Source organism: Rhizobium sp. SVR5-9E (assembly GCF_056755095.1).
In genome coordinates, this window is sequence record NZ_JBNDHS010000042.1 from 1 (window position 1) to 52,342 (window position 52,342).

The following is a 52,342-nucleotide window of genomic DNA, read 5'->3' on the forward strand; positions in this document are numbered from 1 at the left end:
CCCAGCGCGTGATGCGCACCACGGCATCGTCGAGAAGAAGCGTGGCAAGGGCAGGCGGGCGGGCGCGGTACTGGCTCATTATCTCTCCGTCGGCTTGGATAGCGCAGGCCCAGACCTAGCACGGCCGATAGCGCACAGAAATATGGCTTAAGGCGCAAGTTAGTGATTGTGAGGCAGCCGGACCTTTGCTAATCAGGCGTCGCTTCGGCAAGCGGGATTCCGCTCTCATGCTCTGGTGGGGCGTCGCCAAGCGGTAAGGCACCGGTTTTTGGTACCGGCATTCCCAGGTTCGAATCCTGGCGCCCCAGCCATTACTTCTTCAGCGTCTTGGCATATGATTCCAGCACGGCGTTCATGCGGGTCTGATAACCTTTGCCGAGCGACTTATAGGTATCCAGCACTGATTTCTTCACGCGGATCGTGACCGGCTGCGTGCGGTCCGGCTCGACAAGCCGCGCCTCGCGCCAGAAGTTTTCGTCCAGCTCTGGAATATCGCTGAAGTCGATATCCTCGTCGCGGAGAGCGGCGAGTTCCTCAGCGCTCAGTTCTTTTTTGTATTTCGTCTTCATAACGTTTCCTTTCGGAGCGGCTGGCCGGTCGCGCAGATATAATCTTCTTCCGGCCATCTCGGTCGGTATGGACGACGGTGAGAACGGCCAGATTACCGATTGCGCCGATGCTGATCTCGCGAACTTCGCCGTAATCGAAACGGCTGTCGGTCACCGTGAAGACGAAACCTTCGAAAATCCGGCTGGCTGTCTCGAAGCTCACGCCGTGCTTGCCGATATTGTTGAGGTTTTTGCCTTCATCCCATTCGAACATGCGATTTGGATGTTATAACAAATTGTATGTACGAGAAAGGGGTGGCACAAACAAAAACAGGCGGCCTTTCGGCCGCCCGTCTCAAATCGAAGCTTTAGCCCGGATCACTGCCCCGGCTGCGCCGGCGCCAAAAATTCCCCGCAGTAGGATTTGCTGTTTTCGCCCGGGATGTCGCCCATGGTGCGGATGCTGCGGATCGTATAGCTGGAATCGGTGGTGACCTGGGCCTGGCAGCGCAGGTAGAGCGTGCGGGCGGCACTGACCTGCCTGCCGCGCTTGCCGTTTTCGCCATCCTCATATTTAGCCGGGACGCGAACGGTCTTGTAGCCGCCCTTCCAGGTGTAAACGGTGGCCGAGCCGTCTTCGGTGTCGGCGATCGGCGGGCCGTAGGCGGCGAAGAACTTGCCGGCCGACTGGCCGACCCAGCGGGCTGAAATAGGATCGCTTGCAGAAGGTATGGTCGTGCAGCCGGCAAGCGCAATGGCAAGCCCGGCCGCGGCAATGGTGCGGAGTGTCATTTAATCGTCCCTGAATTTATTGCGCATTGAGGGCGCAAACCATTGCTGGCCAACGGTTTCCGCGTGTCCCGCGAGCCCTTTAGCGCGGAACCCGGCAAAAGAAAATTGCCTCTGCTTCGCAATTGCGAAATTTGCTGCGGGTGTGGCTTTTTGTTGCAGTTTTCACGCGCTCGAGTGCCGTCACGCCACTGTAAAAAAATGCCGCCGGTTTTTGAAATTTGGTGCTTGCGCAACGGGATGGGCCGGTCTATAGAGGCGCCGCTGGTCACGGAGTGTAGCGCAGTCTGGTAGCGCACCACGTTCGGGACGTGGGGGTCGAGTGTTCGAATCACTCCACTCCGACCAGCCGAAAAGCCTTTGTTTTTCAGGGCTTGCATCCCGAAAGAACCTTTCTCCGAAAAAACCATTTCGTGACAACGGACCGATCGCGGACCGTTGGAGCAGTTATAACGCGTTCGCTGCCTGTTGTTGGAGCTCGGACTAGCATGTGCGTATGGGCGGTTTTCAGACTTGAGACCTTATGAATCTTGTCCCGCGCGCTGCCGACGCCGAACACGAAGACTCCACCCAAGATCACTAGGGCGAGTATTCACTCGATCGACGTGAATATCGACTTATAGTAACTCGATATTCGATTGCCCGGAATCCTAGTAAAAATCGCTGTATTGTCGGTACGGCCGCCGCAAGATTGTCTGCACCATGGCGAGCAACGCGGCGCGATGATATAGGCAGTTCATGAGCAAGGCAGCACATCGCCGCTGCCGAGGAACGTGAGTTGAGGCGCATTCAGTTGAACTGAGGAGGATGAAATGCTGCGCACGATCCTGCTTGTTGTCCTGATAGTCGTCATGTTCGGCGCCCTACCATATTGGCCCTACATGGCGACGCGCGGGTTCGGCTATGGCCCATCAAGCGTCGCTCTGCTCCTGCTGGCCATTGTCCTCGTGCTGATCAGTTTGAGGCGGATATAAGTGAAGGCGTTGCTTACTGCGGCGCGCCTCATCGCGCGCGCTGCGACGCGACGAAAAAGGGGCCTTTCGGCCCCTTGATCACATTCAGATATCGCTTGCGGCGTTCTTCCAGAGTTCCGCCGCCTCCGCGGCCGTCATCCGGTGCACGTGGGCTTCGTCGCGGCGGTTGGCGAAGAGTTCGCTGGCCATGATCTGGTCGGCGAGATCGGCGGGCAGCGAGAGGATGACGCGCGCGTCGCCGGCATGAAGACCGCCGAGTTCCGAGCGCTTGCTAGTCACCATGCCGCCGGCGACCGTGTTGTTGGTATCCGGATCGATGAGGATGAAGGAGCCGGTGGAACGGTTCTGATCGTAGGGATCGAAGATCGCGGCTTCGTCAAAGGCAAGGCGCACCTTGCCGATCGCGTTCATGTAAAGCCTCTCGGCCGGGTTCCAGGCACCGGTCTTCAGCTCAAGCTGGCTGAGCGGCTGCACCTGCACGCGCTGGCGGCGGCTGCCGCTCTTCAGCCAGTAGCGCTTTCCCGCCTCGATGCCTTCCGGCTGCAGCGCGACGATGTGCGCGTCGAAGGAGAGACCGGTCTGCGGCTGCGCGTCGATCGAGACGATCATGTCGCCGCGCGCGACGTCGACCTGGCGATCGAGCACCAGGGTGATCGCATCGCCTGCGACCGCCGCGTTGCGCACCAGATCGAAGGTGACGATCTTGGAAACGTTGGCGACCATGCCCGACGGCAGGATCATGACGCTGTCGCCCGGCTTCACCGAGCCGCCGGCAACGGTGCCCTGGTAGCCGCGGAAGCTTTCGCCGGGGCGCGAAACGCGCTGCACGGAGAGGCGGAAGCCGACCGTCTGCGAGGAGCGGACGGTTGCAAGCTCAAGCGTCTCGACCAGCGTCGGACCCGTGTACCAGGGCATGGCGGCCTGACCGGAATAGACGACATTTTCGCCCTTCAGCGCCGACATCGGGATCGCGGTGATCTGCTTGACCCCGAGCGAGAGAGCGAACTCCTTGAACTCGTGGGTGATCTTCTCGAACCCAGCACGGTCGTAGCCGGTCAGGTCGATCTTGTTGACCGCCAGCACGAACTGCTTGATGCCGAGGAGCGAGGCGATCGTCGCGTGGCGGCGCGTCTGCTCCAGAATGCCGGCGCGGGCATCGACCAGGAGCACGGCGAGATCCGCGGTTGAAGCGCCGGTTGCCATGTTGCGGGTGTACTGCTCGTGGCCGGGCGTGTCGGCGACGATGAAGGAGCGCTTGTCGGTCGCGAAGTAGCGGTAGGCGACGTCGATCGTGATCCCCTGTTCGCGCTCGGCCTGCAGGCCGTCGAGGAGAAGCGCGAAGTCGGGCAGGCCGAGATCGTTCTGCTTGCCGGTGGAATCGCGCTGAAGCGTTGCGGCCTGGTCTTCCTTGACGGCTTTCGTGTCCCAGAGCAGGCGGCCGATCAGCGTGGATTTGCCGTCGTCGACGCTGCCGCAGGTGAGGAGGCGCAACGGTCGCGAGTCGCGCGCAGCCTTCAGCGGCTCGGCGGCGGGCAGGGCGACGGCGGTTGCAGGTACTGCTGCGGTCATCTCAGAAATATCCTTCACGCTTCTTCTTTTCCATGGAGCCGGACTGGTCGCGGTCGATGGCGCGGCCCTGGCGTTCGGAAACCGTGGCGATTTCCAGCTCCGCTATGACGTCTTCAAGGGTGGTGGCGGTCGAGCGGATCGCCCCCGTCAGCGGGAAGTCGCCGAGCGTGCGGAAGCGGATCATGCCTTCCTGGCGGACTTCGCCGGGCAACAGTTCGAGGCGCGGATCCTCCGCAAGGATCATCATGCCGTCACGCTCCACGAAGGGGCGCTTCTTTGCGTAGTAGAGCGGCACCAGCGGGATGTCTTCCGCCTGGATGTAGCGCCAGATATCGACCTCGGTCCAGTTGGAGAGCGGGAAGGCGCGCACGCTCTCGCCCTTGCGGATCTGGCCGTTATAGACGTTCCAGAGTTCCGGGCGCTGATTGCGCGGATCCCAGCGATGGTCCGGCGTGCGGAAGGAATAGATCCGCTCCTTGGCGCGGCTTGCCTCCTCGTCGCGGCGCGCCCCGCCGAAGGCGGCGTCGAACTGTCCCGCGTCGAGCGCCTTGCGCAGGCTCTCGGTCTTCATGATGTCGGTAAAGGCCGCGGAGCCGTGCGTGAAGGGGGTGATCCCTTCGGCGGCGCCGCGCGGGTTGATGTGCTCGATCAGGTCCAGATCGTACTTCTTCGCGGTCTCGTCGCGAAATGCGATCATCTCCCGGAATTTCCAGCCGGTGTTCACATGCAGCAGCGGGAAGGGCACGCGGCCCGGATAGAAAGCCTTGCGCGCGAGATGCAGCAGCACGGACGAATCCTTGCCGATCGAATAGAGCATCACCGGACGTTCGAATTCGGCCGCTACCTCGCGGAAGATATGGATCGACTCGTTTTCAAGAGCCTTCAGGTGCGGATCGAGCGGCGGTTTGGCGCTCTGTGGATTGTTGAGTTCCGTATCCGGACGGGTGTCGGGCATTTCCTACTCCAATGTCGTCATTCGCGGCGGCAGGCATCCGGAATGAATTTGTCTCGCCTCGGTTCCCGAAGCTGGCCGCAAGATCGCGCTTTTTGCTGATCCGGAAACCGGCGGGTTACTGTTGAGCGGGCTGCACGGCCTCTTCGGCAACGTGCAGGCCACATTCACGCTTTTCATCCTGTTCCCACCACCAACGGCCGGCACGTTCCGGCTCGCCGGGCTTGATGGCGCGGGTGCAGGGCTCGCAGCCGATCGAAGGATAGCCGCGGGCATGCAATGGGTTCACCGGCACGCTGTTGTCTGCGGCGTAGGACTTGATATTGGCGATGTCCCAGTCGGCAAGCGGGTTGATCTTCAGGAGATGGCGCTCGGCGTCGTATTCGGCAAACGGCGTTTCGGCGCGGTTCGCCGACTGGCCGCGGCGAAGGCCGGTGATCCAGATCGTTGCGCCTGCCAGCGCCTGCGCAAGCGGCTTCAGCTTGCGCACGGCACAACAGGCATGCCTGGCTTCGACGCTCTCGTAAAAGCCGTTCAGCCCATATTTCGCAGCGTAGGCGTCGATATCGGCCTGTTCCGGCTCGTAGCGGCGGATGCGAATGTCGTACTGGGTTTCGGTCTCGTCGATCAGCGCCAGCGTCTCCGGGAAGAGGCGGCCGGTCTGCAAGGTCACGACTTCGATCGGCAGGCGATGATTGCCGATTTCAGCCGAGATCACCTGGTCCTCGATACCGAGTGAAGTCGTGAAAACGGCGCGGCCACCAAGACCCGCGACGAGCGACAGTCGTCCGGCAAGGTCGAGGGCGGCGAGCTTGGCATTCAGCGCCTCGGCTTCTTCGATGATATTCACAACAGTCATGGGGGATCCTGTCTCGATGTTGGCCGGAGTATCGCAGCTTGAGGAGGGATCGGACAGAAAAACGGATTTCGAAAGCGGCGCATGCGGGAGCAAATATCTCTCCGAAGCCGCTGCAATGCAGAAAAGCAGCAGCGCCGCACCGACCATCCGCTGGCGCAGCCTTAATCTCTATAAATTTAGTAGGGTTACACACGCGGCCTGTCAATTCGAAATCTGAAGTGATGGCGAAAAAGATGCGGATGGCGCAATTTTGACGTAGAATTCCATCTATTGGCCTCGAGGGGAAAACAAGGCCAAAAACGCTTGTGTCTCAAAGACTTTCGCCGGCGCGTTCAAATTCCGTTCATGCTGGTTGTGCAATAGAGTGCAGGCAAGCTCGAGAAGCGGTGCGGCGAGTCGCATCGCTCGTGTGTGTAACGAGTCCAAAATGATTACGCAGAAGGCAAAATACGCGCTCCGGGCGCTCACGGCATTGGCCGAAGCCGATGCCGGCGAACCCGTCATGATTTCGGACATCGCAGCGCAGCAAAAGATTCCGAAGAAGTTTCTCGAGCAGATCCTGCTCGATCTCAAGCATCAGGGCATCGTGGCGAGCCGCCGCGGCAAGGCGGGAGGCTACCTGCTGCTGAAACCGGCCGACATGATCACCTTCGGCGAAGTCCTTCGCATCATCGACGGCCCGATCGCGCCGCTGCCGTGCCTGTCGATCACCGCTTACCGCAAATGCGACGATTGCGACGGCGAGCAGAATTGCGAAATCCGCCACGTCTTCGCCAAGGTCGCTGATGCGACGCGCAAGGTGCTGTTCTCGACGACAATCGCCGATGCGGTCGCCGCGCCCACCAAGGTCGTGGAAGTCGCCCGGCTTCTCGCCTAGCCTGCCGCCTCTTCCTTCTCCACGGCTCGCCGGGCCCTGATGGCCGCGGCAATGAAGACCCGCGAAAGCCCGTGATACAAGGGTTCTCTGGACAGGACACGCGACGTCACGTAGCCGATCATCGAGACGGCCATGATTGGGATGACGGCCTGATGGTCACCCGTCATTTCTAGGATGATGACGAAAGCCGTCATCGGCGCCTGCACCACGCCCGAGAAATAGCCGGCCATGCCGAGGATTGCCGCAAGCGCGATGCTCGTTCCGAGCAGCGAACCGACCGTGCTGCCGAAACCCGCGCCGACCGCCAGCGACGGTGCGAAGATACCGCCCGGAATGCCGGACATCATGGATAGGAAACTGGCGGCGAGCTTTTCGATGAAGAAGAGCAAAGGGAGCGCTTGCCCTTCGACGGCGCCCTTGGCCTGCACGTAGCCGGTGCCGAAGGTTGCGCCGCCGGATGCGATGCCGATGACCGCAACCGCAAGCCCGCAGATGCCCGCAAGCGCCAGCATGCGCTTAAGAGGCTGGGGGTGCGCCCAGCGGCGGATGCGCTGGCCGAAATGCAGCGCAAAGCCGCTGAAGCCCGCACCGAGCGCACCCCCACCGATGCCGCAAACGAAAATAAGGCCCCAGTCGCGCAGGTCCGCGGGCGCCGCAGATGCTTCGCCGAAATAATTGTAGCTGCCTGCAAGCCCGAGCGCGGCAAGCCCGGAGAGGATGACGGCGGTCAGCACGAGGCCGTTCGCTCGCGACTCGTAGGTGCGGCCCATCTCTTCGATGGCGAAGACGATACCGGCAAGCGGTGTGTTGAAGGCCGCCGCAATGCCCGCCGCCGAACCAGCAAGGATGAGGCCCCGCGCCTGCGCCATGCCGCCGAAGCGGGCAACCGCCAGCATGATAGAAGCGCCGACCTGCACCGTCGGCCCTTCACGGCCGATCGAAGCGCCGCAGAACAACCCGAGCACGGTCAGCAGGATCTTGCCGAAAGCGATCCGCAGGGAAAGCAGCCGGGTGCGATCCTCCTCATCCCTCAAGTGCCGGGCGGCGATCGCCTGCGGAATGCCGCTGCCCTGCGAATTGGGAAAGAGCGTTGCCGCAAGATAGGCGGACAGCATGAAGCCGAACGGCGAGAGAACGAGCGGCAAAAGGTAAGTCCATTTGCCTGCAGATGTGATCCCGGTGAACGCATTCTGTGCCAAGTCTGCGAGCTCGGCAAAGCCAACGCTGATCACGCCGATCGCCAGCGCGCCGCACCAGAAGACCAGCCGCGGGCGCCAGAGCGAAAACGAGCCCCAGAAAACGCGGGAGCGGCGGAAAAGCTTGGACTTTCGATAGGAGGCGGGCATTTCGACACTTCAATGAGCGAGACTACGCATGAGTTCTAACGCCATTGCGCACATGAAATCACCCCTCGCTTCAAGATTTGGTGAAATACCCTTGAAAGCAGTTGCCGCGCGCCAATTCGGACCTGTTCACCAGGGTAGGGAGAATGGAAATGCGTGTCGTATCCACGAGGCAGATCATATCCACAAAGCAGATAGTGTTCGGCGCAATCCTGGCGGCGGCCTTCGCAACCGGTGCTGCAGCTCATCACGGCTGGTCATGGGCGGAGGCCGAGCAGATTGAGTTGAGAGGGACGGTTGAGACGGTCTCCATGGGCGGTCCGCATCCGTCACTTGACGTTGCGACCGCCAACGACGGCCTCTGGCGCGTCGAACTCGCCAATCCGCGCCAGACAGAGCGCTCCGGCTTCGTCGAGGGCTCCGCGAAAAAGGGCGATCCGATCATTGCCATCGGAAACCGCTCGCTGGATGCCAATGAAAAACGCATGAAAGCGGTGCGGATCACCGTCGCCGGGAAGCGCTACGATATCTATCCCGAGCGAATCCAGACGAATTGACCGCATGGCGATCGACCTTCTGGAATGGCTGACGGCTACGCCGCTCGCGGTCGCATTGCGGCGCTCGGCGATCCTCTACATGTTCGTCAACGCCGCCCATATTCTGTCCATCGGCTTGCTGATCGGCGCGATCCTGCCGCTCGATCTGAGGCTGGTGGGCTTTTTTCCGTCGGTGCCGCTTGCGGTGATCGGTCCCTTCCTGTCGCGCGCGGCGGCAATCGGCCTCGCCGCCGCGATGGTCACAGGCTTCTGCCTCTTCAGCGTCCGGCCGATGGAATATGCTCAAAACCCGGCGTTTCTTGCGAAGCTCGGGCTGCTCGCCCTCGGTGTTTTGAACGCCGGCATCGTGCACGCCGGACATGCATGGCGAAAGGCGGTTGCCGGAGCCGTCACGGCGGCGCGCTTGTGTATCGGCGCCCTGATATCGGCCGTGACGTGGCTCGCAGCCGTCGTCGCCGGGCGCTGGATCGGCTTTATCTAGACTTGTTTTTGCGTCATGATATACATATCATATATCAGAATGACGGTGATCCTCATGCGAACTCTGATTGACATTGGTGAGTCTGAACTGAAAGCTCTGGATGAAATGGCCAAGAGCGAGAACGTTTCTCGCGCTTCGCTTATCCGTAAGGCTTTGAGCGACTTCCTGAATCGCCATGATCGTATCAAAGAGGCAGAGGCGTTCGGGCTCTGGGGCAACAGAACGGTCGATGGGCTCGAGTACCAGGATAAAATACGAAGCGAATGGTGAAAGCACTCTTCGATACGAACATCCTTATCGATTACCTGAACGCCATCCCGGAGGCCCGCGACGAGCTTAGCCGCTATGAACGTCGCGCAATCAGCATCATCTCGTGGATGGAGGTCTTGATTGGCGCTGCTCCTGAGGTCGAGGCGGCGACGCGGGGCTTCCTGAACGGCTTCAAGATCATTGCGGTTGACAATGCCGTTGCAGAAGGTGCTGTCCGCTTAAGGCAGCTTCATCGGATCAAGTTGCCGGACGCGATCATCTGGTCCACCGCCGATACCCATTCTCTGCTCCTGGTGACGCGTAACACCAAGGACTTTCCGGCGACCCATCCCGGCATCCGCGTCCCCTATCTGCGTTGAACTACCGGTCGCTCACCGCCCAGCGCGGATTGATCCATGGCTCCTGGTTGGAGCGCGGCAGCGGCTGCCTGCCGAGGATATGGTCGGCCGCCTTCTCGCCGGTCATGATCGAGGGACCATTGAGATTACCGTAGGTCACGTGCGGGAAGATCGAGCTGTCGGCGACACGCAAGCCGTCGACGCCGATGACACGCGTCTGGGGATCGACAACCGCCGTCGGATCGTCCTTGGCACCCATCTTGCAGGTGCCGCAGGGGTGGTAGGCGCTTTCCAGGTGCTCGCGCAGGAAGGCGTCGATCTGCTCGTCGGTCTGCACGTTCTCGCCCGGCTGGATCTCCGGTCCGCGATACTGGTCGAAGGCCTTCTGGCCGAAGATTTCGCGGGTGAGGCGCACACAGTGACGGAACTTCTCCCAGTCTTCCGGGTGGCTCATATAGTTGAAGCGAATGACCGGGTCGGCCTTCGGGTCCGAGGAGCGCAGTGTGACGTTGCCGCGCGACTTCGAGAGATTGTAGCCGACATGCACCTGGAAGCCGTGGCTCTTGGCCGCCGCCTTGCCGTCATAGCTGATTGCGACCGGCAGGAAGTGATACTGGATGTCAGGCTGCTTGACGCCGGCCGCTGAGCGCAGGAAGGCGCAGGCCTCGAACTGGTTCGAGGTGCCGAGCCCGGACTTTGTGAACATCCATTGCGCGCCCGCAACACCCTGCCAGAACCACGGCAGCCAGGAATAGAGCGAGACGGGCTTGGTCGAAACCTGCTGGAAATAGAATTCCATGTGGTCCTGCAGATTGGCGCCGACGCCCGGCCGGTCAGCCTTCACGTCGATGCCGTGTTCCTGAAGATGCGCGCCCGGGCCGATGCCTGACAGCATCAAGAGCTTCGGTGAGTTGAAGGAGGAGGCGGAGACGATCACCTCGCGGTTCGCCTTGATCACCTCGACCTTGCCGCCGCGCTCGATCTCGACGCCAACAGCCCGGCCATTCTCGATCACCACCTTGTGGGCGTGACCATAGACGACCTCCACATTCGGACGCTTCAGCGCCGGTTTCAGATAGGCGCTGGCTGCAGACCAGCGACGGCCGCCGAAGATGGTCTGCTCCATCAGCCCGAAGCCTTCCTGCTTCGAGCCGTTATAATCCTCCGTCGCCTCGAAACCTGCCTGCTTGCCGGCCTCGATGAAGGCGCGGAACAGCGGATTGCGGAAGCCGCCACGCTGCACATGCAGCGGGCCGTCGGTGCCGCGCCAGCCGTCCTCGCCACCGCGAGAATGTTCCATGCGCTTGAAATAGGGCAGCACGTCCGCATAGGCCCAGCCGTTGGCCCCCAGTTCCTCCCAGCGGTTGTAGTCGTCGGCGTGGCCGCGCACGTAGACCATGCCGTTGATCGATGAGGAGCCGCCGATCACCTTGCCGCGCGGCGCGGTGATGCGCCGGTTGTTGAGGTTCGGCTCGGGCTCGGAGAGATAGCCCCAGTTGTAGCGCTTCATGCTCATCGGCCAGGCAAGGGCGGCCGGCATCTGGATGAACGGCCCGAAATCGGAGCCGCCCGCCTCGATGACGATCACGGTGTTCTTGCCGTCTTCCGAGAGACGGTAGGCGAGGGCGGAACCTGCCGATCCGGAGCCGATGATGACGAAATCTGCTTGCATAGGTCTCTCTTTTAGGTTCGTCCGGGCGGCCCACTCATCCGGCTGCCGCCACCTTCTCCCCGAGGGGCGAAGGGATTTGCCGCGCCCGCCTCATGTCCCCTTCTCCCCTCGGGGAGAAGGTGCCCAAAGGGCGGATGAGGGGGTCTTCATCTCAAAGCTTCAATACGGCGCCTCTACCTTCCCCATGCCGACATAGACCGTCTTCAGCTCCGAATAGTGCTCCAGTGCGGCTGCCGAATTCTCGCGTCCGAAGCCCGATTGCTTGGAGCCGCCGAAGGGGATTTCCACCGGGCAGAGATTGTAGGTGTTGATCCACAGTGTCCCGGCCTCCAGTTGATCGACGACGCGGTGAGCGCGGGTGAGGTCGGCAGTAAAGACGCCGCCCGAAAGGCCGAATTCGGTGGCATTCGCGCGGTCGATCACCTCCGCCTCGTCCTCGAAATCGAGCACGCACATGACCGGCCCGAAAATCTCCTCGCGAGCGATGGTCATATTGTCGGTGACATCCGCGAAAACGGTGGGCTGCACATAGTAGCCCTCGCCGGAGACGTTGTTCGGAAGGCCGCCGCCGGTAATCAACCGCGCGCCCTCCGCCTTGCCCTTCTCGATGTAGGACAGCACCTTCTGGCGCTGCGCCCAGGAAACCATCGGCCCGAGCTGCGTGGCCTCGTCCATCGGATCGCCGATGACGATCGCCTCGGTGCGGCTCTTCAGCCGTTTCAGGAATGCGTCCTTGACTTTCTTCTGCACGAAGACGCGCGTGCCGTTCGAGCAGACCTGGCCGGTCGAATAGAAGTTGCCGAGCATCGCCCCGCCAATGGCGCTTTCGAGATCGGCGTCGTCGAAGACGATCAGCGGTGACTTGCCGCCGAGCTCCATCGTCACATGCTTGAGGTTGGCGGCGGCGGCGGCAGCGACCTTGCGGCCTGTCGGCACAGAGCCGGTGAGTGATATCTTCGCCACGTCCGGATGGTTGACGAGCAGCGGCCCGGTGTCGCGATCGCCCTGGATGACGTTGAAGAGCCCCTTCGGCAGGCCCGCCTCATGCAGGATTTCGGCGATGGCAAGCGCGCCGAGCGGCGTGTTTTCCGAAGGCTTGAAGACCATGGCGTTGCCGGCGGCGAGCGCCGGCGCGCCCTTCCAGCAGGCGATCTGCTGCGGATAGTTCCAGGCGCCGATGCCGACGCAGACGCCGAGCGGCACGCGCTTCGTATAGGCGAAATCGCCGCCGAGCGGGATATAGGAGCCGTTCAGCGCCGTCGCCGCAATGCCGCCAAAGAACTCGAAACTGTCGGCGCCCGATGTCGGGTCGGCGACGATGGTTTCCTGGATCGGCTTGCCGGTGTCGAGCGTCTCAAGCTCCGAAAGCTCGCGGTTCTTCTCGCGCATGATGTCGGCGGCACGCTTCAGGATCCGGCCGCGTGCGGTCGGGCTCATGGCCGCCCATTCCGGCTGAGCCCGCTTGGCCGCGGCGATCGCCTTCTCGACGATCGCGGGCGTTGCGGCATGCAGCCTGGCGATTACCTCGCCGGTCGCCGGATAGATGCTCTCGATGACGCTGCCCGCTTCATCCTCGACATATTCGCCGTCGATGAAGTGCGATGCTTTCGGCTGGGCTTTCATGTCAATTGTCCTTGGATGGCTTGAGGTGGTCGTCCCTTCTCCCCTCGGGGAGAAGGTGGCCTGCAGGGCTCAGGTGCAAAAGTTGCACCGGGGATGAGGGGGCTGCAGTCTCGGCCTTGCGGCCGTTCGCTCCTGCGTCGCTCACCCCCTCATCTGTCCTTCGGACATCTTCTCCCCGCTGGGGAGAAGTGGGAGCGGCCGCTAATAGCGCACTCACATAATCCTCAGTCAGCCCGATCGATGCCTCGATACTGACGGGCGCAGACCTCAGACTTTGGCGGATATAGAGCCCATCGATCATCGCAGCCGCGCCTTCGGCAATGCGCTCTGCGGCATCGGCCGGGCAGAGCGCCTTCAGATTGGCAAGCAGGTTCGACCGCAGGCGGCGGGCATAGATGACGAGGAAGCGCCGCGTCTCTTCGGAACGCTGCGCCTCGGCATAAAAGGCAAGCCAGGCGGCGATCGTCGCCGGCGCAAATTGGTCGGCCTGGAAGCTGACGCGAATGACGGCGGACAGCTTCTCGCGCGGCGCACCCGCCGCCTTCAGCGCCGTCACCGCGTCGTCGCGCAGTTGCTTTAGAAGAGAGCGGATGGTCTCGATCAGCAGCTGTTCCTTGCTGCCGAAATAGTGATGCGCAAGCGCCGGCGAGACGCCGGCATGACGGGCGATTTCAGACATGGTGACGCTCAGCGAGCCGTGATCGCCAATCACCCGCAGCGCAGCATCGACAAGCGCCTTGCGGCGCAGAGGTTCCATTCCGACTTTCGGCATAGTGCGGCCTACTCCAGCAATTCAGACATCTTATTTTTGATTGACTGATCAATCAATAAAAATCTTCTGACGAGTGTTAGCCCGTGCGGGTCCTTTTCGGTGCGGGAATCTGCAGCATATCTACGACCATCAGGAGGTGCGCTCATGGCTGAGGTCTTCAATGGAGAGCCGTCGCCGTCGCTGCAGTCGAAATGGATATGGTTCGTGGGTCTCGGGGTGCTGCTCTTGATCTGCGGGATGGTCGCGCTCGGCAACCTGCTTCTCGCCACGGTGGCATCAGTCTACTATGTCGGGATGCTGATGCTTTTCGGCGGGGTCCTCTATCTCGTCCATGCCTTTCAGGTGCGCGGCTGGGAACACATCCTTTTCTGGGCGTTGAGCGGCGTGCTTTACGTGCTCGCAGGCATATTCGCCTTCATCAATCCGATCCTTGCCTCCGCCGCACTGACGCTCTTTCTTGCGATCGCTCTGCTGATCGCCGGCGTATTTCGCGTCTTTATCGGCCGGCGCATGAAGCCCCTCAAGGGCTGGGGCTGGATCGTGGCAAGCGGTGTGATTACGGCGCTTGCAGGCGTCGTCATCGCGCTCGGTTGGCCGGTAAACAGTCTGTGGGTCCTCGGCCTTTTCCTGGCGGTCGATCTCATTCTCCAGGGCTGGACAATGCTGGCCTTCGGTGTCGGCGTCAGAAGCGCGCCATGACGTGCTCACGCAATGTTTCTTTTTTGACAAGTATGTGATGCCGGACTAAAACTGAAGTACTAAGACACCGGCAGACGACATGCCGGAAAAGATGTCATGACTGGTCATGCATCCCGCGTAGGGCAGGTTCTGCCCAAAAACGAAGGGAGAAATTTCATGCCAATGGTCACAGTTTCCATCTCACCGGTTCAGGCAGCAGGCATCCGCGATGCCGTCGAGAGCGGCGGCTATGCGTCAAGCAGCGAGGTGGTCCGTGAAGCGCTGCGCCTGTGGGATGCCGCCCGCAAGCTGGCAGAATGCCGCGATGATGAATTGACGGAAGAAAACCGGACCAGCGAGAGCCGCTGTGTCGCCGATATGTTTGCCGATCACGAGGCTGAACGTCGGCGCTCGGCTTGAATAGGCCGTTGATCGCGCGGGCGGGACCGCTCGCTCGTTCCGATCAACTATCTTCACAGAAGTTTCACATTCGCGAAAGGGTTCATTGACCCTTCCTGGTCATCTTCACTGAAAACAACAGCTTACAGTGGAGAAAAGGGCAATGTCTGTGGTTGCCGCCGTGGAGCCGGGTGTGTTGCGCCGCTACGCCAGCGATCAGCTCGTTACCCTTGCAAAACTCGTCATCGAAAATGCCTTCCAGCCCATTGTCGAAGCCGGTACGGGCACCGTCTTCGGCTATGAGTCCCTCATGCGCGGGCAGGAACGCATCGGTTTCGAGTCTCCCGTTGAGCTGCTCGATGAGGCGCACCGCGCCAACCAGCTTCTCAATCTGGAGCAGATGGTGGCCAGCCGCGCGCTCGCGAAGTTCGCGACCCTGGGCAACTACGCCAGCTCGACCCTGTTCCTGAACCTCGACGTTCGGCTGATCGCGCGTGGCGATTGCCTGATTGAAAGCCTTCTGCAGCATCTGAAAGCCGCCAATATCCCGCCGTCTTCGGTCTGCTTCGAATTCTCGGAGCGCTTCGACAATACCCGCGTGCCCGAATTCGAGGCGCTGGTCTGCAAGCTCCGCAAGACCGGCTTCAAGCTGGCGATCGACGATTTCGGCGTCGGCCACGGCGAAATGAAGCTGCTGTGCGACTATGCCGTCGACTATCTCAAGATCGACCGCCACTTCGTCGCCGATATCGACCGCAAGCCGCGCAAGCGTCATCTCCTAAAGAACATCGTCAACATCGCCCATGTGCTTGGCACCCGGGTGATCGCCGAAGGCATCGAAACCGAAGCGGAGTTCCTCGCTTGCCGCGAATATGGCGTCGATCTCGTCCAAGGCTGGTTCATTGCACGGCCGACGACGCATACGTCCGAACTCGTGTGGTCGTTTCCGCATCTGCAGGAGCTTGGCAACAGCAAGCGCAACACGCAATCGCTCGACGAAATCCTCATCCGCAAGCAGATCGAGATGCTGCCGACGGTCTATGAGAACGACAGCATCGATACGGTCTTCGAGCTCTTTCGCCGCAATCCGCGGCAGGCCTTCTTCCCGGTCCTGAACGCCAATGGCGAGCCTCGCGGCATCATCCATGAGCATCACCTGAAGGAATATATCTACCAGCCCTTCGGCCGCGATCTCCTGAAGAACAAGGTCTATGAGCGCACGGTTTCGCACTTCGTCGAGATGGCGCCCATTGTGGGTCTCGATTCGGACGCTGAGCGGCTGATGGCGATCTTCGCCAATATGGAGGGCGGCAACTGCCTGATCCTGACGGACAACATGCGCTATGCCGGCGTCGTCTCCGCCGCCTCGCTCATCAAGATCATGAACGAGAAGCAGTTGAAGACGGCGCAGGATCAGAACCCGCTGACCGGCCTGCCGGGCAACCGCGCGATCCTCGATTTCATGCGCCAATCCGGTCTCGATGGCGATGACGTGCGGCATTTCTGCTATTGCGACTTCGATAATTTCAAGCCGTTCAACGACGCCTACGGTTTCCATCTCGGCGATCATGCGATCTCGCTCTTTGCCGCGTTGATGCGCCGTTACTTCTTCGCCGAGCGGCATTTCCTCGGCCATGTCGGCGGCGATGATTTCTTTATCGGCGTCGTCGGCTGGACGAAGGAGGAACTGACGGAGATCCTCGATCGCCTCATCAGCGATTTCCACGAAGACGTGCTCGATCTCTACTCCGACGAGGACCGTGCAGCCGGCCGCATCCGGGGCCACGACCGTTCCGGCACCGAGGCGCTTTTCCCGCTGATGCGTTGCTCGATCGGCGTGCTTGAGCTGCCAAAGGGTCTGGTGATCGACGACATCAACCGGGTCAGCGCCGAAATTGCGCACATCAAGGCCGAAGCGAAGGAGAGCGCCGACGGGCTGCTCCTCCATCGGCTAGGCGAGGCGAATTGACGCCTCTGCGACTTCCCTTCTTTCCAAGCACCGGCCGCTGAATTATCTCCTGCGCTATCGCAGAAGAGGAGACCGGTTATGCCACTGCCAACCAACATGCGTTTCGTCGATCTCCCGAGCTTTGGCGCGCCTGAGGTCATTAAGATATCGGCCGGACCCATCCCGGTGCCGGGCGAGGGGCAGATCCTCGTCCGCGCGCAGGCGATCGGCGTCAACCGCCCGGATGTCGCGCAGCGCCAGGGGATTTACCCGCCGCCGAAGGATGCAAGCCCCATTCTTGGCCTCGAGCTCGCCGGTGAAGTGGCGGCCGTCGGCCCGGGTGTTACCGGATATTCGGTCGGCGACAAGGTCTGCGGCCTCGCCAATGGCGGCGCCTATGCCGAATATTGCCTGCTGCCGGCCGGCCAGGTCTTGCCGTTTCCAAAAGGCTACGATGCGGTGAAGGCCGCAGCTCTTCCCGAAACCTTCTTCACCGTCTGGGCCAATCTCTTCCAGATGGCGGGCCTGACGGAAGGCGAAAGCGTCCTCATCCACGGCGGCTCCAGCGGCATCGGCACCACGGCGATCCAGCTCGCCCGCGCCTTCGGCGCCGAGGTCTATGCGACCGCAGGTTCGAAAGAGAAATGTGAAGCCTGCGAAAAGCTCGGCGCCAAGCGGGCCATCAACTACAAGGCCGAAGATTTCGCCGAAGTCATCAAGGCCGAAACCGGCGGTCAGGGCGTCGACATCGTGCTCGACATGATCGGCGCTGCCTATTTCGACAAGAACATCGCCTCGCTTGCCAAGGATGGCTGCTTGTCGATCATCGCCTTCCTCGGGGGAGCGATGGCCGAGAAGGTCAATCTCACGCCGATCATGGTCAAGCGTCTCACGGTCACCGGTTCCACGATGCGCCCACGCACGGCCGAAGAAAAACGCGCCATCCGCGACGATCTTCTCTCCCAGGTCTGGCCGCTTCTCGAAACCGGAAAGCTTGCCCCCGTCATCCACAAGACCTTCGCTTTCGAGGATGTCGTCGAGGCTCACAAGCTGATGGAAACGAGCGGTCACATCGGCAAGATCATGCTGCGTCTGTGACCGCTCGCACGTCGCTCACCGGGCCTGCCGTTCGGTGGACGACGAGAGGGTCAAGGACGCTGCGATGGCGATGAGGCCGGGAAGTGCCATCAGGGCATAGAGCCAGTGCGCTGCCGAGATGCTGCCGGCAACGCCGCCGGGCGTGACGAGCCCGGTACCGTTGGCGATGACGCCTGCGATCGCCGCGCCGAAGGCGCTGCCAAGCGATTGCACGGTCGAGATCGCCGCCGATGCCTTGTCCTGTTCGGCGCTGCTGACAAGGCGCAGCACCTTCGTGACCAGATGCGCCCATCCGAGCCCGACGCCGAAGCCCATCAACAGCATAGCGACGGCTGCCGGCCCGAGAATGGCGAGGCTTGCAACCTGATTGTCCCGCGCAAGGAAGATCGCAAGGCCTACCGTGGCCAGCGCCTCGACGATGCATCCGGCGATAATCGCATTGCTGGCGCGCCTGCCCGTGAAGGAGGCGCTGAAGAAGGCGGCAAGCGTCCAGCCGAGGGCGACAAGCGCGGTGAGATACCCCGAGACCAGCGGCGTCACGCCATGCAGAACCTGCAGGAAGTAGGGAATATAGATATCGCTGGTGAGCACCAGCAGCAGCGCGAACATGGTGAGATAGACGCGCGCGACCGGCTTTGCGAGCGTGACCGCGCCGGTCGGCAGAAGCCGGTTGGTGCCGCGCCGTTCGGTCACCAGCATCAGCGAAATGGCGATGACGGAGAGGGCAATCAGCGCGGCCTTCGTCCCGGTATGCTCGACCGTGCCTGCGATGCTGACGAGAAGCACAGCGGCAAGAAGCAGGCAGATCTGCAGGATCGGCGTCTTGCCATGTGCACGGTCATCCGTCGCCTTCGGCAGCAGCCATGGTGCAAGAACCGCCATCAGGAGACCGAGCGGCACGAGGATGATGAAGGCGTATCGCCAGGCACTCCCTTCCGAAAACAGGCCGCCCGCACTGGGACCCAGCAGGGTCGCAGCACCCCAGATCGCGGCATAGAGGGTGGATGCCTTCGGCCAGAGCGGCTCGGGATAGGCAAAGCGGACGAAGGCATAGGCAAGGGCGGCGAGAATCCCGGCGCCGAAGCCCTGCACGGTGCGCCCGGCGAGGACCACTTCCATGACCGGTGCGGCGGCGCAGACGAGGCTGCCCGTCCCGAAAATCAGGGCACCGCAGACATAGGCGCTGCGCAAACCCATGCCGCGCGGCCGCATGGCGACGAAGATCGAGCCGAGCACGGCAGAGGCAACATAAAGCGTCGTCACCCAGGCAAGCAGCGGCAGCCCGCCGATATCGCGAACGATCGAAGGCGCAACGGTGGCAGTGATGTAGCTCTCGACCGCATAAAGCGTCACGCCGCCGCCGAGCATCAGTGTCGCCGGCAGCAGGGACGGCGTGAAAAGCTGAAATACGGAGTTCTGCGATGCGGCAGTCTGATCGACACTGCTCATAAGATTGCCTCGAAATGTTTTCTCTAGCGGGCCGTTATTTTCCAAGTTATAAGTTGGAAATTACACGCTTGGCTCTTTAAAGCAAGCGATGACTTGGAAAAATAGATGCGTCAATCGCCTGCCAACCGTATCCTGCTTCTGCTGAAGACCGAAGGCCCGCAACTGGGTGTCGCCGTCGGCGAGCATCTCGGCATTTCCTCCGAAGCTGCCCGGCAGCAGTTGACGAAGCTTGCAGAGGAGGGGCTCACCGAGCCGGTGGCGGAGCAGGGCTCCGGCCGCGGCAGGCCGAAGCAGCTCTGGCAGCTGACCTCGGCAGGACACCAGACCTTTCCGGACGGCCATGCCGAATTGACCGCAACCCTTCTCACCACGCTCGTCGGGACGCTCGGCGAGGATGCGCTGGACGCAGTCATCTCCGCGCGCGAAACCGAAACGGTGAAGCGCTACCGCGAGGAAATCTCCGCATCCGATCTTGCCGCGCGTGTCCGCCAATTGGCGGCGATCCGGACACGAGAGGGCTACATGGCCGACAGCTGGATGGAAGAGGACGGCTCCTTCATGCTTGTCGAAAACCACTGCCCGATCTGTGCTGCCGCCACCGCCTGCGCAGGCTTCTGCCGCTCGGAGCTCGAGACATTCCGCAGCATTCTTAATGCAAAGGTCGAACGCGCCGAGCACATCCTCGCCGGCGCCCGTCGCTGCGCTTACCGGATCAGCGCCGACTAGGCTCGCGGACACAAGAAGGTATGCAATTGCGCCGCGCCCGCAGCCGAAAAGACGTTGCTTTATCGGTGCAAGACGCTATGCCTTGGCATCCCCAAATCGATCCGGATTTCTGTCCCATGTCCAATCCCGTCACTGTCGAAGTTACACGCGGCTCGCTCGTCGAAAGCCGCCATCGCGGCGCGGTGGTCGCAGTCGACGGGGATGGCAGGATTGTCTTTGCGCTCGGCGATATTGAAGCCGGTGTTTTCCCGCGTTCGGCCTGCAAGGCCATGCAGGCGCTGCCGCTGGTGGAAAGCGGTGCCGCGGATGCCTACGGCTTCGGCAACAAGGAGCTCGCGCTCGCCTGTGCGTCGCACAGCGGTGAGGATGAGCACGTGGCGCTTGCCGCCTCCATGCTGGCGCGCGCCGGCCGCGGCGTTGAGGCGCTGGAATGCGGGGCCCACTGGTCGTCGGACCAGAAGACGCTCATCCATCAGGCGCGGACGATAAAGGCGCCGACGTCGCTGCATAACAATTGCTCCGGCAAACACGCGGGCTTCGTCTGCGCCTGCTGCCACCAGGATATCGATCCGAAGGGTTACATCGATTACGACCATCCGCTGCAGCGGGAAATCCGCGCGACGATGGAAAGCCTCACCGGCGCCGTGCTCGGCCACGACAATTGCGGCACCGACGGCTGTTCGATCCCGACTTATGCCGTGCCGCTGCGCGGCCTCGCGCATGGTTTTGCCAAGATGGCAACCGGCCATGGCCTCGAGCCGCTGCGCGCCAAGGCCTCGCGCCGTCTTTTCGATGCCTGCATGGCCGAACCCTTCTATGTCGCCGGTACCGGCCGCGCCTGCACGGAACTGATGCAGATCGCGCCGGGCAAGATTTTCTGCAAGACGGGCGCCGAAGGCGTGTTCTGCGCGGCAATTCCGGAGCAGGGAATTTCGATCGCTGTGAAGTGCGAGGACGGAACGACCCGCGCCGCCGAGGCGATGGTGGCCGCAGCCCTTGCCCGGTTCTTCGAGAAAGGCAGCGACGTCCACGCCAAGCTGATGGCGATGGCCGTCAGGCCGATGCACAATTGGAACGGCATCCATGTCGGCGATATTCGCGTCACGGCTGCGCTCTCCGCATAGTCCGTGCCGTTGCGGCACAGGCGATTGTGGATAATCAGTAACTACTAATATGCATTAAACCAAATTCAGCGAGAGTGGATGCGCAATGGCGCATTTATCCTACCATGGCGCGACGTTCGACCCGTGCCATGAGGGCAGGATATGTTTGCAGGCCGCTATCTCTGGTGGATGCTGATCGCCGTCGCGGTCTTCCTGTTCTTTTCGATGTGCTTCGAGTACGTCACCTGGGCTGTCGTTGCGATATCTGGCTGCGCCGAGATCGCCGGCTCCTGCGGGCCGATCGCTCTCACGATGTCGGGTGCGATAAAGCCTGCCGGCATCGGGCTTGCAGGGGCAATCATGGTGTTCTGCACCTTCGCCCGCTTGCGCTATCTCTCGGCGAGCTGGCTCTGGGCGCTCGTTGCGCTCATCTGGTTTTCAGCAGCGGCGGCCTTCCCGGGCATTCTCGCCGCCGGCTGGACGGGTCAGTTGCGGCCGGAAATGGTCGTGGAAGGTCTCCCGTCGGCCTTCCTCTTCGTCACCGTGTTCTGCGGCTATCTCGTCATCCCCTTCGAAGAGGGGAAGACCGTTCCCTTCGGCCAATGGGCCTGGCTGCGGGCCGTCACCTGGCTTGCCGCCGCCTACGGCGTGCTCACGGCAATCGCCGAGACGGAAGGCTTCGGCGCCATTCCCGCACGCATGCTCGGCATGCCCTGGATCGCGTCCGCGATCGCCGCGGTCCAGCCGCGCCTGGCCTCAATCCTCGATCTCGGCTCCGGCGGTATGACGCCAGCCTATGTCGTGCTCGCGATCTTCGTGGCGGCCCTTGCCGCAAGTCTGCTGCCGCAGGACGTCGCCCTGCTGCGCGCCCGGCTGGGCGCAACCTTTACGCTTCGAGGATTGCGGCGTTGAGCGCCCGGTATGGGGCAAGCCGCTCCTCCGGCATTCCCGCTGAAACGATCAATCCCGCCACCTCCGAAATGCCAAGCACAGGGCAGGGCGAGACGAGATCGAATTTCTCCTCGGTCAGCAGCACATGTGTTTCCGCCGAGCAATGGGCGATATGGCGCTTGATGGCCGCCTCCTCGAAATCACCCGTCGACAGCCCGTGCACCGGATGGGCGGCGGTCACGCCGAGGAAGAAGATATCGGGCCGGAGCTGCGAGATCGCCGCCATGGCCGCCGCGCCGGTCGCCACCATCGAATGCTTGTAAAGCCGCCCGCCTGTCAGGATGACCTCGGCAGAGGGGTGATGCTCCAGTTCCGCCGCGATCGTCGGGCTATGCGTGGCGACGGTAATGGCGATGTCTCGCGGCAGATGCCGGGCGACCTCCGCGGTGGTCGTGCCGCCGTCGAGGAAGATCATCTGTCCCGCCTTCACCATCTCCGCCGCCCTGGCGCCGAGCCGCTGCTTGGCCTCCGACGCAACGCTGCGCCGCGCCGAAAAATCCGGCAGGTTCGGCGCAATCGGCATCGCGCCGCCGTGGACCCGCCTCAGCAGTCCTTCCGCGGCCATCTCGCGCAGGTCGCGCCGGATCGTGTCTTCGGACAGCGCGAAATCCTCGGCAATGCGCTTGGCAATGACCTGGCCGTCGCGGCGCAGGATGTCGAGGATCAAGTTTTTGCGTTGGGTGGTCAGCATCGCTCTGCACGAGATTACATGAAACGGCATGATAATGCCCGAAATGACTCGACATTCAAGAAAATTCGCGCAAAATCGTGAAGTCCCGTGCATGAGGCCGGGAGTGAGGGAGTCTGACAATGTTGATTTTGATTGCGGGGCCATACAGGTCCGGAACCGGCGACGATCCGGCAAGAATGGCGGCCAACCTGAAGCGGCTGGAAGAACCATCCTACGCGCTCTTCAGGGCGGGCCATGTGCCGATGATCGGCGAATGGGTGGCACTACCGGTCTGGAATGCCGCCGGCGGCAAGTCGATCGGCGACGATCTCTACGAGGAAATCTTCCATCCCGTCGCCCACCGGCTCTTGCAGCTTTGCGAAGGGGTGTTGCGGCTGCCGGGCGATTCCAAGGGCGCGGATAATGATGTCCGCATCGCCCGGGAGCGTGGCATTCCCGTCTGGTACAGGCTGGAAGACGTGCCGGGATGCGCCAAGGCGGCCTGACCTGAGGGGCGGAAACGGCCCCATTTCATCATAGGCGGCAAGTCGCGGTTGCGCTATAAAACTCCCAAAAAGGGAGTCGATCATGCTGACGTTCTACTTCGCCCCGGGCACCTGTGCACTTGCAAGCCTTATCGCTCTGGAGGAAGCGGGTCTTACCTATGAAGCAAGGAAGATCAGTTTCAAGGATAATGAGCAGCGCTCGCCGGAATACCTGCAGATCAATCCGAAGGGCCGGGTTCCGGCGCTCGCGACGGATCGCGGCGTTCTGACCGAGAGCCCGGCGATCCTCGCCTATATCGCACAGATCGCACCCGCCGCAGGGCTCGCACCGGGCGACCCGTTCGAATTCGCCCGGCTGCAGGCGTTCAACAACTACATCTGTTCCACCGTTCATGTGAACCACGCGCATGGCCGCCGCGGCAGCCGCTGGGCGGACGATCCGGCCGCCCACGAAGCCATGAAGACCAAGGTGCCGCAGACGATGACGGAATGCTTCGAACTGATCGAGGCGAAGCTGTTCGCAGGACCTTGGGTCATGGGCGAGCAGTATTCGGTGGCCGACCCCTATCTCTTTACGATGACGGGCTGGCTGCGCGGTGACGGTGTCGATCCGATGCGCTTCCCTAAAGCAACGGCCCATTACGCCAGCATGATGGAACGCCCGGCGGTGCAGCGGGCGCTGACGATCGAAAAGGCCTGACGGGGTTCCTCAGCGCTGGAGATGTTCTCCCGCTGATATTGCCTGCAACGCCGTCATTCCTGTGCTTGTCACAGGAATCCAGCCACGGCGCATCCGCGCCGTGAATGACTCTCCCGCGGCGTCAAATGAGTCTCCTGCGCCATAGACATGGCGCGCGACTGGCTTCCTGTGACAAGCACAGGAATGAGGGAGAGCGGGGTCCGGCAGTCCACAACCCCTTGCGCCCTGTTTGCGGAAAGAACCCCCGGAAATCACGCGCATCTCGGCAGTGACTGGCCCTCGTTCCGCGTCGGCTTCGGCGCGGGATAAATCGAGGGCAGGTCGGCGAGCTGCCTCAGCGACATTGCGGCGATTTCCGGATGCGACAGCGGATCTTGATTCTCCAAGGGCCTTGGGCCAGGCGGCTCACTCAAGAAAAACTTTAGCAATGACATGGCAATGCCTCGCTCGATTTCTGGTCGGGAATCCGAATTGCACCAACGCCTCCGTCTCGCCGGTGCTGGAACTCCGATTAACGTTCATGGTCTCAATATCGGACCGCTCAACCATGTTTTCAATTGAGATTACCGGTGATCCGCTATAGAAAAGCTATATGCGAAATCTGAACTCCGTGCATTTGAACGGGCTGCGAGCGCTGGAGGCGGTCGGGCGTCTCGGCTCGTTGCAGCTTGCCGCCGAGGAACTTGGCGTCTCGATCGGCGCCGTCAGCCAGCAGGTCATCAAGGCGGAAGGGCAGCTTGACCGGGTGATCTTCGAGCGAACGCCGAAAGGCATGGTCGTGACGGAAGCCGGTGCGCCGGTGCTGGCCGCATTGACCGACGGCCTGACCCGCATGTCGGAGGCCGTGTCGATCGCCCAGCGCAGGGACGACACGACCCTGACGATCTCCGTCGCCCCTGTCTTTGCCGCCCGATGGCTCGTCTGGCGGCTCGATCGCTTCGCCGCGCATTTCCCGGACATTCAGCTGCGCTTGGAAGCGACGACGAACCTCGTCAATCCCTCGACCTCCGATGTCGATATCGGCATTCGCGTCGGGGCGGGGCAGTGGCCGGGCGTCAGGGCCGAGCTGCTCCTTGCGCAGGAAGTGTTTCCGGTCTGCGCGCCGCAGATGGCGCAGGACCTGAAGGAGCCTGCGGACCTCTTGAAGCTGCCGGCGGTCATCGATGGTCGCGCCATGTTCAACTGGGACGTCTGGATGCGCGAGGCAGGCCTCCAAGGCGCGACGCTCGCAACGCGCCACGTCTTCAACGACGCCTCGCTCTGTCTCGACGCGGCCATCGCCGGGCAGGGCGTCATGCTCGCCTGGCAGACCCTCGCAGATTATTCGCTGCAGGCCGGCCAGCTCGCCGCTCCCTTCGGCATCCGCGCCAAGACCGGCTTCGGCCACTATTTCATCACCGCCGAGGGCGCGCGCGAGCCGAAGAAGGTGAGAGATTTCAAGGCTTGGATTCGCGAGGAGATGGCCGGGACGCTGAAGCTCTTTTCATGAGGAGCACAAGGGTTGGTGCGTTCAACACTCCATTGGCTTTGCTTGGCTCCTATGGCAAAGCTGTCGAGCAACCACACACGCAGAGGATGAGATTCCACAGTGCCTATCGGCGTTGCCCACGCAGAACTGATCGCCGTCCTTGCCGCTGTCACCAATGACGATCCACGCGTCATGACGGTCGGCACCGGCGACGCCCTGCCTTCCGGTTCCTTCGAGATGGGCCACCGCACGCTGCAGAGCGGCCTGCGGGAATGGGTCCAGGAGCAGACGGCCCATCCCGTCGGCTATCTTGAGCAGCTCTATACCTTTGCCGACCGCGACCGGCAGAACGAGATCTTGGGCGGGCGAACGATCTCGATCAGCTATCTGGGGCTGGTGCGGGAGCATCCGGCGCCGGGCTGGCATAGCTGGTACGAATATTTTCCGTGGGAGGACCACCGCAAAGGCAAGCCGCCGGTTTTCGATGCGCTCGTCGAGCGGCTGCGGTGCTGGGAAACGACGGATGCCGCCCGGCAGGAGCGCCGCAGGCGCCGGATCGCCTTTACTTTCGGGCTGGAGGGCGCGGTGTGGAACGAGGATCTCGCCCTGCAGCGCTACGAGCTTTTGTATGAGGCCGGTCTGGTGGCGGAGGCGGGCGCGACGGCTGCCGAAAACCCGGGGCGCCGGATGTTTGCCGATCATAGGCGGATTCTTGCGACCGGCATCGCCCGGCTTCGGGCGAAGATCAAGTATCGCCCGGTGGTCTTCGAGTTGATGCCGGAGAGCTTCACCCTGCTGCAGCTTCAGCGCAGCGTCGAGGCGCTGGCGGGGCTTACCCTCCACAAGCCGAATTTCCGCCGGTTGATCGATCAGCAGCAATTGATCGAGGAAACCGGCGAAATGGCCAGCGAAACCGGCGGCCGCCCGGCAAAGCTGTTCCGCTACCGGCATGCCGTTCTCGAAGAACGCGCTCTCTCCGGCTCGAAACTTCCACTCTCCCGCGGTTGACATAATCTCGAATTGAGAATAATAAGCTTTGTCCTATATATACTCATTTAGAGTATAAAGGAGATCGCCATGAATTCTGCCGTGTCCGCGTCCTCTCTCTACGACCGCGTCAGCCGCGTCATCCCCAAGGCCGAATGGCTGAGCTTCGAGGAGGATGTCGAAGCGATTCTCGATCTCAAGCGCCGCCGCAACGCGGTCATTCTCGCCCACAACTACCAGACGCCGGAGATTTTCCACGGTGTGGCCGATATCGTCGGCGACAGTCTTGCACTGGCGCGCAAGGCGATCGAGGTGGATGCGGAGGTCATCGTCCTTGCCGGCGTGCATTTCATGGCCGAGACGGCAAAACTCCTCAATCCTCAAAAGACGGTGCTCATCCCCGATATGGGCGCAGGCTGCTCGCTGGCTGATTCGATCACGCCGGAAGACGTCGCGCTGCTGCGGCAGGCGCATCCCGGCGTGCCTGTTATCACCTATGTGAACACTTCGGCGGCGGTGAAGGCCGCTTCGGACATCTGCTGCACCTCGGGCAACGCCAAGCAGGTGGTCGAATCGCTCGGCGTGCCGCGCGTGCTGATGATCCCGGACGAATATCTCGCCCGCAATGTTGCGAAGGAGACGGATGTCGAAATCATCGCTTGGCACGGCCATTGCGAAGTGCATGAGCTCTTCAATGCCGACGACGTTCGCCAGCTGAGGGAAAACTACCCCGGCGTCACCGTGCTCGCACATCCGGAATGTCCTCCGGATGTCGTCGCCGAAGCGGACTTCGCAGGTTCCACCGCCGTCATGTCCGATTATGTCGGGCAAAGGCGTCCCGCCCGTGTCGTACTCCTCACCGAATGTTCGATGAGCGACAACGTCGCCGTCCATCATCCGGACGTCGAGTTCATCCGGCCCTGCAATCTCTGCCCGCACATGAAGCTGATCACGCTTTCGAACATCCGTTCCGCGCTGGAAGAAAACCGCCACGAAGTCACGGTCGACCCCGCCGTTGCCGTTGCCGCACGCCGGGCGGTGGAAAGGATGCTGGCGATATGACCGAGATCCTGACCCATCTTGCCGGCCGTCCCGTCATTGTCGGCAGCGGCCTTGCCGGGCTGATGACGGCGCTGACCCTTGCGCCGCAGCCGGTCGTGCTCATCACCCGAGGGGCACTAGGCGCTGAGACCTCAAGTGCCTGGGCGCAGGGCGGCATCGCCGCAAGCATCGGTGCGGATGACAGCGCGGAGCTGCACCTTGCCGATACGCTTGCGGCCGGCGATGGCTTTTGCGATCCCGAAGTCGCCGCCGGTATCATCAGCGAAGCGCCGGCGGTGATCGCCGCGCTGGAGAAAGCCGGCGTCCGCTTCGACAGGAGTGCAGCAGGAGAGCTTTCGCTGGGCCTCGAGGCCGCCCATTGCCGCCCGCGCATCGTTCATGCCGAGGGCGACGGTTCGGGTGCTGCGATTGTTCGTGCACTGGCACAGGCTGTCTCCTCCACTTCGTCGGTCACCGTGCTGGCCGATTTCGAAGTCCGGCGTCTGCTTCTCGCCGACGGTGTGATCGGTGGCGTCCTCTGCGCATCGAAGGGAACGGCTTTCATCCTGCCGACGCCGCATGTCCTGCTGGCCACCGGCGGCGTGGGCGGCCTCTACGAGGCGACGACCAACCCGGTCGGTAACTTCGGGCAGGGCATTGCGCTTGCGGCGAGGGCAGGGGCCGAGCTGGCCGATATGGAATTCGTGCAGTTCCATCCGACGGCGCTCCGCTCGAAGCGCAGGCCGCTGGCGCTTGTCAGCGAGGCGGTGCGCGGCGAGGGGGCAGTCCTTCTCAACGAACGGGGTGAGCGCTTCATGGCGGATCAGCCTGCTGCGGAACTTGCGCCGCGCGATGTCGTGGCGCGGGCGATCAGCGCCGAAATCGCGCGCGGCGGCCGGGTGTTCCTCGATGCCCGCGAGGCGTTGGGCGATCGCTTCCCGATGCGCTTTCCGCTGATCGACGGGCTGTGCCGCGAAGCGGGGATCGATCCAGCGCGGCAGCTGATCCCGGTCGCACCGGCCGTGCACTATCACATGGGCGGCGTCACCACGGACGAGAGCGGCCGCAGTTCTGTCCCCGGCCTCTGGGTCGCGGGCGAAGCCGCATCGACCGGCCTGCACGGCGCCAACCGGCTGGCCAGCAACTCGCTGCTGGAAGCCGCGGTCATGGGCATGCGCGCCGCCAAAGACATAGCAGGCACGGCCGCATGCCTGCGCCCGACGGCGCTCGAACCGCTGCCACCGCAGCCCGACGCATCGCCTGTTCGCGGTATTGTTTCCGGACATCTCGGTGTCCTGCGCAACGGCGGCACGATTCACGGTGCGATCGGCGCCCTCCTGCCGCTTGTCGAGCAGGAGGGACCCGCAACCGACCCCGCAATCGTCGCCTTGCTGATTGCCGTCTTTGCGGCCCTGCGGACCGAATCACGCGGCGCCCATGCCCGAACCGACTTCCCGCTCAAGCTTGCGAACGCCAGACGCCGTCGGATGAGCCTGCCTCAGGTGCTGAATTTTGCGCAGGCCGTCCTATCCAATCCCCTTGCCAGGAGTGCCTAACATGACGCTTGTTTCCTTGCCGCGGCTGATGATCGAGCCGCTCGTCCGCAACGCCCTGCTTGAAGATCTCGGTCTTGCCGGCGACATCACCTCGGCCGCCGTCATCCCCGAAGACCATCGCTCGGCGGTCGTCATGGCGGCGCGCCAGCCGGGCGTGATCGCCGGTCTCGACGCTGCCGAGCTTGCGTTCCAGTTCGTCGATCCTGAGATCGTTTTGACGCGTCACGTCGGCGACGGCGCGGCCGTGAAGCCCGGTGAGGTCATCGCCGCGATCGAAGGTCCCTCACGCGGCATCCTGACCGGCGAGCGGACGGCCTTGAATTTCCTCGGCCACCTGTCCGGCATCGCGACGGTCACGGCGGGGATTGTCGCCGCCATCGCTGGCACGAAAGCTTCGGTCGCCTGCACGCGCAAGACGACGCCGGGATTGCGCATCCTCGAGAAATACGCCGTGCGCGCCGGTGGCGGCGTGAACCACCGGTTTGCGCTTTCCGATGCCGTTCTGATCAAGGACAATCACGTTGCTATTGCCGGCGGCGTTGCTGAGGCGATCCGCCGGGCCAAGGCGGGTGCCGGCCATATGGTGAAGATCGAGGTCGAGGTCGACACGCTAAAGCAGCTGCGCGAGGTGATGGAAGTCGGTGTCGATGCAGTGCTGCTCGACAACATGACCCCCGATGAGCTTCGCGAAGCGGTGGCGCTCGTCGCAGGCCGGGCGATCACCGAAGCCTCCGGGCGCGTGACGCCGCAGTCGGCAGGCGCAATCGCCGCGTCCGGCGTCGACCTCGTCTCGGTCGGCTGGCTGACGCATAGCGCGCCGACGCTCGACATCGGGCTCGATTGGAAATCCAACCAGTCGTGACGCGGGTGTTGGTCCGTCAGCCAGTTAGACCGGCTCTCAGGTTGTCGACAAAGGTCGTTGTTGGATGCCGACGCATTCTTTTGCGTCATGCCGGACCTGATCCGGCATCCAGCAGCGCGATGTCCATCGCGCGAAAGAGTCTATTGCGATCAATGACTTGATCGCGCTGGATCCCGGCTCAAGGCCGGGATGACGACGGTGAGTACAGCACCGTCGATCGCAAAAATCCGGTCAGCAAAGAGTTTGTCAGCAGTCTGCGAGCCAGTTAGACCGGCTCTTTCGAGCGCGTCGCCTGCATGGCGAGGTAGCCCGGGCGGGACTGGCAGCGCTTCAGCCAGGCATCGACCTTCGGATGCGCGTCGAAGAGCGCCTGTTCCGTCTGGCTGTAGCGCAGCACTTCCGCCACGTTGAGATCGGCGACGGTGAAGCGACCGCCGACGATCCAGTCCCTCTCGGTGAGATGCTTTTCCAGAACGGCGAGCGGCCGCTTCATGGAGCGGCAGGCGACGTCGATCGTCCCCTTGCCGGCCTCGGTGTTTTCGTGCTCGTTGTCGTAGGTGAGGACGATCTTCACTGTATGCGGCTCGACCTCCGCCAGCGCCCAGACGGTCCACATCGTCAGCAAACCGTCTTCCTCGACGGTTTGAGCGGAAAGCGGGCCGCCATGTTTGCGGGCGAGGTAGAGGTTGATCGCCAGCGACTCATGCATCACAAGCTCGCCGTCCTTGATCGAAGGGATCAGTCCCATCGGATTGACGGCGAGGAATTCCGGCGAGAGCGTGTTGATCGGCGCATCGGGAGCGAGTGGATTGGCAAGCCGCTTCGCCTGGATCACCGGCGCGGATTTGAACTCGATGCCCAGCTCCTCCGCCATCCAGTAGACGCGCGCGGCGCGAGAACGGTAAACCCCATAGATTGTCAGCATGTCTGATCCCCTTGTATCTGCTGCAAATTAAAGCGTTGGCGAGCGAGGCGGAAGCGGCTCAACCTTATGTATCAATGAAAGGTTTTGATGCGTCTCAGCCGGTCCTGTTCTGCTCGATCGTCAGCTGCGGATATCGGTCGCTGCCCGCCTTTGTGAGATCTCCGGACACCTTCTTGTCCCATTCGAAACCGAAGATCGCGCCCTCGCTCATCTCCTGAAAGATGTTGCCGGTGATCACCGCCGTGCCCGCGCCGTCTGCCACAGACACCGCGCAGCCGACAGCGGACTTTCGCACGACGTTTCCGGTAACGGCGAGATTGCGCAGATAGGGTCCCCAGCCGAGTTGCATCGCCCAGAGTGGCGCGCCTTCGATGATATTGCCGGAGATGACCGTATCGGCCTCCGCGGCGATGCCGGTGCCGAAGCCGACTTCGTGCTTATAAGGGCCGGCCAGCGTCAGGTTCCGCACGATGTTGCCGCTGACGGCCGCAAGCCTTCCGCCTTCGTTGAAATTGGCGATGGAGATACCGTTCGCCGCACCGTCGACGAGGTTGCTGGAAACGATGGCGCCCTGAAAATTGAATTCCACATAGATCGCCGTCTCGCCGGAGCGCAGGCATTGATTGCCGGTGATCTGCACGTTGTCGCCGGAATTGGCGCGGACGGCGGTAAAGGCGCAGTCGGAAATATGGTTGTTGGCGATAATCACCCCGCCGGCGCGGAAAATATTGATGCCGTTGCCGTTCTGCCCCGTGCCGCCGTCATCCGCCCGGATGCGGGTAACACGGTTGCCGGAGATCACAGTGCCGTCTTCGCCCTTCTCCCAGCGATGCACGAGAATGCCGCCATTGCCGCATTCGGTCACCGTGTTTCCGGTGATCGACAGTCCGGTGGAATTGACCGCAAAGACGCCCGCCTGCGCCGCCCCTGAAAGGCGGCTGCGCTCGATCCGCCCGCCGCAGCGCTCCAGGCGCAAGCCGTGTTTGCTGCTTCCTCGAATCTCACAATTGTCGATCTGCAGGTCGTCCACACCGGTCAACTGGACAAGCCCGCCGTTTTCCTCCTCGGCCATGCCGCCGTTGCTCTCGATGACGATGCCGGAAAGCTCGATCCGCCGCGCGCCATCTGCCGAATTGAGGCTGCCGCGATGCAAAATCCGCGAGGCGCCGGGAACGCCGCTGATGCGGCAATTACCCGGCAGCACGAGGTTCGCGGCCTGATAGGTCCCGGCGGGAAGATAGAGCGGCGTATCCCTCCGCGCCGCCTCGTCGATCATCGCCTGCAGCCCGTTCTTGGCCACCCCCGAAGCATCCAGCGCGCCGCGCAGCGCCGGCGGCTTCGATGCCGCAAAGGCACGACCGGCCACCGGCATGGCAAGCGCCGTGCCGAGAAAGCCGAGTATGTTGCGACGCAGATGCATCCGAGGACCGTCCGAAAGCAGTGAATGTCAGTTCGGATCTCTGTTTTTGCACAAAATCCTTGCCGCGAAGTAAGCTGCCTTTTCAGTATTGAAACAACCCGTGACATTCCCCGGGGACAGCGATCAGACGCAAACGGCAAAGGGCCACTGGCGGTCCGCCCGTTTCTCGCTATCTTTTCGCTCATGATGAGACCCGATGCTCTGCTTTACCCGGCCCCCGAGGGGCTTTATTGCCCGGAGGGCGGATTTTATGTCGATCCGGTGCGGCCGGTGGATCGGGCTCTGGTCACCCACGGCCATTCCGACCATGCCCGCTCCGGCCACCGGCATGTTCTCGCCACGCGCCAGACGCTTGACATCATGCGCCTGCGCTATGGCGACGATTTCGCAGGCAGCGAGCAGGCCGCGAGCTTCGGCGAAGAGCTGGATTTGAACGGCGTCAAGGTGAGCTTCCATCCGGCCGGCCATGTTCTCGGCTCCGCGCAGATCGCCATCGAGAAGAACGGCACCCGCATTGTCGTCTCCGGCGATTACAAGCGCCGCCCGGACCCGACCTGCGCCGCCTATGTGCCGGTCCCCTGCGACGTCTTCATCACCGAAGCGACCTTCGGGCTTCCGGTCTTCCACCATCCCGACCCGATGGACGAGACCGGCAAGGTGCTGGCCTCGCTGCGTCAGTTTCCGGAGCGCACGCATCTGATCGGCGCCTATGCGCTCGGCAAGGCGCAGCGTGTTATCCGTCTGCTGCGCGATGCCGGTTACAGCGAGCCGATCTATATCCATGGCGCGATGGAGCGGCTCTGCGACTATTATCAGGGGCAGGGCATCGATCTTGGCGATCTGCAGCCGGCAACGATCGAGAGCCGCGATAAAGCCGCCTTCCGGGGCACGGTCGTCGTCGGGCCGTCCTCCGCCTTTGCCGATCGCTGGGCGCGCCGTTTCAACGATCCGCTTCCCGCCTTCGCCTCCGGTTGGATGATGGTGCGCCAGCGCGCCAAGCAGCAAGGCGTCGAACTGCCGCTGGTGATCTCCGACCATTGCGACTGGCCGGAACTCACCGAGACGATCAAGGAACTCGGCGCCGCCGAAGTCTGGGTCACCCATGGCCGCGAGGAGGCGCTCGTGCGCTGGTGCGAACTGCAGGGCATCAAGGCCAAGCCGCTTCATCTGGTGGGCTACGAAGATGAGGGGGATTGACGCGTGATTGCTGCGGTGGGTTTCCTCTTCTCCCCAGCGGGGAGAAGATGTCCGTTAGGAGAGATGAGGGGGGTGAGCGACGGAAGGAGCGAACAACCGCCTTATTCGCAAAGCCTTTGTATGACGCGCCGACCCCCTCATCCGACCCTTCGGGCCACCTTCTCCCCGCTGGGGAGAAGAAAAGACGGAGCGCTCCTATGAAAGCCTTCGCCGACCTACTCGACCGTCTCGTTCTCACCCCCAGCCGCAACGGCAAGCTGAAGCTGCTGGCCGACTATTTTCGCGATACGCCGGACCCGGACCGGGGCTATGGCCTTGCCGCCATCGCCGGCACACTGGTGGTGCGCGACGTCAAGCCCGCCATGCTCCGCGATCTGACGCTCGAGCGTCTGGACGAGGTGCTGTTCCGCTATTCCTACGATTATGTCGGTGATCTCGCCGAAACGATCTCGCTCGTCTGGGACAACGAGAAGGACATCGACCGTTCCGCGCTCGCCCAGCCGCGCCTCGGCGAAGTCGTCACCCGGATGAATTCCCTCGGCCGCACCGAAGTCAGAGGCTTCGTCCGCGAGACGATGGACCGGCTGGATCCGTCGGGGCGCTTCGCCTTCATCAAGCTCGCAACCGGCGCCATGCGCATCGGCGTCTCGGCACGGCTTGCCAAGCAGGCGCTGGCTGATCTCGGCAGCAAGGACGTGACCGAGATCGAAACGCTCTGGCACGGCCTCGAACCGCCCTACGAGTCGCTGTTCGAATGGCTGGAGGGCAGGGGTGGCAAGCCCATCCTGGCGACGCCGGCGATCTTCCACTCCGTCATGCTCGCCCATCCGGTGGAGGAGAACGATCTGGCCAACCTCGACCCGGCGGACTATGCCGCCGAATGGAAATGGGACGGCATCCGTGTGCAGCTTTCGCGCTCGGGCGAAACGCGCAAGATCTATTCCCGCTCCGGCGACGACATTTCCGGCGCCTTCCCGGACATCCTGGAATCGATCAGCTTCAACGGTGTGCTCGACGGCGAATTGCTGGTCGGCGGCACGTCGCGCTCGAACAGCCCGACGAGAACCTTTTCCGACCTTCAGCAACGCTTGAACCGCAAGACGGTGACTGCCAAAATGCTCGAGGAGTATCCCGCCTTCATCCGGGCGTATGATTTGCTTTTCGACGGCGACGAGGACGTGCGCGGCAACACTTATCTCGATCGTCGCGACCGTCTTTCGGAAATCATCGAACAGGCCCCGCACGATCGCTTCGATCTCTCTTCGCTCGTTGCCTTTTCGACATGGGATGAGTTGGACGATCTGCGCGAATCGCCGCCCGATCCGGTGATCGAGGGGGTGATGATCAAGCGAAAGGACAGTATCTATCAGGCCGGCCGCGTGAAGGGCCCGTGGTTCAAGTGGAAACGCAATCCCTACAACGTCGACGCCGTCTTGATGTATGCCCAGCGCGGCCACGGCAAGCGCTCGAGCTACTATTCCGATTTCACTTTCGGTGTCTGGACCGAAATGCCGGATGGCGAGCAGCTGGTGCCGGTCGGCAAGGCCTATTTCGGCTTTACCGACCAGGAGTTGGAGGTGCTCGACAAGTTCGTCCGCAACAACACGACGGAGCGCTTCGGTCCGGTTCGCGCCCTGCGGGCCGACAGGGAGTTCGGTTTCGTCGTCGAAGTCGCCTTCGAGGGAATCAATCGCTCCACCCGGCACAAATCCGGCGTAGCGATGCGCTTTCCGCGCATCTCCCGGCTGCGTCCCGACAAGCCGTCCTACGAGGCCGACCGGCTCGAAACACTGGTCGCGATGATCGACAACGGCCGCGGCAGAGCCCCTCCTGCGCAACAGTGACGCAGAATCCCGCTTTCAACGCAATGTGTATTGGCCGTCATCGAGTTCCGGTGCAGACATTCGAAGCCGGGTCTATTCGTGGTGAGCCATGTTCTTTGATGATCGAAATGACTTCTTCCGCCAACGCCGCGCCGTACTCGCCGGGATCGCGGGCACCCTCCTGCTGCCCGGCATCGCCTCCGCCTTCGAGGTTCCGGATCAGCCACGCCTGATCAAGCATGACTATGCCAAGGTCCGCCACCGCTTCCGCACGAAGCTGCTTCGGAAGGGGCCAGCGCCGGACAAATACGAGCCATTGGTCGCACCGCCGGGTGGCGAGCAGATATTCTACCGCTCGGGCGCCGGCGGCGAACTCGAGCTTGCTGCCTGGGTCAGCAAATACAAGCGCAAGCGTCATGCAATGCCGGGCGTGCTTTTCCTCCATGGCGGCAACGCCATGGGCATAGGCCACTGGCAGCTCATCAAGCCATACATGGATGCGGGTTTCGTCGTGCTCATGCCTTCCGTCCGCGGTGAAAATGGCCAGATGGGCAATTTTTCCGGTTTTTACGATGAGGTGGACGACGTGCTGGCGGCCGCCGACCGGCTTGCGCATCTTCCCGGTGTCGATCCGAACCGGCTTTTCGTCGCGGGCCATAGCGTTGGAGGCACGCTCACCATGCTGGCCGCCATGAGCACCCACCGATTCCGTGCCGCTGCCCCGATGTCCGGCAATCCTGACGCGTTCCGTTTCTTCAATCGGTACCCGCAGGACATCCGTTTCGACGATACCAACAAGCACGAGTTCGAGGTTCGCTCGGCGCTCTGCTACGCGCAGAGTTTCAAATGCCCGGTCCGCGTCACGCACGCGACCGAGGAGGACCATTTCATCGACCGTACCAGCCTGCTCGTCAGCCGCGCCGGTGGTGCCGGCATTCACATCGACGCCGCTACGGCCGCCGGCAACCATAATTCGGCGCTGCCCGAGCAGATCGCACAGAGCATTCCCTTTTTCCATGGCGTGGCCTCATAGGCGCGCCTTCAATTTTTGGGCCGATGCACTATACTAGGGTGCATCATGGCGCGAGTGCCAGACGAGATCATCCCGAACGATTACCCCCAGCTGAAATCGCTTCTGCTGGATCGCGAGCCGACGTGCCCCCTTCCGGCAAAGGAAGCCTTTGCGCTCTACGAGCGCAACTGGCGCTTTGTCGACGTGAGAAAGCTGACCGAAGACGAGACGGAGCTCGTTCGCGAGTTGACGGCGGTGTACGGCCACGGCGTCGTGCTAGTTTAGTGATTTCGCCCCATTGATCCCTTGAAGCGACCCGGTGAAGCTTCGGGGCCGACACCAGCTTCACGCCAGCCGCAAGTGCCATATCTGCCCGCGGATATCGCTCAGCTGAGCCTGGATAAAAGGGTGGATTTATGGATTTCTCGCGCCGGGTGCTCCCCTTTGCCGGCCTTGCCCTGGCGGCCGCGTGCCTCAGCGGCTGCAATATTCTCATTCCGGATACCGGCGCAACTGATCCTGACCGTTTCGTGCAGGAGACATCGCCTGTCTTCTATCAGCCGCCGGGTGTCGACCCCAGGCGCGTCAGGGCGCTGGATGCGCCAGTACCGCAGAGGCGCGAGGTCCCGCCGCCGACGCTGTACAATCAGACCTACGGCCTTCCTGCCGCCAACTACAGTCGAACCTACGGTCTGCCGGTCACCGATCCGCTGAGTGCGTCGTCCGCGTACGGCGAGGTTCAGGATGGTGACTTCGTTCTGCCGACCATCCCGGTCAGCCGGATCAATCCTGAATATCTCCGACAGGAGGTCGATTACCCGACGCAGGAAAAGCCGGGTACGATCATCGTCGATACGAAGAGCAAGCATCTCTATTTCATCGAGCCCGGCGGCAAGGCGATGCGCTACGGCGTCGGGCTTGGCCGCGAAGGCTACGCATGGTCCGGCCGCGGTGTCATTCAATGGAAGCAGAAGTGGCCGCGCTGGACGCCGCCTGCCGAAATGGTGTCGCGTCAGCCGGATATCCGTCCCTTCTCGGCCGAGAACGGCGGCATGAATCCGGGCCTCGGAAATCCGCTTGGTGCCCGCGCCATGTATATCTTCAAGGATGGCCAGGATACGCTCTATCGCGTTCACGGCACTCCGGACTGGCAGTCGATCGGCAAGGCCGTTTCGTCCGGCTGCGTGCGCATGCTGAACCAGGATGTCGTCGACCTTTACAATCGCGTTCCGGCCAAGGCCGAGATCGTAGTGATGTAGCCGCGCCACAGGGCGGACGATATCGTCTGCCTGCGCGGGGACACGACTTCGTGAGGCTATGGCTTATTTACCGTCGGTGAATAGATTTTATGAGATGTCACCGGCGTTGAATGAACCAACCGGGGTGTTTGTCGTATGATGCGCGCGCCCCGCGACAGGAAGGAAATCCGTCCCGCGCATGAGTCACGAAAAACCTCTCTCCCGCCGCAGCTTTCTCTCCCTTTCGGCTTTGACTGCGGCTTCCGCGCTTGCCGGCTGCGCTTCCACTTCGGCCCCGACCGCTCAGCCCGTCGTTTTCCGTGTTCCACGCTTGTTCGAGACAACGCCTAGGCCGTCAGATGCCGAGCTTGAGGTGATGTACGGCCCGATCGAAGACGGCGGCTTCCTGATCCCTGCTGTTCCCTACCACGAGATCGACCCCCGCTTTTATCGCCAGCAGGTCATCGACCCGACGGGCCAGCCGCCCGGCACGATCGTCGTCGATACGCCCTCGCGTTTTCTCTATCTCGTCCAGCCGGGTGGAACGGCGATGCGCTACGGCGTCGGCATTGGCCGCGAAGGCTTTGCCTGGGCCGGCAGCGGCGTCATCCAGTGGAAGCAGAAATGGCCGCGCTGGAAGCCACCGAACGAGATGGTCGCCCGCCAGCCGGAGCTTGCGAAATATTCGATCGAGCGCGGTGGCATGGAACCGGGCCTCGTCAATCCGCTGGGCGCCCGTGCGCTCTATATCTTCTCGAGCGGTCAGGACACGCTCTACCGCCTGCACGGCAGTCCGGAATGGCGCTCCATCGGCAAGGCCGTTTCCTCCGGCTGCGTCCGCCTGATGAACCAGGATATCATCGACCTCTATGACCGCGTGCCGGTCAAGACGCCGATCGTCGTGTGGCAGTGAGCGATCGCACAAGGGTGCGACCCGCAGAGGCTTAAACAAAAGAACTCCTCCCGTCCCGCCGGAGGAGTTCAGGCCGCTGACCAAGATAGCATCAGTCGCAGTTTTAAAGAGGACGCCCGACCCCGTCATTCCGGCCTTGAGCCGGAATCCAGCCGGCGAACGTCTGTGAGCCGAAAAGGCTCGCATGACTGACAGTCTTACGCGCCGCAGACGCGGCGCTGCTGGACCCCGGATCCAGTCCGGGGTGACGGCGTGGAGAGCCGTCCCCTGACATTGGCCTTTGTCAACAAACTGAACTCCCCCGGCCGGGCCGGGGGAGTTTTTGATTTCAAGGTTTGAATGACAGACTGCCGCGGCGCCCTCAGCCGCCAAGCGAGAGGTTGCGTAGGTCGAGCGCTGCGCTGTTGTATGCCGGACGCGGCGTCGGCAGCGCGATCGGTGCCCCTTCAGGCGGCATGATCGTCCCTGCAGGCGCCGGAGCGGCAGCCGGAATCGAGGATGTCGTGGTGAAATCCGGCGCCCATGTGGTGACCGGCAAGGTCTGCGCAACCGGCATCGCCGATGGGATCGGCCCGGTCTGCGGCAGCTGTACATCGACCTGTGAGGAGCCTGCCGACGCGTCATAGGCCGCGAATTGAACCGGGCTCGCAGGGGGTTGGTCGGAAAGGTAGTTCATCCGGCCAGGAAGGTAGTTCATAGCGACTTCATAGCCGGGAAGCGGGGAAGGCGTCTGGAGCGTTCCGTCGCGCGAGCGCTTTTCATAAAAGACATTGCCGCCCGCCGCAGTGACATAGTGCATGTTGCGATAGGGGAAGCTCAGGCCCGCAGTATGGAAGAACATGGCGTCCTTGACCCCAGGGTGCCGTTCCCCGCGCAGAATTCCGTTCGCTGCGGAATCGAGTTCCGGTCCGACTCTCGCGTCGATGGCCCTGGTCATGACGCCGGGCGCGAACTGTCTTTCCTGCGCGACCACGCCGCAGATCGAACTAGGGTAGGCGCCTGAGGTCAGCCGGTTCATCACGACGGTCCCGACCGCCATGTAGCCGGCGCGATCCGCATGCTCCGATTCGAAGTACATGGCCCGCTTCAGGCAGTCGCGATCTCGCGCGGTGTAGTTGTAAGTCACCTTGGTTGAGTGAGTTTTTACCTGCCGCGCGGATGCGGAAGGACTTGCTGTAGCTGTCGTGTTAGCTGCGGTGGTGCACCCTGTTGCAGCCAGTCCGGCGAATAGAATTCCGGTTATGGATTTGCCCAATGCATGTCGCGCCCTCAACGGTATGTGCCTCCTATTGTGATAGTCCAGCCCAATCACGTCGCGCATGTTTTTTAGCTCACGTTGGTTAATATTCCAAACACATTTCGTGAGACGAAAAAAACAGATTGTATTTCAATGAGATGGGTACGAGGCGGACACACTGCCGTCAGGCGGCTGCCTTGGAAATGCCCATTTTGCAGCCCGATGCTTCGAGCGCTGCACCGGCAATTTCAACGAACAGCCGGCGGAACCAGATGGACCTTTCATCCGCTCGATCGACGCGCCGGTAGAGCATCGTCACTGGCTCGGTCGGTAGCGGAACCGGCGGCGCTGAAACAACTAGCCCGTGCAATTTGGCCATGCAACGCCCGATTGATTCCGGAATCGTCGCAATCGCCGGCATCGCTTGCAGCGCCATCGGCAAGGCGGAGAAGCGCGGCACCGTTGCCACCACCTGGCGGCTGTGTCCCAAACGGGCAAGCGCAATGTCGACGTTGGTCGAGCTGTTGTTGCCCTCGAACGAGACGGCGACATGGTCGGCGCGGGTGAAGTCCTCGAGGCTCAGCGGCGCCTTCAGCCTGAGCTGGTTCGGATCGTAGATCGAGATGGAGGACTGGTCGAAGAGCGGCTCGCGGATGTGCCAGGAGGCGGGCTCGTCATGGATCGAGACGCTGAAATCATAGGCACCTTCGTCAAGCATCCGTCCGGCTTCGCGTTTGTCCAAGGCGGCGACACCCACCAGCCGGGCACCTGGCGCCAGCTCGCGCAGGCGTGCGGCGAGCGGGCCGAAGAAGGCCGATTCGAGATTGTCGCACAGGCCGATGCGGAATTCGCCCTGCCAGCTGGCGGGGTCGAAGGCGGCCGGCGGCCGGATGGCGCGTTCGATACCGGAAAGCGCATCCTCGATCGCTGGCGCGATGGCAAGCGCCCTCGGCGTCGGCTGCAGGCCGCGCCCGACACGGACGAACAATTCGTCGTAGAGTGCTTCGCGCAGCCGCCGCAGCGCCGCCGAAAGTCCCGGCTGACCGAGCAGCAGCCGCTCGGCCGCGCGGCTGACATTGCGCTCCTGCATCAGCACCGAGAAGGCGAGCAGAAGGTTCAAATCGATTTTTCGAAGGATCGCGTCATTCATCATTATCAGTAATACCTGGCATGGTTACTATCAATTTGCAAGGGGGTTCGGAGATGTACATTTTCTCGTTCCTCTGCCGCTTCCCAACTCGCGCGGCAGGAAAAGGAACGATCTCGATGACACTCACACAATCTCGAAGTGGGGCGGGGCTGGCATTGCTGTTACTCTGCGCCGCCAATTTCCTTGACGCCATGGACGTTTCGACCATCGGCGTAGCGCTTCCCGCCATTCAGGCGGAACTCGGCATGCCGGCAACCTCGCTGCAATGGGCCGTCAGCGCCTATGTCCTCGGCTATGGCGGCTTCCTGCTGCTCGGCGGCCGCGTTGCCGACGTTTTCGGCCATCGCCGCGTCTTTCTCTGGTCGCTCGGCCTATTCGCGGCCGCAAGCATAGCGGGCGCCTTTGTCGACAGCGGACCGACGCTGATTGCCGCCCGCCTGATCAAGGGCATCGCCGCCGCCTTCACCGCGCCGGCCGCGCTCGCGCTTCTGCTCTCCGTCTTCCGGGAGGGGAGCGCCCGGGCCAAGGCGCTCGGCGTCTTCTCCTCGACAGGCGCCACCGGGTTCGTGCTCGGCATGGTGCTCGGGGGTGCTGCCACTGTCTTCAGCTGGCGGGCGACGCTGGTCATGGGCGCTCCGGTGGCGATCATCACGCTGGCCATCGCGCCCTTCGTCCTGCCCGCCGATGAGCACCGGGGCGAAACCCGCCCGCGCTTCGACTGGGCAGGCGCCTTGACGATCACCCCCGGCCTGCTGCTCTTCGTCTTCGGCATCACCAATGCCGCGGCCGTCGGCTGGAGCGCCTTTCCCACCTGGGGCGCGCTGGGTGCAGCGGTCGTCTTGATCCTGCTCTTCCTTGCCGTCGAAGCCCGGCATGCCGATCCGATGGTGCCGCTTGCGATGTTCCGCCGGGCAAAGCTCAGCCATGCCAACGCCGTTGCCGCGCTCTTTCAGGGCGTCTATGTCGGCTTCCAGTTCATCGCGACGCTCTATTATCAGAACGAGTTGGGCTGGTCGGCCTTCGTTACCGGCTTCTGCTTCGCTTTCGGCGGCGTCTGCGTCATGTTCCTGGCACCGCGCTTTGCCGCCATTGCGCAAAGCCGCGGCACGACCGGCCTGATGGCGCTCGGCGTGGCGCTGCAGGCGCTAAGCTACATCTTCTGGGTAGCCGCCGTCGGCCGCGTCGATCCGATCCTGCTCGTCGTGCTGTCGCAGCTCGCGCTCGGCGTTGGTTATGCGATGACCTATCCTTCCGTGCAGGTCGCAGCGCTTGCTGACGTCGAGGAAGACAAATCGGGCCTGGCCTCCGGCATGCTGTTTGCGGCCTTCCAGATCGGTGGCGGCATCGTGCTCGCAGCCGCCTCGGCGGTCTTTGGCGCGGCTCCGTCCTTCGGCTGGGATCCCTATCTGGCAGGCATTGCCTTCACGGCGTTGCTTGCGGTCGCGGTCGTGCTTCTCGCGGCGCTGGGTCCGCGGACGTCGCGGCTGAGTGCTCCTGCCTACCAGGCTGCCGAATAGGCTTTACCGGCGCCCGCGCTGAGAGGCGCGGGCGATCTTACACCGACGCGTTCAGGTTTCCGCGCAGCTTCTGCAGGGCTCCGCGGATTTCCACCAACTCTTCAAGCGTGCAGCCGGCGGCCCGGCCGATAGCCATCATGATCGTGTTCGCTTCGCTCTGCATCGATCGGCCCCTCGGAGTCAGCGAAACGATCACCTGCCGCTCATCGCGCGAATCGCGCGTGCGTTTGATCAGGCCGCTCTGTTCAAGCCGCTTGAGCAGCGGCGAGAGCGTCCCGGAATCGAGATCCAACTGCTCGCCGATCGTTTTGACCGGCAGCTCGGCCTGCTCCCAGAGCACCAGCATCACCAGATATTGCGGGTAGGTGAGGCCGACCTTGTCGAGGATCGGCTTGTAGGCGCGCGTGAAGGCATGCGCCGTTGAATAGACCGCGAAACAGAGCTGTTTCTCCAGCCGCTTCTCCTCCTCGGGAATTTCCATCATCTTCGCCGTCTGCGCTTTCATCATCCTGTTCCTTTGAGGTGCAATTCTCCTCTTTTCAGATTCCGAATGCAATTTGCAAAATTCACTTGCGTACAATTTAATTGCGCAATATAGAAAGTCCAGCCCCAACGCAAACACAGGAGACTGACATGCCGATCCTCTATACGACCAAAGCTTCCGCCACCGGTGGCCGCGCAGGCCGCGCCGTTTCCGACAACGGCGTTCTCGATGTGACGTTGACTGTTCCGAAGGAACTCGGCGGCGACGGCGCGACCGGCACCAATCCCGAACAGCTCTTTGCAGCTGGCTATTCCGCCTGCTTCCTCGGTGCCTTGAAATTTGTCGCGGGCCAGCAGAAGGTCAAGATTCCTGAAGATGCGACGGTTTCCGCCAAGGTCGGCATCGGCCCGCGCGAAGACGGCGGCGGTTTCGGCATCGAAGTGGCGCTGACGGTCAACATTCCGGGCATGGACAAGGCCGAAGCCGAAAAGCTCGCTGCCGCCGCCCATATCGTCTGCCCCTACAGCCACGCCATGCGCACCTCGACCGAAGTTCCGGTTACTGTTGCTTGATTGAGATTTTCCCTTCTCCCCTCGGGGAGAAGGTGGCCCGAAGGGTCGGATGAGGGGGCCTCGCGTGCCGACGACTGATAGAAGTTGGCCGTTCGCCTGCGGCCCCTCATCCGCCTGCCGGCACCTTCTCCCCGAGGGGAGAAGGGAGCGGCCTTACCCTCTGTGTTCCCCTCTCCCCTCGGGGAGAGGGCAGGGTGAGGGGGCTTTCCGGCGTCTGGTCAGCTACTCCCTAGGCAAACGGCAAAGCCTACTCTTTTCTTCTGAAATAAAATCGCTATATTCTTTCTAAGGAAAGGATAGGCGCCATGGCCGCAATTTCTCCCGATCAAACCCGCTCTGCCGCGGAAGCCGCCGTCATTACCAAGGCGGCGATCAATGCCGCCGACCGGCTAGGGATCAGCGCCCGCGCGCTCGCTGCCGTTCTCGGCGTCTCCGAAGCGACCGTCTCGCGGATGAAGCGGCAGGACCATCTGCTGGAGCGCGGCAGCAAATCCTTCGAGCTGGCAGTCTTGCTCGTCCGCCTCTTCCGCTCGCTGGACGCAATCGTCGGCGGTGACGAGGCCGTTGCCCGGCAATGGCTGCGCAATGCCAATACCGCACTTGGCGCCGCGCCGCTCGAAAAGATCGTCAGCATTTCCGGATTGACCGATGTCCTTGCCTATCTGGACGCCCGCCGCGCTCTCGTCTGAAACGCGGCCGATCTCCGGCCGTTTCTGGCGGCTGGTGGAAGCGCAGCATCAGATCTCGACGCTCAAACTCGTCGATACGCTGGAAGAGCAGGCACTGCTCGAAACCCTGCTCGAGGAGAGCAAGCCGGCCCTGCCGCCGGAATGTGCCGGTCTCGATTATCTCCTTGCCACGCCTTTCCGCTACGGCGCGGTCTACCCGCACGGCTCGCGCTTTCGCAGGGCAGGACGAACGCTCGGCGTTTTCTACGCTTCCGAAAAGGTCGAAACGGCGCTTGCCGAAATGGCCTTCTACCGGCTGCTCTTCTTTGCCGATTCGCCCGGCACGCCGCTGCCTGAGAATGCGGCGGAATACACGGCTTTTGCCGCTCCAGTCGCAACAAAGATGGCAATAGATCTGACCGCCCCGCCGCTCGATAGCGGTCGCGCCCAATGGACGGATCCCGTCAACTACGAGCCCTGTCAGGCGCTCGCCGACACCGCCCGCGCGATCGGCACAGAGGCAATCCTCTACGAATCCGTCCGCGATCCGAATCGGGGCCGAAACATAGCGCTTTTGACGGCCAAGGCCTTCAGCGCCCGTGAACCATCCGAGCGCCAGACATGGCGCATCCGCCTGGCTGCGGCAGGCGTTCAGGCGCTGTGCGAATTTCCGGCAGCAAGGATCGGTTTTGCGAGGAGCGATTTCGGCAACGATCCGCGCATTGCCCGCTGACTACGCAAGCGCCTGCAGGTCGCTCCGCAGCTTGCTCGCATCGCCGTCCGGCAGCTTCTCTTCCAGCGCGGCATGCGTGCTTTCCCAGATCGGCAGTGCCGCGGCGAGCACTGCCTTGCCTTCCGCCGTGAGACTCAGCAGCCGCCCGCGCTTGTCTTTTGGATTCTGCACGACATTTACCCATCCTCGGCGCTGCAGCGGCTTCAATGCCGCGGTCAGCGTCGTCTGGTCCATGGCGAGAAGATGGGCGACCGGCCCCATCGGCGGCGGCTCCGGGCGGTTCAGCGACATCATCAGCGAGAACTGGCCGTTGGTGAGCCCGAGCGGGCGAAGAGCGTCGTCGAAAAGCCGTGCGAGCGCGCGGGCGGCGCGCTGAACGTGCAGGCACAGGCAGGTGTCGCGCACCAGCAGCGTCGTTGAAAAAGGAATCTCTACCGCGTTTGACATGCCTAATTTCTATTGATATCAATGTATTTAGTCAAGGAAAACGAGAATGTGCCGGTAATCGGTTGCGCAGGAGGAGGGCGCACACGATGGAGAATCAAGTCGTTTCCCGTGAAGAATGGCTCGAAGCCCGCCAGGCGCTGCTTCTGAAGGAGAAGGAAGCAACGCATCTCAGAGACAAGGTCAATGCCGAGCGCCTCGCTTTGCCCTGGGTCAAGGTCGACAAGGACTATGTTTTCGACACGCCTGAGGGAAGGAAGAGCCTTTCCGATCTCTTCGGCGGTCGCAGCCAGCTGATCATCTACCATTTCATGCTCGGGCCGGATTGGGATGCCGGTTGTCCGGGCTGCTCTTTCGTGTCCGATCACGTCGATGGCGCGCTGCCGCATCTCAACAATCACGACGTCACATGGGTCGCCGTGTCTCTCGCTCCGCTTCCCAAGATAGAAGCCTACAAGAAGCGAATGGGCTGGAAATTTCCCTGGGTTTCATCCTCCGGCAGCGACTTCAATTTTGACTACCACGTTTCCTTCAGTCCCGAGGACCTCGCCAAGGAGACGGTGTTCTATAACTTCAGCGCGATCGAATCCGCCGACGCCAACGACGAACTCCCGGGCCTCAGCGCTTTCTACAAGAACGAGAAGGGTGAAATCTTCCACACCTACTCTAGCTATGCCCGAGGTCTGGAGGAAACGATCGGCACGTTGATGATCCTCGATCGGGCGCCGAAGGGCCGCAACGAGAACGGCACAATGGATTTCGTCAAGCGCCATGACGAATATGAGGGCGCTCCGAAGACGCAGTCCTGTCATTGAAACTTGCTAGCATCACCTAAGGGAGAAGGATGATGGAAAGTGCAAAGGTGCTGGAGGAGCACCGTTTTCTCGAGAAGCTGGTTGGCGTCTGGGATGTCACGGCCCCTGAAATGACCGGCGGGCAGCAATGGACGGAGATCGTGCGCTCGCTGCACGGCATCTGGTTCGTTGCCGAAGGCAATGGCGAAATGCCGGGCGGCGGCGCAGCCACCACCGTGCTGACCCTCGGCTACAATGCCACGAAAGGTAAATATGTCGGCAGCTGGATCGGCTCGATGATGGACCACATGTGGGTCTATGAGGGCGACGTCTCTGCGGACGGCAAGGTGCTCAACCTTTACACGAGAGGGCCGGATTTCCAGTCCGACGGCGCCGAACAGGATTACCGCGAGCAGATCACCTTCATCGATGACGATCACCGAACCTTCACCTCGGCGGCGAAGCAGCCGGACGGCAGCTGGAAGCAGTTCATGGAGGCACGCTACGCACGCGCGCGGTGATCAGCAATGACGTCTCACGCAATCGCTCAGGAATGACAGCTCACTCAATCACAAAGCGTGAAAGGAAAGATCATGGCTTCCGATACGCATGGAAAGTTCATCTGGTACGAACTGATGACGCCAGATACCCAGGCCGCCGCCCGGTTCTATGGTTCCGTCGTCGGGTGGACGACCAAGGACATGAAGATCGCCAACCTGCCTGCCTACACCATCTTCGAAGCGAACGGAGCGGGGGCTGCAGGCATGATGGATTTCCCGGCCGAGCTCGAAGGGCAGGGCATCCCGCCGAACTGGACCGGCTACGTCGCCGTCGATGACGTCGATCAGACCGCCAAGGATTTCGAGGCGAACGGCGGAAAGGTGCGCCGCCCGCCGGAGGATATCCCGACGATCGGCCGCTTCGCGGTCGTTGCCGACCCGCACGGCGCCGTCATCTGTATCATGACGCCGATCCCGCCGGAAAACCCGCCGCCGGATGTCGGCATGAACACACCCGGCCATGTCGGCTGGCATGAACTCATGTCCGGCAATATGGAGGAAGCGTTCCCCTTCTACTCGAAAATCTTCGGCTGGACGAAGGATCACGACTTCGACATGGGCGAGATGGGCGCCTACCGCATCTTCGCCGAGCACGGCAAGCAGATCGGCGGCATGATGACCAAGCCCGCCAACGTGCCGGTGTGCTATTGGGGCTATTACTTCAACGTTCCAGCCATCGACAGCGCCGTCGAGCGCGTCAATGCGGGCGGCGGCAAGGTCCTCTTCGGGCCGATGGAGGTGCCTGGCGGCAGCTGGGTCATCAATGCCACGGACCCGCAGGGTGCATTTTTCTGCCTCGTGGCGCCTGGACGCTGACCCTCTCCAAAGAGCGATCGGCAGCGCCCCGCAAAACGGCGAATCGCAATGTTGGAAATGCCGGCGGCGGCTCTCGACAGGAGCCGCCGCCCTCTTTTTGGCGGCTAAGATCGCCCGTTCTAATCTATTAATTTTATTCAAATTTTAGCGTTCCCGCCCTCAAAACCCATGGCCAGGGTTAATCGTTCCTGAACATTTTTGGGGGGATGCATAACCGGCTATGCCTGCCCGGTTAAGGAAGTATTGCAATTAGCCCTGCCGCGTAATTGATAGGCCCCAGTTGTACATTTGGGGTAGAGTCATGTCTAACGAAGATCTGCGCATTTCGAACGTCGATGGCGAAAACGCGCCGCACGAGTTTCTTTCGGACATTCGCGAAGATGCAAAGCCGGCCGAGGTCGAGCGTGTCGAGCTCGCTCAGGCGGCGAGCAGCGAGCAGACCCCAAAGACCGGCCGCGTGGAGGCCACCCCGCCGGCACCCGCGAACGCCAACCCGAACGAAGTTGTTGCCGACCAGAACAACGTTGCTCATCTTCCGGCCAACGTCTCGCTGGACGATATTCACATCGAGGGCAGCAATCTGGTGCTCGTCCAGGCGGACGGAACGGAAATCGTCATCGTCAACGGCGCCCTGCATGTCCCCAGTTTCATGCTTGGAGACGTCGAGCTGCCACGTGACACCGTCATCGCAGCGCTGAACGACAGCAAGATCAACGTCGCCGCCGGCCCGGACGGCACCGATACCGCAACCGCGGCAGCGCCGAGCTCCGGCGCCGAGTTCCAGGATACGCTCCAGCCGGGTGACGACGCCCCGACCCAGCTGGCGCAGCTTCTGGCCGACACGCAGCAGCTGGATCCGACGCTCGGCGGCACGCAGGAATTCACCAACGATGTCCCGACGATCACGACCACACAGCTGCTCACGCTGACGGAAACGGCGAACGCCGAGGGCGGCTTTGCCCAGCAGACGGTCAACGGCCAGTTCGGCTTTAACGGCGGCACGGACGTAGGCGTCATCACCGCTGTAAACTACACCGGCAGCACGGATGTCGACGAGGAAGGCGGCACCGCGGGCAAGCCCGTCAGCGGCCTGACCTCCGGCGGCCATGACGTCACCGTCACCGTCAACGGCCTGACGATCACCGGCACGATCACCATCGGTGAAGGCGCCGAAGCCAAGACGATCACCGTTTTCGAACTCAAGGTCACCGACACTTCGACGGGCGCCTTCACCTTCACCCAATACGGCCCGCTCGACCATCCCGATGTTGGCGAGACCGGCGCGCACGACGCGCTCGGCCTCAACTTTACCTATACGGTGACCGACAAGGACGGCGATGCCGTCACCGGCAATGCCACGATCGACATCCGCGACGACGGCCCGACGATCAACGCGAATACAATCGTTTCCGGCAACGTCACGGAAAGCGACCTCACGGTTCAACCGCACAGCTTCGAATCGGGTTCCGTCAATCTTGCCATCCCGGACGTCAGTACGGTCACCTCGACCATCACGGTGCCCGCCGGCGGGACCATTCACGACGTCAACGTGTCGATCAATCTCGCCCATACCTTCATGTCGGACCTCGACATCACGCTGATCGCCCCGGATGGCACCAGAATTCAGCTGATCAACGACAACGGCGGCAGTGGCGATCCGAACGGCGTCATCACGTTCGACGATGAAGCGGCTGAAAGCTTTGGGTCTGCCTCGCAGCCATTCGTTGGCACGTGGCGTCCTACAATCGACGAGCTTTCGCTTCTCGACGGCAAGGACATGAGCGGAACCTGGACCCTCGAAATCAGGGACGACGCGGGGCTGGACGTTGGCACGCTGCGGGACTGGAGCCTCCAGATCGGGGCCGCGCCGAATGTTTCGTCGGCGACTGTCGATCTCTCCCCGTTGGTCAATGTTGGCGCGGACGATGTCAATGGCGGCGCATCCTTCGCGCTGAAGACCGTCGCGGCGCAAAATCTTGGCTCGGTCACCGCAGGCGGCGAACAGGTAAAGATCATATCCGACGGCACCACGCTCATCGGCTATATTGACGGAAAGCAGGACAAGCCGATCTTCACGCTCAACGTGGCGGCTGACGGCACTGCCACCTTCAAATTGTACGGTGAACTCGATCACGCCGTCGGCAGCGATACGATGGCGCTTGATCTCAGCGCCTATGTTCAGGCCTCCGACGCCGACCACGATACGGTGACGCTCGGCGCCGGCCAGTTCATCATCAACGTTGGCGACAGCCTTCCGACGGCAACCGACGTGACTTCGGGCATGTCCGAAAATCAGACGAAGACGGTCACGCTGACCGAAGGTGTCGATTTCAACTTCGGCGCCGACCAGCACGGTGCTGCGATAACCCTCGGTAATGCGAGCCTGAGCGGCGTGCCTACGGGCGTCGTGCTCGGCATGCCCGAGATTGTTCTGGGAGCCGATGGCCGCACGATCACCATCAATCCAGGCACGGCATTCGACAGCTTGGCAGCGGGAGAAACCGCGGTCCTCCACATCCCGTACACTGTAGCCGATGGTGATCACGACTCCGTCACCAAGGATATTGCCGTCACCATCACCGGCACCAACGATGCCCCAATTATCACGACGACGGGTGCAGGCTCGTTTACGGAGCTTGCCGGTCAGACGGGTTCGGAGACGGACCGTACGGCTAGCGGAACGCTTTCGTTCACGGATATCGACGTGAACGACACGGGCCATGCGGCCTCGGTGACGGGCGTGACTGTCAGCGGTATTTCGAGCGGGCTTCCGCCGAGCGAGGCGCTTCTTGCGCTGATGCATACGGGCACTGTCACGAAGGACGCCGGTTCGCAGACGGGTACGATCGGTTGGAAATTTGAGGCCGACGACAAGACTTTCGATTATCTTGCGAAGGGTCAGACCGTCACGCTGAGCTACACGGTTCAGGTCGATGACGGCGACGGCGGCAAGGGCACGCAGGTCGTGACGATCACCGTCACCGGCACGAATGACAAACCGGTGATCGACAGCACGTCGGTTGATGTGACGGAGCAGGCCGGCAAGACGCTTTCCTTCTCGAACGACGTTGCACATCTTTCGGTTCACTTCAGCGACGCGGATCTGAGCGACACCGGCCATACGGCGAAGGTGACGGACGTTAAGGCGCTCGGTGTAACGAGTGGTCTTCCTGGCGGCTTCCTAGGCAACCTTGCGCTGCAGAGCCTGCTGGACATCGACAGTGTGACGAAGGTCGCCGGCTCGACGGATGGCCAGGTCAAGGCGACGTTCAAGGCTCCGGATCTGATCTTTGATTATCTTGCTGCCGGCGAGAAGCTGACGCTGCAATACACGATCGAAGTGAACGACAAGCATGGCGCGAAGGTGCAGCAGACGGTTGATGTCGTCGTGACCGGCACCAACGATGCGCCTGTGATTGCCTATAACGATCTTCGCTTCATCGGCGAGCAGTCCGGCAAGACGGGTTCTACGTCTTCCGATACGGCATCTGGTACGGTTCTGTTCGGCGATGCGGATCTGAGCGACACCGGCCATGTTGCGACGGTGACGGGCGTTTCCGCTTCCGGCGTGACGGGTACGGGTTCGAACGATTACAGCCACTTCCTCACGGTTTCTGCGGCGAAGGCAGCAGGCAGCGCTGTTGGTGCGATCAACTGGGCGTTCAACGCGCCGGACAGCACCTTCGACTACCTCGCCAAGGACGAGAAGCTGACGCTGACCTATAACGTGCTTCTGTCGGACGGCCATGGCGGCACGGACACGTCGAAGGTGACGATCATTGTCACCGGCACGAACGATGCGCCTGTCATCGCGGCGGCGGGTGCAGGCTCGTTTACGGAGCTTGCCAATCAGACGGGTTCGGAGACGGACCGGACGGCATCGGGCACGCTTTCGTTCACGGATGTCGATCTGAACGACACTGGCCATACGGCTTCCGTGACGGGCGTGTCGGCGAGCGGCGTTTCGAACGGCCTTCCGTCGAACGAGGCGCTTCTTGCGCTGATGCATACGGGTACTGTCACGAAGGACGCCGGTTCACAGACGGGTTCGATCGGCTGGAACTTTGCGGCCGACGACAAGACCTTCGATTATCTTGCGAAGGGTCAGACCGTCACGCTGAGCTACACGGTTCAGGTCGATGACGGCGACGGCGGCAAGGGCACGCAGGTCGTGACGATCACCGTCACCGGCACGAATGACAAGCCGATCATCGACAGCACGTCGGTCGACGTAACGGAGCGGGTTGGCGAGACGCTGAATTTCTCGAACGACGTTGCGCATCTGTCGGTTCACTTCAGCGACGCGGATCTGAGCGACACTGGCCATACGGCGAAGGTGACGGGCTTCAAGGCGCTCGGCGAGACGGACGGTCTCAACATTCTCAGCCGTCTTGCGCTTGCGAATGCGCTGGACATCGACAGCGTGACGAAGACCGCCGGTTCGTCTGATGGTGAAGTCAAGGCGACGTTCAAGGCTCCGGATGCGATCTTCGATTATCTCGCGGCCGGCGAGAAGCTGACGCTGCAGTACACGATCGAAGTCGATGATCATGACGGTGGCAAGACGACGCAGACGGTGAACGTTGTTGTGACGGGCACCAACGATGCGCCTGTGATTGCCTATGATGATATCCGTCTGATCGGCGAGCGGCCTGGCGTGACGGGTTCGTCGTCCTTCGACACGGCGTCCGGCACGATAGTTTTTGCCGACGCCGATCTGAATGATACCGGCCACTTTGCAACGGTGACAGGCGTTACGGCCTTCGGCGTGACGGGCACGAGCGCCGACTATAGCAACTTCCTGAGCGTCTTGGCATCAAAGGCTGCAGGTTCTGCCGTTGGTGCGATCAACTGGTCGTTCAACGCCCCGGACAACACCTTCGACTATCTTGCCAAGGGCGAGAAGCTGACGCTGACCTACAATGTGACGCTGTCGGACGGTGACGGCGGCATGGATACGACGACGGTGACGGTCGTGGTGACGGGTACCAACGACGCGCCCGTCATCAGCATCCCGACCGGCGAAACCGTATCGACGACCGTCGACGGCTTTGTTGGCCAGGACGTCGTCAC

General features: G+C 62.2%; 51 protein-coding genes, 2 tRNA genes and 2 pseudogenes. 36 read left to right on the top strand and 19 right to left on the bottom strand.

Going from position 1 to position 52,342, the window contains the following annotated elements; translation table 11 throughout:
* Nucleotides 1-79: pseudogene (locus ACPYOJ_RS18885) on the bottom strand (cupin); the annotation flags it as partial.
* A 157-nt stretch (nt 80-236) separates the two neighbouring features.
* Between ACPYOJ_RS18885 and ACPYOJ_RS18890 the strand changes: the two are divergent.
* Nucleotides 237-311 (top strand) — tRNA-Gln (locus ACPYOJ_RS18890).
* On the opposite strand, the gene ACPYOJ_RS18895 is transcribed toward ACPYOJ_RS18890, so the two are convergent.
* The 3 genes from ACPYOJ_RS18895 to ACPYOJ_RS18905 all read right to left on the bottom strand — a co-directional run bounded on the left by ACPYOJ_RS18895 (nt 312) and on the right by ACPYOJ_RS18905 (nt 1,340).
* Nucleotides 312-569, bottom strand: a complete 258-nt coding sequence (locus tag ACPYOJ_RS18895) for a BrnA antitoxin family protein (RefSeq protein ID WP_481417625.1) — start codon at nt 567-569, stop codon at nt 312-314.
* Nucleotides 535-822, bottom strand: a complete 288-nt coding sequence (locus tag ACPYOJ_RS18900; protein WP_481417626.1) for a BrnT family toxin — start codon at nt 820-822, stop codon at nt 535-537. The genes ACPYOJ_RS18895 and ACPYOJ_RS18900 overlap by 35 nt, the downstream gene beginning before the upstream one ends.
* A 104-nt stretch (nt 823-926) precedes the next feature.
* On the bottom strand, nt 927-1,340 hold the full coding sequence (locus tag ACPYOJ_RS18905) for a hypothetical protein (RefSeq protein WP_168828677.1): 414 nt from the start codon (nt 1,338-1,340) through the stop codon (nt 927-929).
* 268 nt (nt 1,341-1,608) lie between these two features.
* On the opposite strand from ACPYOJ_RS18905, the gene ACPYOJ_RS18910 reads away from it, so the two are divergent.
* Both ACPYOJ_RS18910 and ACPYOJ_RS18915 read left to right on the top strand, forming a co-directional pair.
* A tRNA-Pro gene (locus tag ACPYOJ_RS18910) sits at nt 1,609-1,685 on the top strand.
* Between the two features lie 464 nt (nt 1,686-2,149).
* Complete coding sequence (locus ACPYOJ_RS18915; protein ID WP_481417627.1) at nt 2,150-2,311, top strand: DUF3309 family protein; 162 nt, start codon at nt 2,150-2,152, stop codon at nt 2,309-2,311.
* An 84-nt stretch (nt 2,312-2,395) separates the two neighbouring features.
* Here ACPYOJ_RS18915 and cysN read toward each other — a convergent pair whose 3' ends face one another.
* The 3 genes from cysN to ACPYOJ_RS18930 form a co-directional block, all read right to left on the bottom strand.
* The gene (gene cysN / locus ACPYOJ_RS18920; protein WP_168828679.1) at nt 2,396-3,880 is read right to left on the bottom strand and encodes a sulfate adenylyltransferase subunit CysN; all 1,485 of its coding nucleotides are present in this window, start codon (nt 3,878-3,880) and stop codon (nt 2,396-2,398) included.
* A gap of 1 nt (nt 3,881) precedes the next feature.
* On the bottom strand, nt 3,882-4,835 hold the full coding sequence (gene cysD, locus ACPYOJ_RS18925) for a sulfate adenylyltransferase subunit CysD (protein ID WP_481417628.1): 954 nt from the start codon (nt 4,833-4,835) through the stop codon (nt 3,882-3,884).
* A 115-nt stretch (nt 4,836-4,950) separates the two neighbouring features.
* Nucleotides 4,951-5,691, bottom strand: a complete 741-nt coding sequence (locus tag ACPYOJ_RS18930; RefSeq protein WP_481417629.1) for a phosphoadenylyl-sulfate reductase — start codon at nt 5,689-5,691, stop codon at nt 4,951-4,953.
* A gap of 427 nt (nt 5,692-6,118) precedes the next feature.
* On the opposite strand from ACPYOJ_RS18930, the gene ACPYOJ_RS18935 reads away from it, so the two are divergent.
* Nucleotides 6,119-6,568: an RrF2 family transcriptional regulator gene (locus ACPYOJ_RS18935; protein ID WP_481417630.1), complete on the top strand. Its 450-nt coding sequence runs from the start codon at nt 6,119-6,121 to the stop codon at nt 6,566-6,568.
* On the opposite strand, the gene ACPYOJ_RS18940 is transcribed toward ACPYOJ_RS18935, so the two are convergent.
* Nucleotides 6,565-7,914, bottom strand: a complete 1,350-nt coding sequence (locus tag ACPYOJ_RS18940) for a chloride channel protein (RefSeq protein WP_481417631.1) — start codon at nt 7,912-7,914, stop codon at nt 6,565-6,567. The genes ACPYOJ_RS18935 and ACPYOJ_RS18940 overlap by 4 nt on opposite strands.
* 149 nt (nt 7,915-8,063) lie before the next feature.
* Here ACPYOJ_RS18940 and ACPYOJ_RS18945 point away from each other — a divergent pair, with 149 nt between their 5' ends.
* The 4 genes from ACPYOJ_RS18945 to ACPYOJ_RS18960 are packed head-to-tail and all read left to right on the top strand — an operon-like array spanning nt 8,064 to nt 9,578.
* Nucleotides 8,064-8,468, top strand: coding sequence for a DUF6152 family protein (locus tag ACPYOJ_RS18945; protein ID WP_481417632.1), 405 nt, complete (start codon nt 8,064-8,066; stop codon nt 8,466-8,468).
* Nucleotides 8,469-8,472: 4 nt separating this feature from the next.
* Nucleotides 8,473-8,949: a DUF6644 family protein gene (locus tag ACPYOJ_RS18950; protein WP_481417633.1), complete on the top strand. Its 477-nt coding sequence runs from the start codon at nt 8,473-8,475 to the stop codon at nt 8,947-8,949.
* A gap of 39 nt (nt 8,950-8,988) precedes the next feature.
* Complete coding sequence (locus ACPYOJ_RS18955; protein ID WP_481417634.1) at nt 8,989-9,219, top strand: ribbon-helix-helix domain-containing protein; 231 nt, start codon at nt 8,989-8,991, stop codon at nt 9,217-9,219.
* Nucleotides 9,213-9,578 (top strand): PIN domain-containing protein, encoded by a 366-nt coding sequence (locus tag ACPYOJ_RS18960; protein WP_481417635.1) that lies wholly within the window; start codon nt 9,213-9,215, stop codon nt 9,576-9,578. Before ACPYOJ_RS18955 ends, ACPYOJ_RS18960 begins: the two co-directional genes overlap by 7 nt.
* A 1-nt stretch (nt 9,579) precedes the next feature.
* On the opposite strand, the gene betA is transcribed toward ACPYOJ_RS18960, so the two are convergent.
* The 3 genes and pseudogenes from betA to betI all read right to left on the bottom strand — a co-directional run.
* Nucleotides 9,580-11,229: a choline dehydrogenase gene (gene betA / locus ACPYOJ_RS18965; RefSeq protein ID WP_481417636.1), complete on the bottom strand. Its 1,650-nt coding sequence runs from the start codon at nt 11,227-11,229 to the stop codon at nt 9,580-9,582.
* Between the two features lie 159 nt (nt 11,230-11,388).
* Nucleotides 11,389-12,852, bottom strand: coding sequence for a betaine-aldehyde dehydrogenase (gene betB, locus ACPYOJ_RS18970; RefSeq protein WP_481417637.1), 1,464 nt, complete (start codon nt 12,850-12,852; stop codon nt 11,389-11,391).
* Nucleotides 12,853-13,048: 196 nt separating this feature from the next.
* Nucleotides 13,049-13,624: pseudogene (betI, locus tag ACPYOJ_RS18975) on the bottom strand (transcriptional regulator BetI); the annotation flags it as partial.
* Nucleotides 13,625-13,768: 144 nt separating this feature from the next.
* On the opposite strand from betI, the gene ACPYOJ_RS18980 reads away from it, so the two are divergent.
* The 4 genes from ACPYOJ_RS18980 (at nt 13,769) to ACPYOJ_RS18995 (ending at nt 17,747) form a co-directional block, all read left to right on the top strand.
* Nucleotides 13,769-14,323, top strand: coding sequence for an HdeD family acid-resistance protein (locus ACPYOJ_RS18980; protein ID WP_481417638.1), 555 nt, complete (start codon nt 13,769-13,771; stop codon nt 14,321-14,323).
* A gap of 156 nt (nt 14,324-14,479) precedes the next feature.
* The gene (locus ACPYOJ_RS18985; protein ID WP_168828692.1) at nt 14,480-14,722 is read left to right on the top strand and encodes a ribbon-helix-helix domain-containing protein; all 243 of its coding nucleotides are present in this window, start codon (nt 14,480-14,482) and stop codon (nt 14,720-14,722) included.
* Between the two features lie 142 nt (nt 14,723-14,864).
* A complete protein-coding gene (locus tag ACPYOJ_RS18990; protein WP_481417639.1) occupies nt 14,865-16,670 on the top strand; it encodes a GGDEF domain-containing protein in 1,806 nt (601 codons plus the stop codon).
* Between the two features lie 78 nt (nt 16,671-16,748).
* On the top strand, nt 16,749-17,747 hold the full coding sequence (locus ACPYOJ_RS18995) for an NAD(P)H-quinone oxidoreductase (protein ID WP_481417640.1): 999 nt from the start codon (nt 16,749-16,751) through the stop codon (nt 17,745-17,747).
* Nucleotides 17,748-17,762: 15 nt separating this feature from the next.
* On the opposite strand, the gene ACPYOJ_RS19000 is transcribed toward ACPYOJ_RS18995, so the two are convergent.
* On the bottom strand, nt 17,763-19,196 hold the full coding sequence (locus ACPYOJ_RS19000; protein WP_481417641.1) for an MFS transporter: 1,434 nt from the start codon (nt 19,194-19,196) through the stop codon (nt 17,763-17,765).
* Nucleotides 19,197-19,301: 105 nt separating this feature from the next.
* Here ACPYOJ_RS19000 and ACPYOJ_RS19005 point away from each other — a divergent pair, with 105 nt between their 5' ends.
* From ACPYOJ_RS19005 to ACPYOJ_RS19015, 3 genes are all read left to right on the top strand, one after another.
* Nucleotides 19,302-19,922 carry a helix-turn-helix transcriptional regulator gene (locus tag ACPYOJ_RS19005; RefSeq protein WP_481417642.1) on the top strand — a complete coding sequence of 207 codons (621 nt, stop codon included), beginning with the start codon at nt 19,302-19,304 and terminating at the stop codon, nt 19,920-19,922.
* Between the two features lie 116 nt (nt 19,923-20,038).
* Nucleotides 20,039-21,046: an asparaginase gene (locus ACPYOJ_RS19010; RefSeq protein ID WP_481417643.1), complete on the top strand. Its 1,008-nt coding sequence runs from the start codon at nt 20,039-20,041 to the stop codon at nt 21,044-21,046.
* 141 nt (nt 21,047-21,187) lie between these two features.
* Nucleotides 21,188-21,937, top strand: coding sequence for a hypothetical protein (locus ACPYOJ_RS19015; protein WP_481417644.1), 750 nt, complete (start codon nt 21,188-21,190; stop codon nt 21,935-21,937).
* On the opposite strand, the gene ACPYOJ_RS19020 is transcribed toward ACPYOJ_RS19015, so the two are convergent.
* Nucleotides 21,912-22,667 carry a DeoR/GlpR family DNA-binding transcription regulator gene (locus ACPYOJ_RS19020; RefSeq protein WP_481417666.1) on the bottom strand — a complete coding sequence of 252 codons (756 nt, stop codon included), beginning with the start codon at nt 22,665-22,667 and terminating at the stop codon, nt 21,912-21,914. The genes ACPYOJ_RS19015 and ACPYOJ_RS19020 overlap by 26 nt on opposite strands.
* A 119-nt stretch (nt 22,668-22,786) precedes the next feature.
* Here ACPYOJ_RS19020 and ACPYOJ_RS19025 point away from each other — a divergent pair, with 119 nt between their 5' ends.
* From ACPYOJ_RS19025 to nadC, 7 genes are all read left to right on the top strand, one after another.
* Nucleotides 22,787-23,152, top strand: coding sequence for a DUF4406 domain-containing protein (locus ACPYOJ_RS19025; protein ID WP_481417645.1), 366 nt, complete (start codon nt 22,787-22,789; stop codon nt 23,150-23,152).
* Between the two features lie 82 nt (nt 23,153-23,234).
* On the top strand, nt 23,235-23,852 hold the full coding sequence (locus ACPYOJ_RS19030) for a glutathione S-transferase family protein (RefSeq protein ID WP_481417646.1): 618 nt from the start codon (nt 23,235-23,237) through the stop codon (nt 23,850-23,852).
* A 592-nt stretch (nt 23,853-24,444) separates the two neighbouring features.
* Nucleotides 24,445-25,341, top strand: coding sequence for a LysR substrate-binding domain-containing protein (locus ACPYOJ_RS19035; RefSeq protein WP_481417647.1), 897 nt, complete (start codon nt 24,445-24,447; stop codon nt 25,339-25,341).
* Between the two features lie 99 nt (nt 25,342-25,440).
* Nucleotides 25,441-26,328 carry an NUDIX hydrolase gene (locus ACPYOJ_RS19040; RefSeq protein WP_481417648.1) on the top strand — a complete coding sequence of 296 codons (888 nt, stop codon included), beginning with the start codon at nt 25,441-25,443 and terminating at the stop codon, nt 26,326-26,328.
* 69 nt (nt 26,329-26,397) lie between these two features.
* Nucleotides 26,398-27,369: a quinolinate synthase NadA gene (gene nadA, locus ACPYOJ_RS19045; protein ID WP_481417649.1), complete on the top strand. Its 972-nt coding sequence runs from the start codon at nt 26,398-26,400 to the stop codon at nt 27,367-27,369.
* On the top strand, nt 27,366-28,904 hold the full coding sequence (locus tag ACPYOJ_RS19050) for an L-aspartate oxidase (protein WP_481417650.1): 1,539 nt from the start codon (nt 27,366-27,368) through the stop codon (nt 28,902-28,904). Before nadA ends, ACPYOJ_RS19050 begins: the two co-directional genes overlap by 4 nt.
* Nucleotide 28,905: 1 nt before the next feature.
* Nucleotides 28,906-29,766 carry a carboxylating nicotinate-nucleotide diphosphorylase gene (gene nadC / locus ACPYOJ_RS19055; RefSeq protein WP_481417651.1) on the top strand — a complete coding sequence of 287 codons (861 nt, stop codon included), beginning with the start codon at nt 28,906-28,908 and terminating at the stop codon, nt 29,764-29,766.
* A 265-nt stretch (nt 29,767-30,031) separates the two neighbouring features.
* Here the strand turns inward: nadC and ACPYOJ_RS19060 are convergent, their stop codons facing one another.
* Both ACPYOJ_RS19060 and ACPYOJ_RS19065 read right to left on the bottom strand, forming a co-directional pair.
* The gene (locus tag ACPYOJ_RS19060; protein WP_481417652.1) at nt 30,032-30,691 is read right to left on the bottom strand and encodes a glutathione S-transferase family protein; all 660 of its coding nucleotides are present in this window, start codon (nt 30,689-30,691) and stop codon (nt 30,032-30,034) included.
* Between the two features lie 94 nt (nt 30,692-30,785).
* Nucleotides 30,786-32,111, bottom strand: a complete 1,326-nt coding sequence (locus ACPYOJ_RS19065) for a TIGR03808 family TAT-translocated repetitive protein (protein WP_481417653.1) — start codon at nt 32,109-32,111, stop codon at nt 30,786-30,788.
* Between the two features lie 186 nt (nt 32,112-32,297).
* On the opposite strand from ACPYOJ_RS19065, the gene ACPYOJ_RS19070 reads away from it, so the two are divergent.
* The 6 genes from ACPYOJ_RS19070 to ACPYOJ_RS19095 all read left to right on the top strand — a co-directional run bounded on the left by ACPYOJ_RS19070 (nt 32,298) and on the right by ACPYOJ_RS19095 (nt 38,294).
* The gene (locus ACPYOJ_RS19070; protein WP_481417667.1) at nt 32,298-33,308 is read left to right on the top strand and encodes a ligase-associated DNA damage response exonuclease; all 1,011 of its coding nucleotides are present in this window, start codon (nt 32,298-32,300) and stop codon (nt 33,306-33,308) included.
* A 197-nt stretch (nt 33,309-33,505) separates the two neighbouring features.
* Complete coding sequence (locus tag ACPYOJ_RS19075) at nt 33,506-35,152, top strand: cisplatin damage response ATP-dependent DNA ligase (RefSeq protein ID WP_481417654.1); 1,647 nt, start codon at nt 33,506-33,508, stop codon at nt 35,150-35,152.
* 88 nt (nt 35,153-35,240) lie between these two features.
* Nucleotides 35,241-36,164, top strand: a complete 924-nt coding sequence (locus ACPYOJ_RS19080) for an alpha/beta hydrolase family protein (protein ID WP_168828709.1) — start codon at nt 35,241-35,243, stop codon at nt 36,162-36,164.
* Between the two features lie 45 nt (nt 36,165-36,209).
* Nucleotides 36,210-36,428, top strand: a complete 219-nt coding sequence (locus ACPYOJ_RS19085; RefSeq protein ID WP_168828710.1) for a hypothetical protein — start codon at nt 36,210-36,212, stop codon at nt 36,426-36,428.
* 131 nt (nt 36,429-36,559) lie between these two features.
* Nucleotides 36,560-37,402 (top strand): L,D-transpeptidase, encoded by an 843-nt coding sequence (locus tag ACPYOJ_RS19090; protein WP_481417655.1) that lies wholly within the window; start codon nt 36,560-36,562, stop codon nt 37,400-37,402.
* A 178-nt stretch (nt 37,403-37,580) separates the two neighbouring features.
* Entirely contained in the window at nt 37,581-38,294 is a 714-nt protein-coding gene (locus ACPYOJ_RS19095) for a L,D-transpeptidase (RefSeq protein WP_168828712.1), read from the top strand.
* A 361-nt stretch (nt 38,295-38,655) separates the two neighbouring features.
* Here ACPYOJ_RS19095 and ACPYOJ_RS19100 read toward each other — a convergent pair whose 3' ends face one another.
* On the bottom strand, nt 38,656-39,567 hold the full coding sequence (locus ACPYOJ_RS19100) for a cell wall hydrolase (protein ID WP_481417656.1): 912 nt from the start codon (nt 39,565-39,567) through the stop codon (nt 38,656-38,658).
* Nucleotides 39,568-39,715: 148 nt separating this feature from the next.
* The gene (locus ACPYOJ_RS19105; RefSeq protein ID WP_481417657.1) at nt 39,716-40,684 is read right to left on the bottom strand and encodes a LysR family transcriptional regulator; all 969 of its coding nucleotides are present in this window, start codon (nt 40,682-40,684) and stop codon (nt 39,716-39,718) included.
* Between the two features lie 113 nt (nt 40,685-40,797).
* Between ACPYOJ_RS19105 and ACPYOJ_RS19110 the strand changes: the two genes are divergently transcribed.
* Entirely contained in the window at nt 40,798-42,198 is a 1,401-nt protein-coding gene (locus ACPYOJ_RS19110) for an MFS transporter (protein WP_481417658.1), read from the top strand.
* Between the two features lie 37 nt (nt 42,199-42,235).
* Here ACPYOJ_RS19110 and ACPYOJ_RS19115 read toward each other — a convergent pair whose 3' ends face one another.
* Complete coding sequence (locus ACPYOJ_RS19115) at nt 42,236-42,703, bottom strand: MarR family winged helix-turn-helix transcriptional regulator (RefSeq protein WP_481417659.1); 468 nt, start codon at nt 42,701-42,703, stop codon at nt 42,236-42,238.
* Between the two features lie 128 nt (nt 42,704-42,831).
* Between ACPYOJ_RS19115 and ACPYOJ_RS19120 the strand changes: the two genes are divergently transcribed.
* The 3 genes from ACPYOJ_RS19120 (at nt 42,832) to ACPYOJ_RS19130 (ending at nt 44,655) form a co-directional block, all read left to right on the top strand.
* On the top strand, nt 42,832-43,254 hold the full coding sequence (locus ACPYOJ_RS19120; protein ID WP_481417660.1) for an organic hydroperoxide resistance protein: 423 nt from the start codon (nt 42,832-42,834) through the stop codon (nt 43,252-43,254).
* 305 nt (nt 43,255-43,559) lie between these two features.
* Nucleotides 43,560-43,943: an antitoxin Xre/MbcA/ParS toxin-binding domain-containing protein gene (locus tag ACPYOJ_RS19125; RefSeq protein ID WP_481417661.1), complete on the top strand. Its 384-nt coding sequence runs from the start codon at nt 43,560-43,562 to the stop codon at nt 43,941-43,943.
* Nucleotides 43,903-44,655 (top strand): RES family NAD+ phosphorylase, encoded by a 753-nt coding sequence (locus ACPYOJ_RS19130; RefSeq protein WP_481417662.1) that lies wholly within the window; start codon nt 43,903-43,905, stop codon nt 44,653-44,655. Before ACPYOJ_RS19125 ends, ACPYOJ_RS19130 begins: the two co-directional genes overlap by 41 nt.
* On the opposite strand, the gene ACPYOJ_RS19135 is transcribed toward ACPYOJ_RS19130, so the two are convergent.
* Nucleotides 44,656-45,102, bottom strand: coding sequence for a MarR family winged helix-turn-helix transcriptional regulator (locus tag ACPYOJ_RS19135; protein WP_481417663.1), 447 nt, complete (start codon nt 45,100-45,102; stop codon nt 44,656-44,658). It abuts the gene before it with no gap.
* Between the two features lie 86 nt (nt 45,103-45,188).
* Here ACPYOJ_RS19135 and ACPYOJ_RS19140 point away from each other — a divergent pair, with 86 nt between their 5' ends.
* From ACPYOJ_RS19140 to ACPYOJ_RS19155, 4 genes are all read left to right on the top strand, one after another.
* A complete protein-coding gene (locus tag ACPYOJ_RS19140; RefSeq protein ID WP_481417664.1) occupies nt 45,189-45,914 on the top strand; it encodes a DUF899 domain-containing protein in 726 nt (241 codons plus the stop codon).
* 29 nt (nt 45,915-45,943) lie between these two features.
* Complete coding sequence (locus ACPYOJ_RS19145) at nt 45,944-46,414, top strand: DUF1579 domain-containing protein (RefSeq protein WP_168828722.1); 471 nt, start codon at nt 45,944-45,946, stop codon at nt 46,412-46,414.
* 72 nt (nt 46,415-46,486) lie between these two features.
* Nucleotides 46,487-47,269 carry a VOC family protein gene (locus ACPYOJ_RS19150; protein WP_168828723.1) on the top strand — a complete coding sequence of 261 codons (783 nt, stop codon included), beginning with the start codon at nt 46,487-46,489 and terminating at the stop codon, nt 47,267-47,269.
* Between the two features lie 301 nt (nt 47,270-47,570).
* Nucleotides 47,571-52,342, top strand: a 4,772-nt coding sequence (locus ACPYOJ_RS19155; RefSeq protein ID WP_481417665.1) for a VCBS domain-containing protein, incomplete at its 3' end; no start/stop codon positions are given.

Coding starts and splice junctions, on each gene's coding strand:
- nadC (WP_481417651.1), top strand. CDS start 28,906: ATGACGCTTGTTTCCTTGCCGCGGCTGATGATCGAGCCGCTCGTCCGC.
- ACPYOJ_RS19115 (WP_481417659.1), bottom strand. CDS start 42,703: ATGAAAGCGCAGACGGCGAAGATGATGGAAATTCCCGAGGAGGAGAAG.
- ACPYOJ_RS18995 (WP_481417640.1), top strand. CDS start 16,749: ATGCCACTGCCAACCAACATGCGTTTCGTCGATCTCCCGAGCTTTGGC.
- ACPYOJ_RS19150 (WP_168828723.1), top strand. CDS start 46,487: ATGGCTTCCGATACGCATGGAAAGTTCATCTGGTACGAACTGATGACG.
- ACPYOJ_RS19140 (WP_481417664.1), top strand. CDS start 45,189: ATGGAGAATCAAGTCGTTTCCCGTGAAGAATGGCTCGAAGCCCGCCAG.
- ACPYOJ_RS18955 (WP_481417634.1), top strand. CDS start 8,989: ATGACGGTGATCCTCATGCGAACTCTGATTGACATTGGTGAGTCTGAA.
- ACPYOJ_RS19060 (WP_481417652.1), bottom strand. CDS start 30,691: ATGCTGACAATCTATGGGGTTTACCGTTCTCGCGCCGCGCGCGTCTAC.
- ACPYOJ_RS19145 (WP_168828722.1), top strand. CDS start 45,944: ATGATGGAAAGTGCAAAGGTGCTGGAGGAGCACCGTTTTCTCGAGAAG.
- ACPYOJ_RS19130 (WP_481417662.1), top strand. CDS start 43,903: ATGTCCTTGCCTATCTGGACGCCCGCCGCGCTCTCGTCTGAAACGCGG.
- ACPYOJ_RS19035 (WP_481417647.1), top strand. CDS start 24,445: ATGCGAAATCTGAACTCCGTGCATTTGAACGGGCTGCGAGCGCTGGAG.
- ACPYOJ_RS19135 (WP_481417663.1), bottom strand. CDS start 45,102: ATGTCAAACGCGGTAGAGATTCCTTTTTCAACGACGCTGCTGGTGCGC.
- ACPYOJ_RS19005 (WP_481417642.1), top strand. CDS start 19,302: ATGCGTCAATCGCCTGCCAACCGTATCCTGCTTCTGCTGAAGACCGAA.
- ACPYOJ_RS18940 (WP_481417631.1), bottom strand. CDS start 7,914: ATGCCCGCCTCCTATCGAAAGTCCAAGCTTTTCCGCCGCTCCCGCGTT.
- ACPYOJ_RS18945 (WP_481417632.1), top strand. CDS start 8,064: ATGCGTGTCGTATCCACGAGGCAGATCATATCCACAAAGCAGATAGTG.
- ACPYOJ_RS18900 (WP_481417626.1), bottom strand. CDS start 822: ATGTTCGAATGGGATGAAGGCAAAAACCTCAACAATATCGGCAAGCAC.
- ACPYOJ_RS19095 (WP_168828712.1), top strand. CDS start 37,581: ATGAGTCACGAAAAACCTCTCTCCCGCCGCAGCTTTCTCTCCCTTTCG.
- ACPYOJ_RS19075 (WP_481417654.1), top strand. CDS start 33,506: ATGAAAGCCTTCGCCGACCTACTCGACCGTCTCGTTCTCACCCCCAGC.
- ACPYOJ_RS19120 (WP_481417660.1), top strand. CDS start 42,832: ATGCCGATCCTCTATACGACCAAAGCTTCCGCCACCGGTGGCCGCGCA.
- ACPYOJ_RS19010 (WP_481417643.1), top strand. CDS start 20,039: ATGTCCAATCCCGTCACTGTCGAAGTTACACGCGGCTCGCTCGTCGAA.
- cysD (WP_481417628.1), bottom strand. CDS start 4,835: ATGCCCGACACCCGTCCGGATACGGAACTCAACAATCCACAGAGCGCC.
- betA (WP_481417636.1), bottom strand. CDS start 11,229: ATGCAAGCAGATTTCGTCATCATCGGCTCCGGATCGGCAGGTTCCGCC.
- ACPYOJ_RS19085 (WP_168828710.1), top strand. CDS start 36,210: ATGGCGCGAGTGCCAGACGAGATCATCCCGAACGATTACCCCCAGCTG.
- ACPYOJ_RS19030 (WP_481417646.1), top strand. CDS start 23,235: ATGCTGACGTTCTACTTCGCCCCGGGCACCTGTGCACTTGCAAGCCTT.
- ACPYOJ_RS19020 (WP_481417666.1), bottom strand. CDS start 22,667: ATGCTGACCACCCAACGCAAAAACTTGATCCTCGACATCCTGCGCCGC.
- ACPYOJ_RS18960 (WP_481417635.1), top strand. CDS start 9,213: ATGGTGAAAGCACTCTTCGATACGAACATCCTTATCGATTACCTGAAC.
- ACPYOJ_RS18950 (WP_481417633.1), top strand. CDS start 8,473: ATGGCGATCGACCTTCTGGAATGGCTGACGGCTACGCCGCTCGCGGTC.
- ACPYOJ_RS19125 (WP_481417661.1), top strand. CDS start 43,560: ATGGCCGCAATTTCTCCCGATCAAACCCGCTCTGCCGCGGAAGCCGCC.
- ACPYOJ_RS18895 (WP_481417625.1), bottom strand. CDS start 569: ATGAAGACGAAATACAAAAAAGAACTGAGCGCTGAGGAACTCGCCGCT.
- cysN (WP_168828679.1), bottom strand. CDS start 3,880: ATGACCGCAGCAGTACCTGCAACCGCCGTCGCCCTGCCCGCCGCCGAG.
- ACPYOJ_RS19080 (WP_168828709.1), top strand. CDS start 35,241: ATGTTCTTTGATGATCGAAATGACTTCTTCCGCCAACGCCGCGCCGTA.
- ACPYOJ_RS19050 (WP_481417650.1), top strand. CDS start 27,366: ATGACCGAGATCCTGACCCATCTTGCCGGCCGTCCCGTCATTGTCGGC.
- ACPYOJ_RS19015 (WP_481417644.1), top strand. CDS start 21,188: ATGTTTGCAGGCCGCTATCTCTGGTGGATGCTGATCGCCGTCGCGGTC.
- ACPYOJ_RS18990 (WP_481417639.1), top strand. CDS start 14,865: ATGTCTGTGGTTGCCGCCGTGGAGCCGGGTGTGTTGCGCCGCTACGCC.
- ACPYOJ_RS19025 (WP_481417645.1), top strand. CDS start 22,787: ATGTTGATTTTGATTGCGGGGCCATACAGGTCCGGAACCGGCGACGAT.
- ACPYOJ_RS19000 (WP_481417641.1), bottom strand. CDS start 19,196: ATGAGCAGTGTCGATCAGACTGCCGCATCGCAGAACTCCGTATTTCAG.
- ACPYOJ_RS19070 (WP_481417667.1), top strand. CDS start 32,298: ATGAGACCCGATGCTCTGCTTTACCCGGCCCCCGAGGGGCTTTATTGC.
- ACPYOJ_RS19110 (WP_481417658.1), top strand. CDS start 40,798: ATGACACTCACACAATCTCGAAGTGGGGCGGGGCTGGCATTGCTGTTA.
- betB (WP_481417637.1), bottom strand. CDS start 12,852: ATGAAAGCCCAGCCGAAAGCATCGCACTTCATCGACGGCGAATATGTC.
- ACPYOJ_RS18930 (WP_481417629.1), bottom strand. CDS start 5,691: ATGACTGTTGTGAATATCATCGAAGAAGCCGAGGCGCTGAATGCCAAG.
- ACPYOJ_RS18915 (WP_481417627.1), top strand. CDS start 2,150: ATGCTGCGCACGATCCTGCTTGTTGTCCTGATAGTCGTCATGTTCGGC.
- ACPYOJ_RS19105 (WP_481417657.1), bottom strand. CDS start 40,684: ATGATGAATGACGCGATCCTTCGAAAAATCGATTTGAACCTTCTGCTC.
- ACPYOJ_RS18980 (WP_481417638.1), top strand. CDS start 13,769: ATGGCTGAGGTCTTCAATGGAGAGCCGTCGCCGTCGCTGCAGTCGAAA.
- ACPYOJ_RS19090 (WP_481417655.1), top strand. CDS start 36,560: ATGGATTTCTCGCGCCGGGTGCTCCCCTTTGCCGGCCTTGCCCTGGCG.
- ACPYOJ_RS18935 (WP_481417630.1), top strand. CDS start 6,119: ATGATTACGCAGAAGGCAAAATACGCGCTCCGGGCGCTCACGGCATTG.
- nadA (WP_481417649.1), top strand. CDS start 26,398: ATGAATTCTGCCGTGTCCGCGTCCTCTCTCTACGACCGCGTCAGCCGC.
- ACPYOJ_RS18905 (WP_168828677.1), bottom strand. CDS start 1,340: ATGACACTCCGCACCATTGCCGCGGCCGGGCTTGCCATTGCGCTTGCC.
- ACPYOJ_RS19065 (WP_481417653.1), bottom strand. CDS start 32,111: ATGCATCTGCGTCGCAACATACTCGGCTTTCTCGGCACGGCGCTTGCC.
- ACPYOJ_RS18985 (WP_168828692.1), top strand. CDS start 14,480: ATGCCAATGGTCACAGTTTCCATCTCACCGGTTCAGGCAGCAGGCATC.